General features: G+C 48.1%; 47 protein-coding genes, 1 tRNA gene and 2 rRNA genes (1 of these 50 running past the window's edge). 20 read left to right on the top strand and 30 right to left on the bottom strand.

The genetic code is table 11. The features are described from left to right. The 5 genes from QMA41_RS17120 to QMA41_RS17100 form a co-directional block, all read right to left on the bottom strand. A protein-coding gene (locus QMA41_RS17120) for a surface lipoprotein assembly modifier (protein WP_281630242.1) crosses the window boundary here: on the bottom strand, positions 1 to 1,429 show its 5' portion. It extends 50 nt beyond the left edge of the window; the window shows 1,429 of its 1,479 coding nt (coding positions 1-1,429); it begins with the start codon at positions 1,427 to 1,429; its stop codon lies beyond the left edge, outside the window. Between the two features lie 72 nt (positions 1,430 to 1,501). Next, positions 1,502 to 2,203, bottom strand: a complete 702-nt coding sequence (locus QMA41_RS17115) for a Slam-dependent surface lipoprotein (protein WP_281630241.1) — start codon at positions 2,201 to 2,203, stop codon at positions 1,502 to 1,504. 156 nt (positions 2,204 to 2,359) lie between these two features. Further along, entirely contained in the window at positions 2,360 to 5,452 is a 3,093-nt protein-coding gene (locus tag QMA41_RS17110; RefSeq protein ID WP_281630240.1) for a TonB-dependent receptor, read from the bottom strand. Between the two features lie 98 nt (positions 5,453 to 5,550). Next, on the bottom strand, positions 5,551 to 6,495 hold the full coding sequence (locus tag QMA41_RS17105; protein ID WP_281630239.1) for a FecR domain-containing protein: 945 nt from the start codon (positions 6,493 to 6,495) through the stop codon (positions 5,551 to 5,553). Positions 6,496 to 6,497: 2 nt separating this feature from the next. Beyond that, positions 6,498 to 7,016: a sigma-70 family RNA polymerase sigma factor gene (locus QMA41_RS17100; RefSeq protein WP_006957182.1), complete on the bottom strand. Its 519-nt coding sequence runs from the start codon at positions 7,014 to 7,016 to the stop codon at positions 6,498 to 6,500. Positions 7,017 to 7,477: 461 nt separating this feature from the next. On the opposite strand from QMA41_RS17100, the gene gmk reads away from it, so the two are divergent. From gmk to recG, 5 genes are all read left to right on the top strand, one after another. Beyond that, the gene (gene gmk / locus QMA41_RS17095) at positions 7,478 to 8,101 is read left to right on the top strand and encodes a guanylate kinase (RefSeq protein ID WP_006957183.1); all 624 of its coding nucleotides are present in this window, start codon (positions 7,478 to 7,480) and stop codon (positions 8,099 to 8,101) included. Positions 8,102 to 8,228: 127 nt separating this feature from the next. Further along, positions 8,229 to 8,501 carry a DNA-directed RNA polymerase subunit omega gene (rpoZ, locus tag QMA41_RS17090; RefSeq protein ID WP_006957184.1) on the top strand — a complete coding sequence of 91 codons (273 nt, stop codon included), beginning with the start codon at positions 8,229 to 8,231 and terminating at the stop codon, positions 8,499 to 8,501. 40 nt (positions 8,502 to 8,541) lie between these two features. Beyond that, positions 8,542 to 10,665, top strand: a complete 2,124-nt coding sequence (spoT, locus tag QMA41_RS17085; protein ID WP_006957185.1) for a bifunctional GTP diphosphokinase/guanosine-3',5'-bis pyrophosphate 3'-pyrophosphohydrolase — start codon at positions 8,542 to 8,544, stop codon at positions 10,663 to 10,665. A 65-nt stretch (positions 10,666 to 10,730) separates the two neighbouring features. After that, positions 10,731 to 11,414, top strand: a complete 684-nt coding sequence (gene trmH, locus QMA41_RS17080; RefSeq protein ID WP_006957186.1) for a tRNA (guanosine(18)-2'-O)-methyltransferase TrmH — start codon at positions 10,731 to 10,733, stop codon at positions 11,412 to 11,414. A gap of 119 nt (positions 11,415 to 11,533) precedes the next feature. After that, a complete protein-coding gene (gene recG, locus QMA41_RS17075; protein WP_281630238.1) occupies positions 11,534 to 13,612 on the top strand; it encodes an ATP-dependent DNA helicase RecG in 2,079 nt (692 codons plus the stop codon). A gap of 92 nt (positions 13,613 to 13,704) precedes the next feature. Here the strand turns inward: recG and cysQ are convergent, their stop codons facing one another. The 4 genes from cysQ to QMA41_RS17055 all read right to left on the bottom strand — a co-directional run bounded on the left by cysQ (position 13,705) and on the right by QMA41_RS17055 (position 16,624). Next, a complete protein-coding gene (gene cysQ, locus QMA41_RS17070) occupies positions 13,705 to 14,532 on the bottom strand; it encodes a 3'(2'),5'-bisphosphate nucleotidase CysQ (protein WP_006957188.1) in 828 nt (275 codons plus the stop codon). Positions 14,533 to 14,558: 26 nt separating this feature from the next. Next, positions 14,559 to 15,107: an ADP compounds hydrolase NudE gene (gene nudE / locus QMA41_RS17065; protein ID WP_281630237.1), complete on the bottom strand. Its 549-nt coding sequence runs from the start codon at positions 15,105 to 15,107 to the stop codon at positions 14,559 to 14,561. Positions 15,108 to 15,238: 131 nt separating this feature from the next. Beyond that, positions 15,239 to 15,826: a Fe-S biogenesis protein NfuA gene (nfuA, locus tag QMA41_RS17060; protein ID WP_006957194.1), complete on the bottom strand. Its 588-nt coding sequence runs from the start codon at positions 15,824 to 15,826 to the stop codon at positions 15,239 to 15,241. Positions 15,827 to 15,919: 93 nt separating this feature from the next. After that, on the bottom strand, positions 15,920 to 16,624 hold the full coding sequence (locus QMA41_RS17055; RefSeq protein WP_281630236.1) for a phosphoribosyltransferase family protein: 705 nt from the start codon (positions 16,622 to 16,624) through the stop codon (positions 15,920 to 15,922). 58 nt (positions 16,625 to 16,682) lie between these two features. Between QMA41_RS17055 and bioH the strand changes: the two genes are divergently transcribed. Together bioH and QMA41_RS17045 are read left to right on the top strand one after the other, a co-directional pair. Further along, positions 16,683 to 17,480: a pimeloyl-ACP methyl ester esterase BioH gene (bioH, locus tag QMA41_RS17050; protein WP_281630235.1), complete on the top strand. Its 798-nt coding sequence runs from the start codon at positions 16,683 to 16,685 to the stop codon at positions 17,478 to 17,480. Between the two features lie 109 nt (positions 17,481 to 17,589). Then, positions 17,590 to 18,060: a hypothetical protein gene (locus QMA41_RS17045; protein ID WP_006957199.1), complete on the top strand. Its 471-nt coding sequence runs from the start codon at positions 17,590 to 17,592 to the stop codon at positions 18,058 to 18,060. A 72-nt stretch (positions 18,061 to 18,132) separates the two neighbouring features. On the opposite strand, the gene QMA41_RS17040 is transcribed toward QMA41_RS17045, so the two are convergent. After that, a complete protein-coding gene (locus QMA41_RS17040) occupies positions 18,133 to 20,460 on the bottom strand; it encodes a Tex family protein (RefSeq protein ID WP_281630234.1) in 2,328 nt (775 codons plus the stop codon). Positions 20,461 to 20,705: 245 nt separating this feature from the next. Here QMA41_RS17040 and QMA41_RS17035 point away from each other — a divergent pair, with 245 nt between their 5' ends. Then, entirely contained in the window at positions 20,706 to 22,586 is a 1,881-nt protein-coding gene (locus tag QMA41_RS17035; RefSeq protein ID WP_281630233.1) for a RimK/LysX family protein, read from the top strand. A 35-nt stretch (positions 22,587 to 22,621) separates the two neighbouring features. Here QMA41_RS17035 and greB read toward each other — a convergent pair whose 3' ends face one another. Further along, positions 22,622 to 23,098, bottom strand: a complete 477-nt coding sequence (gene greB / locus QMA41_RS17030) for a transcription elongation factor GreB (RefSeq protein WP_021458360.1) — start codon at positions 23,096 to 23,098, stop codon at positions 22,622 to 22,624. A 183-nt stretch (positions 23,099 to 23,281) separates the two neighbouring features. On the opposite strand from greB, the gene ompR reads away from it, so the two are divergent. Then, complete coding sequence (gene ompR / locus QMA41_RS17025; protein ID WP_006957204.1) at positions 23,282 to 24,001, top strand: two-component system response regulator OmpR; 720 nt, start codon at positions 23,282 to 23,284, stop codon at positions 23,999 to 24,001. Between the two features lie 70 nt (positions 24,002 to 24,071). Further along, complete coding sequence (gene envZ / locus QMA41_RS17020; protein ID WP_006957205.1) at positions 24,072 to 25,382, top strand: two-component system sensor histidine kinase EnvZ; 1,311 nt, start codon at positions 24,072 to 24,074, stop codon at positions 25,380 to 25,382. Between the two features lie 55 nt (positions 25,383 to 25,437). Here envZ and QMA41_RS17015 read toward each other — a convergent pair whose 3' ends face one another. The 12 genes from QMA41_RS17015 to gspC are packed head-to-tail and all read right to left on the bottom strand — an operon-like array spanning position 25,438 to position 36,659. After that, positions 25,438 to 26,199: a type II secretion system protein N gene (locus QMA41_RS17015; protein ID WP_281630232.1), complete on the bottom strand. Its 762-nt coding sequence runs from the start codon at positions 26,197 to 26,199 to the stop codon at positions 25,438 to 25,440. Between the two features lie 6 nt (positions 26,200 to 26,205). After that, entirely contained in the window at positions 26,206 to 26,697 is a 492-nt protein-coding gene (locus QMA41_RS17010; RefSeq protein ID WP_281630231.1) for a type II secretion system protein M, read from the bottom strand. Between the two features lie 10 nt (positions 26,698 to 26,707). Then, the gene (gspL, locus tag QMA41_RS17005; protein ID WP_099609547.1) at positions 26,708 to 27,922 is read right to left on the bottom strand and encodes a type II secretion system protein GspL; all 1,215 of its coding nucleotides are present in this window, start codon (positions 27,920 to 27,922) and stop codon (positions 26,708 to 26,710) included. Then, positions 27,885 to 28,910, bottom strand: a complete 1,026-nt coding sequence (gene gspK, locus QMA41_RS17000) for a type II secretion system minor pseudopilin GspK (protein ID WP_281630230.1) — start codon at positions 28,908 to 28,910, stop codon at positions 27,885 to 27,887. The genes gspL and gspK overlap by 38 nt, the downstream gene beginning before the upstream one ends. After that, entirely contained in the window at positions 28,900 to 29,553 is a 654-nt protein-coding gene (gspJ, locus tag QMA41_RS16995) for a type II secretion system minor pseudopilin GspJ (RefSeq protein ID WP_006957213.1), read from the bottom strand. Before gspJ ends, gspK begins: the two co-directional genes overlap by 11 nt. Then, positions 29,540 to 29,893 (bottom strand): type II secretion system minor pseudopilin GspI, encoded by a 354-nt coding sequence (gspI, locus tag QMA41_RS16990; RefSeq protein ID WP_021458389.1) that lies wholly within the window; start codon positions 29,891 to 29,893, stop codon positions 29,540 to 29,542. Before gspI ends, gspJ begins: the two co-directional genes overlap by 14 nt. Further along, the gene (gspH, locus tag QMA41_RS16985) at positions 29,883 to 30,485 is read right to left on the bottom strand and encodes a type II secretion system minor pseudopilin GspH (RefSeq protein WP_006957216.1); all 603 of its coding nucleotides are present in this window, start codon (positions 30,483 to 30,485) and stop codon (positions 29,883 to 29,885) included. Before gspH ends, gspI begins: the two co-directional genes overlap by 11 nt. 33 nt (positions 30,486 to 30,518) lie before the next feature. After that, positions 30,519 to 30,962, bottom strand: a complete 444-nt coding sequence (gspG, locus tag QMA41_RS16980; RefSeq protein ID WP_006957217.1) for a type II secretion system major pseudopilin GspG — start codon at positions 30,960 to 30,962, stop codon at positions 30,519 to 30,521. Between the two features lie 53 nt (positions 30,963 to 31,015). Beyond that, on the bottom strand, positions 31,016 to 32,239 hold the full coding sequence (gene gspF, locus QMA41_RS16975; RefSeq protein WP_281630229.1) for a type II secretion system inner membrane protein GspF: 1,224 nt from the start codon (positions 32,237 to 32,239) through the stop codon (positions 31,016 to 31,018). After that, positions 32,239 to 33,723 carry a type II secretion system ATPase GspE gene (gene gspE / locus QMA41_RS16970; protein ID WP_281630228.1) on the bottom strand — a complete coding sequence of 495 codons (1,485 nt, stop codon included), beginning with the start codon at positions 33,721 to 33,723 and terminating at the stop codon, positions 32,239 to 32,241. Before gspE ends, gspF begins: the two co-directional genes overlap by 1 nt. Next, positions 33,723 to 35,753 (bottom strand): type II secretion system secretin GspD, encoded by a 2,031-nt coding sequence (gene gspD, locus QMA41_RS16965; protein ID WP_006957220.1) that lies wholly within the window; start codon positions 35,751 to 35,753, stop codon positions 33,723 to 33,725. Before gspD ends, gspE begins: the two co-directional genes overlap by 1 nt. A gap of 39 nt (positions 35,754 to 35,792) precedes the next feature. Then, positions 35,793 to 36,659, bottom strand: coding sequence for a type II secretion system protein GspC (gene gspC / locus QMA41_RS16960; protein ID WP_019276607.1), 867 nt, complete (start codon positions 36,657 to 36,659; stop codon positions 35,793 to 35,795). 254 nt (positions 36,660 to 36,913) lie between these two features. Between gspC and hslR the strand changes: the two genes are divergently transcribed. From hslR to QMA41_RS16940, 4 genes are all read left to right on the top strand, one after another. Further along, positions 36,914 to 37,300, top strand: coding sequence for a ribosome-associated heat shock protein Hsp15 (gene hslR / locus QMA41_RS16955; RefSeq protein ID WP_006957222.1), 387 nt, complete (start codon positions 36,914 to 36,916; stop codon positions 37,298 to 37,300). A 56-nt stretch (positions 37,301 to 37,356) separates the two neighbouring features. Beyond that, entirely contained in the window at positions 37,357 to 38,232 is an 876-nt protein-coding gene (gene hslO / locus QMA41_RS16950) for an Hsp33 family molecular chaperone HslO (protein WP_006957223.1), read from the top strand. A 339-nt stretch (positions 38,233 to 38,571) separates the two neighbouring features. Further along, positions 38,572 to 40,203: a phosphoenolpyruvate carboxykinase (ATP) gene (gene pckA, locus QMA41_RS16945; RefSeq protein WP_043009557.1), complete on the top strand. Its 1,632-nt coding sequence runs from the start codon at positions 38,572 to 38,574 to the stop codon at positions 40,201 to 40,203. A 112-nt stretch (positions 40,204 to 40,315) separates the two neighbouring features. Further along, positions 40,316 to 42,274: an AsmA family protein gene (locus QMA41_RS16940; RefSeq protein ID WP_281630227.1), complete on the top strand. Its 1,959-nt coding sequence runs from the start codon at positions 40,316 to 40,318 to the stop codon at positions 42,272 to 42,274. On the opposite strand, the gene QMA41_RS16935 is transcribed toward QMA41_RS16940, so the two are convergent. From QMA41_RS16935 to QMA41_RS16925, 3 genes are read right to left on the bottom strand one after another with little or no spacing between them, the layout of a single operon-like run. Beyond that, positions 42,226 to 43,167, bottom strand: a complete 942-nt coding sequence (locus QMA41_RS16935) for a bifunctional GNAT family N-acetyltransferase/hotdog fold thioesterase (RefSeq protein WP_006957226.1) — start codon at positions 43,165 to 43,167, stop codon at positions 42,226 to 42,228. The two genes, QMA41_RS16940 and QMA41_RS16935, sit on opposite strands and share 49 nt — an antisense overlap. 57 nt (positions 43,168 to 43,224) lie before the next feature. After that, the gene (gene dtd, locus QMA41_RS16930; protein WP_006957227.1) at positions 43,225 to 43,659 is read right to left on the bottom strand and encodes a D-aminoacyl-tRNA deacylase; all 435 of its coding nucleotides are present in this window, start codon (positions 43,657 to 43,659) and stop codon (positions 43,225 to 43,227) included. Continuing rightward, positions 43,631 to 44,545: a virulence factor BrkB family protein gene (locus QMA41_RS16925; RefSeq protein ID WP_281630226.1), complete on the bottom strand. Its 915-nt coding sequence runs from the start codon at positions 44,543 to 44,545 to the stop codon at positions 43,631 to 43,633. Before QMA41_RS16925 ends, dtd begins: the two co-directional genes overlap by 29 nt. Before the next feature lie 62 nt (positions 44,546 to 44,607). Here QMA41_RS16925 and QMA41_RS16920 point away from each other — a divergent pair, with 62 nt between their 5' ends. Then, positions 44,608 to 45,249, top strand: a complete 642-nt coding sequence (locus QMA41_RS16920; RefSeq protein WP_019276613.1) for a DUF2959 domain-containing protein — start codon at positions 44,608 to 44,610, stop codon at positions 45,247 to 45,249. Between the two features lie 167 nt (positions 45,250 to 45,416). Here the strand turns inward: QMA41_RS16920 and typA are convergent, their stop codons facing one another. Beyond that, the gene (typA, locus tag QMA41_RS16915; RefSeq protein ID WP_038514141.1) at positions 45,417 to 47,246 is read right to left on the bottom strand and encodes a translational GTPase TypA; all 1,830 of its coding nucleotides are present in this window, start codon (positions 47,244 to 47,246) and stop codon (positions 45,417 to 45,419) included. Between the two features lie 489 nt (positions 47,247 to 47,735). On the opposite strand from typA, the gene glnA reads away from it, so the two are divergent. The 5 genes from glnA (at position 47,736) to add (ending at position 55,723) form a co-directional block, all read left to right on the top strand. After that, complete coding sequence (gene glnA / locus QMA41_RS16910) at positions 47,736 to 49,145, top strand: glutamate--ammonia ligase (RefSeq protein ID WP_006957232.1); 1,410 nt, start codon at positions 47,736 to 47,738, stop codon at positions 49,143 to 49,145. 289 nt (positions 49,146 to 49,434) lie between these two features. Then, a complete protein-coding gene (glnL, locus tag QMA41_RS16905; protein ID WP_019276616.1) occupies positions 49,435 to 50,481 on the top strand; it encodes a nitrogen regulation protein NR(II) in 1,047 nt (348 codons plus the stop codon). 39 nt (positions 50,482 to 50,520) lie between these two features. Next, a complete protein-coding gene (gene glnG / locus QMA41_RS16900; protein WP_019276617.1) occupies positions 50,521 to 51,924 on the top strand; it encodes a nitrogen regulation protein NR(I) in 1,404 nt (467 codons plus the stop codon). Between the two features lie 155 nt (positions 51,925 to 52,079). Beyond that, on the top strand, positions 52,080 to 54,620 hold the full coding sequence (locus QMA41_RS16895; RefSeq protein WP_281630225.1) for an EAL domain-containing protein: 2,541 nt from the start codon (positions 52,080 to 52,082) through the stop codon (positions 54,618 to 54,620). Between the two features lie 98 nt (positions 54,621 to 54,718). Continuing rightward, positions 54,719 to 55,723 carry an adenosine deaminase gene (add, locus tag QMA41_RS16890; RefSeq protein WP_281630224.1) on the top strand — a complete coding sequence of 335 codons (1,005 nt, stop codon included), beginning with the start codon at positions 54,719 to 54,721 and terminating at the stop codon, positions 55,721 to 55,723. 197 nt (positions 55,724 to 55,920) lie between these two features. On the opposite strand, the gene QMA41_RS16885 is transcribed toward add, so the two are convergent. From QMA41_RS16885 to QMA41_RS16875, 3 genes are all read right to left on the bottom strand, one after another. Further along, positions 55,921 to 56,011 (bottom strand) — tRNA-Ser (locus QMA41_RS16885). An 89-nt stretch (positions 56,012 to 56,100) separates the two neighbouring features. Continuing rightward, positions 56,101 to 56,216, bottom strand: a 5S ribosomal RNA gene (gene rrf, locus QMA41_RS16880). Between the two features lie 90 nt (positions 56,217 to 56,306). Beyond that, positions 56,307 to 57,671 (bottom strand): 23S ribosomal RNA (locus QMA41_RS16875); the annotation flags it as partial.

Raw genomic sequence — 57,671 nt, 5'->3', positions numbered from 1 at the left:
ATGCCCAATCAACATTACTCTTGGTCTGATTGGCTTTGACTTCGATGAGCGGTTTAAACCCGGCAAACAGCTCTGGCAGCGTCACCACTAAGGTATAATTTTGCTCAGTATCGTCACGCCGCTCACCGAGCACCGCATTAAAGCCCCCATAAATACGTTGCCGCAGCGAAGCGAATAAGGTCACGTCCGTGTTCAGCGATGTGAAGGTTTTATTCACGCCCAATCGACCTCCCCACAAATCGTACTCATGCACCGCCTGTCGGTTTTGTTTCAGTGTCCAGTCTACACCACCAAACACTAACCATTTGTCGGGTAATTGATGCCAATAAGTGCCAAAGACAGACCATTGCCAGTCGGATTGATAGCGAAAGGTTTGATTACGATAATCGAGATATTCCCCTTCCACTTCGAGTTTCATAGCAGAAGTCTGGCTAAGATTGGTAAACCAATCCGCCTTGAAGCCGCCCGAAGCAAACAACGCCTGATTCGCTAAGGCACGATATTCAAACTGCGGCGCAATACTGAGCTGATGTTTGGCAGTCTGATAGCTGTAGCCAAAGGCCACATTTAATGTCTGCTCGTTATATTCTTTGTGGTTCTGGTAATTGGTGCCATAGGCAAAGCTGCGTAGCTGCAAGCCATGATGACCACTCAGCGAGAAGCGTCGATTTAAACTGGCGTCGTAGTCAATACCATAGGCAGATTTAACCTTGGGCGCACTGCGCTCTAAAAAGCACTGACCATTGGTGAAATAGACCAGACATTCATAGTGTTTCGAGGACAAATTCAGGTTGTCATTGTAGGTCGGCCCAAAGGAAAACGCGCCTTGCCAATCATCACGATACTCCAGTGCGCTAACGAAGCTTTCTACCGTATTCCGGACTCCCGCCGCTCTCGGGTTATCAGCAGGTAAGCGGTTGAGGATGTCATTAAACAACGACAAAGAAGCGCTGTTTTCTCTGTCTTCAAACCAGACGCGAGCTAACTCTAGCTCTGCGGGCAAAAAGTTTTCCTGCATCTCAAGCAATGCCGAGTAGTGCGTTTCTGCCTGATTATAATCACGCGCATTGCGTGCCAATGCCCCCGATGCGTAGTGCACCAGCATAGGATCGAAATCCGCCAACGCCACATACCTTTGCAGCAGGCTCTCTGCCAGTGCCCATTGACGCTGCCGAACCGCGACATGCAATGCCGGTCCAAGCTCATCTGCGGTATTCGCTACGATCGATTCTGAGCCTGACGCCGATTGCTCGGCTAGGCGTTCTTTTTCCAGCTCTTCTTCAATAAGAGCATTTTCGTTCTGACGGGAGGATAACGCGTCACGTTGCTGGATACGTAAATCGGTATCCTGATCCGCGTAAGAGAAAGAGGCATAGCTAACGCTCACCATTAACAGTGAGCCAAGAATAAAGTTACGGTCGATTTTCATTGATGTATTTCAATCGGAGAAAAAATGGGAGCAAGTCACTTGCTCCCCAAAAGAGAAAGACAAAAACGAAAATTAGTTTTTGCTACCACCGAAGGCAGTATCTAGCGTGCTGTCGCCCGCAAACTTAGCAAAGCCAGCTAGGAAAGCGGCATCGGCGCCAAAGAAGTGGCCCTGAGAGTGACCGATAGACATGCCATTCGCCACTGCGGTTCCAGAAAATTCCGCCGTAGAAGCATCAATAGCGTTGTTGTACAGATTGATCGACAGATTGCTGTTTGAAAGAGCGCCATTAAGTGTTTGAGCACCAAAATCCGCCGTAAACTGACCGCTTAGCGTTGCACCGTTATTGATACCAGCGACTGTGTAGGTGGCTGAGCCAGATGTAGGTACGGTTGTGCCTGTGTCATCGCCCACGTAGTAAACTGCACGATCCACAGCCTGACCGTTTTCAGTGCCTGAAGACCATTCACCAAACCAGATATCTTGGCCTGCAACCTGAGAGAAAACGTATTTAGAGTTGTTGTGGTCACTGCCAGAGGTGTACACATCCCCATTCTGGCTGGCAAAAACGGTTAGGCCGTCAAAGTCGACTTTTTTACCACCTGTGCTACCGATACCTGCTTTACCTTTAGAGTGGATAAACGGAACCCAGACTTCAGATTCACCCACCTGACGCTGCGAACCGTCACTGATGGCACCATCAAAACCAGCATGTGCCAGTGAGCTTAGGCCAAGTATGGCCGCTGAAATCCATGAAAGTTGTACGATTTTCATTATTCAATCCTTAATAGGCTATATGTTGTCATCTGCTGCCCAGACGTTTTTATCCGCTGTCTTTAGCAGCTTCATTCAATACACCGGATGAAACAGAGGAACCCGTAAATAAGCATGAAAAAAACCGCAGTCTTAGCTGCGGCTTTTTGATTGAAGTTAGAATCGACTGGTCAGTTTGACGCTGATGGTTCGACCCGGTGCTGGAATCCCAGTCACGGCTCCAGGTTCGAGGTAGTACATGTCGGTTAGGTTACTGCCCCGCACTTCAAACTGAAGGTGCTCGTTATAGGCATAACCAATATACGCATCCACCGTGGTCACATGATCGCGTTTAACATAGTCTTCTGAATGGCTGTCTGACGCATAATAGGTGCGAGTTCCGGCAATCAGCTTATTGTTAAAGAATCGTGCCCCAAAATGAACACTACCACTGATTTCAGGGGGGACTTTATTGGCGAGATAGCTGGTATTGCTAAAGCCACCACGTCGGCATTGTTTATATTCCGCAGAACCCGTGCTGGCAATGTCCGCCATAAAACGCTGCGTGGCTGCACTTTCATCACACACTTCATATTCAAGATTGTAGGCAACGGATAAATCACCAAAGTAATCGCCATCGTCATAATCCAGCTGCAATTCTAAGCCACTCGAAGTCAATTTCTCTAAGTTAGTAAAGCTGGTTGTATTTAGTGACGTATTCCTGTCCATCACATCTTCAATCACCTGATCAAAGTAGGTCAGTTTGATATCGGCGTGATCGAAGTAATAGACATAGCCCAGCTCCCAGAGTTTGGAACGTTCAGGCGCCAAAGGGGATGACACCGACGGCACTGCCGAAAAACCAACCGTACTTTCAAACATACTAGGAAAGCGCAATGATTCGGCGTAGCGAATATAACTGCGGCTGTCTTCGGTCATTAACCAGGTCAAAGAGGCCGATGGCATCCAACCGCTGTCACTTGATTCGGTATTGGTGTAGGTACTGGTTGAAGAGGCACTGATGGATTGTGCGGAGCAACTGCCCGCAACATAGTTAGGGTCGTTGGCAGCGGTAATACAGCCATTATCTGATGCACTGTAGTTATTCTGGCCATCATGGCGCCATTCTGACTCAATATCTTCCACATAGGATGTGTGTGTGGCAGCGTCAGCGACTCCCTGAGCTACTAGCGCATCCTGCTCAACAATTTTGGCATCTAACTGTGTCTGCACAATGGGAATAAGAAAAGGAGGGACATCGTTTAACGCCTGCCTCAAATTTGCAATTTCTTCGTTTAAACTGGTATCCGCATTTCGGATGCCACTTTCAATACCAGACAAATACTCCGCACGATTCGCATCAGTAATCGGCACATTCATCTGATAAGAAAGCTTATAGCCTTCACTGCCATACTGAGATAACGCTTGAGTGTCGCCCGCTGCCAAGCGATTTTTGACATAGTTATCGACGGTTTTGTAGTAGCCATAACGAATACCAGCGTTGAAGATCAATGACTCCGTCGCCCGCCATTCAATATTGGCACTGCCATTGTATTCCGTTCGCTCCCCCGCTCGCGCTTGCTCAAACTCCTCAATCACAGCGTTCAAGTCGCCTTTAGGCGCCAGCTCATGGAATTGGTAGTTACCAGAGAGAGTGAAATCAACATCGTTACCAAGCAGCATTTTGTTGCTGACACTCAAGCCATAGCGATCTTCTTCAGAGTTTATGCGTGCTGTGTTTTTAATAATTGTCGAGCCATCTGTCAGGCTGTTGGGGGAGCCGGATCCCGAATTTGAACTAACATCGGACAAAGTCATCCACAGGTTGGATTTAAAATCGATATAGGGATTATCTGGCTTGGAACTTAGTTTAAGATTGTAGGCTTGCAGTCTGGTCTCATTTAACGGCCATTGAGCCACACCTGATAAGTACCTTGCTTCAGCACGGCTTGCAAGGATTTCACCGTGGGTACTCTTGGTGTAGCGAGCCCCCACCTCGACCTTAGTATCGTAGTTTAGGTTAAAGGCGAATTTGCCTAGAAATGATTCCATTTTAGAAGAAGTATTCGGTACCTCTTCACCGGGGTGATAGACCAAGGCTAAGTGCTCCGGGCGAATCACTGTCTGGCGCCCTCCTAATTCTTCTCCTTCCGCCAAAGGCTGTCGGTAAAATCCAGCGTCATTCTTGCCTGAAAAGTAGTTGCCCCGATTGCGATACGCGTAAGCCGCCAACCACTCCACTTTTGGCCCAATACCCGAAACAGCCAGTCGGTAAGCCGTATCTTCACCATTTAACGGATTATCATCCTGACGCTGATCAGGATTAATAACCAAAGCAGGGTCGTTGTACAACAGATCACTTGCAGGATTATCGAGGTTAGCATATTCCGGAATGGTGCTAACGTCTTGTCCTGTATACAACCTCGGCTCTTCTGGTGCAGTTGAGTTACTGCTGCTTTCGGCAATGAATTCCATACCAAAAGTTTCGCCGGATTGCACAATATCCCGTGGAGACAAGGTCGTGATTTCCACCGCTCCGCCCACTGAGGTATTCACGTCTGGGTTGATTTGCGCACCTTTATGAACTGTCATGCCACCAATCAAGTTCGGGTCGAGAAAACTCCGGTTGGACGCCCCGCGATAACCGTTGTTCACCGTAATCGCCTGCTCAGTACCGTCAATAATCACAGGGACTCGTCCCGGTCCCTGAATGCCGCGAATGTTCGGGTCAATACCACCGCCATTGCGCGCATCGCCACTGTGAACATTGGCCATCCCTTTGAAGATGTCCGAGGCATCCGCCCCTTTGAAACGCTCAAGTTCTTCCTTGCCACGGTATTCCGTTGCGGCGTCTTTGTCGTAGACATTGGCTTCACCAGCCTCATCGCGGCTAATGCCACCGTCAAGGCTAGTCCCGACCTGAATCGCATCCAGCGACCATTCATCGCCACCGTCAACCAGATACGAACCATCAAGCTGCTTTTGCGCACTGAGCCCGGCATCCGCAAGTAAAACATTAAACGCATCGTCCGGTTGATAATCTCCCTGTAAACCTAAGCTGTACTGGCCCTGACTCAGGCTGGCATCAATCGAATATTCAATACCCGCCTGAAGCGCAAACTGATTGAGTACGCCATCTAAATCGCCGGCGGGAATATTGAAATTCTGCGCCTGAGCAGATAGCGCCACAATGGGCAGTACCAGACCAGCCAAACCAAGCTGGGTACGGATGGCCGTCGACAAAAGGTTAGAGGTGAAAGGAGACTGCACGTTTATGTCCTTATTCGCTGGGTTAACTAGTGACTACACCGAGCGAATGAGTCAAAGCCTCAATCGATGAGAGAAAAATTATCCAAGTTGTCAGTAATTCACGCTCTTTTGCTAGTAATACTGACCCAAAAGCGAGTACGGAAGTGCACTTCAATGGGCAAGATCTGGCGCAGATTTTCCAGTGTTTGGTCGGTATCGCGAATCGAGTACACACCGGAGATACGCAACGCTGACAGCTCAGGGGATACTTTGATCACGCCGCGGCGATAACGGGACAGCTCAGCAATAAACTCCGGTAACGGCGTATCGTGGGCGAGGATTTTTTCTTCTAACCACAACGCATCCGTGGCGAGCAAGCTCTGTTTTCGGCCTTGATGGTAAGCGCTAAACTCGCTTTTCTCCCCAGCGAGCAGGTGCTGACCTTGTGCCTGTTGCTGAGATTTCGCGATGACTTCGCCTTCGAACACACTGACTCGCGTCTGTTCAGGTTCTAGGCGAACACTGAACTTAGTCCCGATCGGCGTCACGCTACCCTGCGGAGTGATGACATGGAAAGGCGTCAGGTGATGACCTGTGGTGACCATAATTTCACCTTCCATCAGGCGGATAATCCTCTGATGTTGATTGAAATCGACACGCATGCGACTGGCCGTATTGAGCACAACCACGGTGCCATCCGACAGCTTTATCGACTTCACTTCTCCAGTGGCGGAGGCATATTCCGTTTCACCTTGTGGCATGGCTGCATCACTGGAAAGCACTAAACTCATGGTGGCTAGAGAAACGCCGCCCCAAATCAATACTTGCCTGCGTGATACACGTTGACGATAGGTTCCTAGCACCTTACTACCCGACTGCGGATCCGGCAGGGAGGTAAATTTTTGCTGCAGCGACTCCATCTGTCGCCAAGCATAATCATTATCTGGATGACGAGTGCGCCAGAGATGAAATGCACGCTTATCCTGCTCGGTCACATCATCCGACCACATCCGTGCCATCCACAATGACGCCTGTTCAATTGATTTGCGAGATACGCGCTCCATGTTCAGTAATAACCTTCCATGGCAGCCAACATGCAACCTTGCAACGCTTTGGCGACGTATTTCTCCACTGAAGAGACCGAAACCTCGAGACGCTGAGCAATTTCCTTGTAACTCAAGCCTTCCATCTGCCTGAGGATCAAAGCTTGACGGACCTTAAATGGTAATTTGTGCAACATGGCATCAATCTCCACCAGCACTTCAACCATCATGGTTTGGGTTTCCGGCGATGACGCCACGTCTTCAGGCTGTTGTTCAAGCAGCTCTAAATAGGCGGTTTCAATCCGGCGGCGGCGATAGAGGTCAATCACCAAGCCTTTGGCAATGTGCGTCAGGTAACGACGTGAATCTTTACGCTCGGGCAATTTACCGCTGACAAGAAGGCGCAAATACGTATCTTGGACCAGATCGGCACTGACTTGAGGGCAACTCAATCTCCGCTGAATAAACAACGAAAGCCAGCCATGATGTTCTCGATACATGCTGTCCACTTCGTTGATATCCACAGGGCTGATGGCCGTCATAATTTGCCACTCCTTTCTTTCAGTTGCATAAGATCACAAATGAAAATAATTATCATTAAAATTTATTCATAAGCAACGATTATCGAAAAAAAGTGTGCTATAGAAATTCAATCTATTGTCTAAATCATAAATAAATCAGTTAATTATGTTCAAAAATTAGACAAAAAAGAATTTAACCGCACATCAACTTATTTAAAATACTGATTGGAAAGGAGAAATTGAAATCAATCAGGGTCATTCAATTGATAATTTCGGAGGAGGAAAAAGCGCCGATCATCTGCATTTAAAAAGCAGCGACTCTCCACTCAAATGCTTGTGAAGGTCCTTAGGATCATGCTACTCTTCGCCTCCATTTTTCTGACCTAATTTTCACCACTTCGGTGATCCTTCAAGGTCGGTGCTATCTTTAACATGTCGGCTTTCCAAGTCGGCAAGATCAAACCAAACGTGGAATTGTACCTATGGGCAAAGGCACTCTTTATATCGTATCTGCACCAAGCGGCGCGGGTAAATCGAGCTTGATTTCAGCTATGCTGGAAACCAATCCGACTTACGCAATGAAAGTGTCTGTATCGCACACGACACGTGGCATGCGCCCGGGTGAACAAGATGGAGTCCACTACCATTTTGTCCAGAAAGAGTATTTCGAAGAGCTGATCGACCAAGGTGCTTTCCTTGAGTACGCCGAAGTGTTTGGTAACTACTACGGCACTTCACGTCCGTGGATTGAAGAGAATCTCGATAAAGGTATCGATGTCTTTCTTGATATCGACTGGCAAGGCGCTCGTCAGATCCGCGAACAGATGCCTCAGGCACAAAGCATCTTTATTCTGCCACCATCGAATGGTGAGCTAGAGCGACGCCTCAATGCTCGCGGTCAAGATAGCGAAGCCGTAATTGCTAAGCGCATGGCCGAAGCAAAATCAGAAATTTCACACTACAACGAATACGACTATGTGATCGTCAATGACGATTTCGATAGCGCACTGATGGACTTTAAAGCCATCATCCGTGCAGAAAGATTGAAGCAAGATAAGCAAGCTGCTAAATATAAAGGCATGCTTGACGCGCTTTTAGCAGAATAAACTGGCTTGTTAACAAGCTGTTTATCAAGAAATACTGTCTCTGCCTACTCTGATCTAGACACTGGGAACACTGAGACTGTATAATTTCTCGTCATACAAAATTTTAGTTAACTAATTTGGAGTCCTCATGGCACGCGTAACTGTTCAAGACGCTGTTGAAAAAGTTGGCAACCGTTTCGACCTAGTTCTCATTGCGGCTCGCCGCGCTCGTCAAATGCAAACTGGCGGTAAAGATTCACTAGTGCCAGAAGAGAATGATAAGGCAACGGTTATCGCTCTACGCGAAATCGAAGAAGGCCTGATCACTAAAGAAATCCTAGATGCTCGTGAGCGTCAGGAACAGCAGGAACAAGAAGCAGCAGAACTAGCAGCCGTAAGCAGCATTGCTCACAGTCGTTAATCTGACTTCCTTCTCATCAACTATCTTCCGGGCCTAAAGTTTGTATCTATTCGATAGCCTAAAAGACGTTGCCCAAGAATACCTATCAGAGCCTCAAGTTGAGGCTCTGCGTCAATCTTATGTGGTAGCGAAAGATGCCCATGAAGGGCAGACCCGCTCAAGCGGTGAACCTTATATCATCCACCCTGTTGCTGTAGCTCGTATCTTGGCGGAAATGCGCCTTGATATTGAAACGCTACAAGCTGCCCTTCTTCACGATGTGATTGAAGATACTGAAGTCACCAAAGAAGAGTTAGAAACTCAATTTGGTACCACAGTGGCTGAACTGGTCGATGGTGTGTCTAAGCTGGATAAGCTTAAATTTCGAGATCGCAAAGAAGCTCAGGCTGAGAACTTCCGCAAAATGGTCCTTGCCATGGTGCAAGACATTCGCGTTATTCTGATCAAACTGGCTGACCGTACGCACAACATGCGCACTTTGGGTGCTCTACGTGCTGACAAAAAGCGTCGCATCGCCCGTGAAACGCTGGAAATCTATTCTCCACTCGCTCACCGTCTTGGTATCCACAACATCAAAACCGAACTTGAAGAATTAGGTTTTGAAGCTTTGTACCCGAACCGCTATCGCGTTCTTAAAGAAGTGGTGAGATCGGCGCGTGGTAACCGTAAAGAGATGATTCAGCGTATTCATGATGAAATTGAAGGCCGTCTTGAAGACGTTGGCCTGAAAGCTCGTGTATTTGGTCGTGAGAAGAACCTGTTCTCCATCTACAACAAGATGAAGACTAAAGAACAGCGATTCCACACCATCATGGATATCTACGCTTTCCGTGTTGTGGTTGAAGATGCCGATACCTGTTATCGCGTATTGGGTCAGGTCCACAGCCTGTACAAGCCGCGCCCGGGCCGTATGAAAGATTACATTGCGGTACCAAAAGCGAACGGCTACCAGTCTATCCACACTTCAATGGTTGGCCCACATGGTGTGCCGGTTGAAGTGCAGATCCGTACCGAAGATATGGATCAAATGGCAGACAAAGGTGTCGCTGCACACTGGTCTTATAAAGGCAGTGGTGATCGCACCGGTACCACAGCGCAAGTCAAAGCACAGCGCTGGATGCAAAGCCTGCTTGAGCTACAGCAAAGTGCGGGTAACTCTTTCGAATTTATCGAAAATGTTAAGTCTGACCTATTCCCAGATGAGATTTACGTCTTCACACCGAAAGGACGCATCGTCGAACTGCCTGTTGGCGCGACTGCGGTTGATTTTGCTTATGCGGTACACACTGATGTAGGTAATACCTGTGTTGGTGCACGTGTTGACCGTAACCCGTATCCACTCAGCAAAGCGCTTAAGAACGGACAGACGATCGAAATCATCAGTGCGCCTGGCGCACGTCCAAATGCAGCTTGGCTGAACTATGTAGTGACTTCTCGTGCGCGTACTAAGATCCGTCAGGTTCTGAAAACCATGCGCCGTGAAGAGTCAGTGACGCTAGGTCGTCGCCTGCTTAACCATGCACTTGGTGATCTGTCTCTGTCTGATATCGACGAAGAGAACATCAATCATGTCCTTTCTGAGCTGAAAGTCGACAGCGTGGAAGACCTGCTGGCGGATATCGGCTTGGGTGAGCTGATGAGTATTGTTATTGCTCGTCGCTTACTGGGTGATGTCGATGAACTAACCGAAGTAGCAAGCAGCGATAGCAATAAGCCGAAGAAGAAACTGCCAATCCGTGGAGCGGAAGGGCTACTTCTGACCTTCGCCAACTGTTGTCACCCGATTCCAGACGATCACATCATTGCTCACGTTTCACCGGGCCGCGGCCTAGTGGTACACCGTGAAACCTGTCCAAACGTGCGCGGTTATCAGAAAGAACCGGATAAGTACATGGCAGTGGAATGGTCTGAAGACTACGATCAAGAGTTCATTACTGAACTGAATGTCGATGTACAAAACCGTCAGGGTGCTCTGGCTGAGTTGACCAATGTGATCTCCCAAACGGGGTCAAATATTCATGGTCTTTCTACAGAAGAAAAAGATGGCCGCCTGTACACAGTGACCGTACTTCTGACAACAAAAGATCGTGTTCACCTCGCTGGAATCATGCGGAAAATCAAAGCGATGCCACACACATTGAAAGTGCGACGTCGTAAAAACTAATCTCTTTTTTCGAAGAAAAATGCCCTTGAAATGACCGTTTCAAGGGCTTTTGTTTTACTGCCATTATGAATTTAGAACGCTACAACCGAATCCAACAAGTCCTCAAGTCCCGTCAGGCTGACCTGACTTTCTGTCTTGAGGAAGTCCACAAGCCAAACAACGTATCTGCGGTGATAAGAACTGCCGATGCGACAGGTATCCATAAGATCCATGCTGTTTGGCCGAATGATATGCGCACTCTTAGCCATACTTCTGCCGGTGCCCGTAACTGGGTTGAAGTGGAAACCCACGACTCTATCGGTAAGGCAGTTGCCGAGCTGAAAGATCAGGGCATGCAGATATTGGTCACCAACCTGTCTGACACTGCAGTCGATTTTCGTGAGATCGACTACACCAAACCGACAGCCATTATTCTTGGTAGCGAGAAAATTGGCGCTTCCGAAGAGGCTAAGCAACTGGCGGATCAAGACATCATCATACCGATGATTGGCATGGTGCAGTCACTCAATGTCTCGGTTGCCAGCGCGGTTATCATGTACGAAGCTCAGCGCCAGCGCCAAGCGGCCGGCATGTACGACAATCAAGTCAGTAACTTACCGCAAGAAACCATTCATCGCATTCTGTTTGAGCGTGGCCACCCTGTTTTAGCAAAAGTTGCCAAGCGCAAAGGCTTAGCGTACCCACCACTCGACGAACAAGGTCAGATTGTCGCGGACGAAGCATGGTGGCAGGAAATGCAGAAGAAATAATCCCGCTGCTCAGCGTCAGGCAAGGCGCGCTATTTTCTCCTGTACAAAAACACAGCTCGGTGGTTAACTATTAGGGTAATCGCCTATGTAACTTACTGAATAACTTACCGAGCTTTGTTATGTCCCAATTGCTATCTGCTGTTCCTCTCACTTCTCTGACTGGCGTTGGCGCCAAAGTCGCGGAAAAGCTGGCAAAAGTCGGGCTCAATTCAGTACAAGATATGCTTTTCCACTTACCGCTTCGTTACGAAGACCGCACACGCATTTACCCTATCGTCAAGCTGCATGCTGGCTTATGGGCCGCAGTACAAGGGAAAGTGATGAGCGCCGATACCTTGTTTGGCAAACGCAAGATGCTGACGGTAAAAATCAGTGATGGCAATGGCACCATTACACTGCGCTTTTTCAATTTCACCGCCGCAATGAAGAATAACTTTGCCGAAGGCAAAACCGTTCATGCCTATGGCGAAGTCAAACGCGGCAGTCTCGGGTTGGAAATCGTCCATCCGGATTACAAATTTTATGCCCCCAATCAGCCAGCAGAAGTGGAGCAGAACCTGACGCCGGTTTACCCGACCACAGACGGCTTGCGCCAAATCACCTTACGCAATCTGACCGATCAAGCATTAGCCTTAATTGACAAGGCCGCAGTCCAAGAACTGCTGCCTGCTGGCTTGTATAACCAGCAAGTTTCGCTCGCTCAGGCGCTGCACACCATTCACCGCCCGACACCAGATATTGATTTGCAGGCATTTGATGAAGGTAAACACCCAGCGCAAATACGCCTGATTATGGAAGAGCTGCTGGCTCAGAATCTGTCGATGCTTTCCGTCCGTAGCAAAGGCCAGCAAGATGTTGCTCTGCCGCTGGCTGAACGTAACCAGCTTAAACAGCAATTACTCGATCAATTACCTTTCTCACCAACCAAAGCACAATCACGCGTTGTCGCCGAAATTGAGCAAGACCTTGAGAAGCCACACCCGATGATGCGTCTGGTTCAGGGGGATGTTGGTTCAGGTAAAACCTTAGTCGCGGCATTAGCAGCGCTACGGGCTCTGGAGCATGGTTACCAAGTGGCGTTAATGGCGCCGACCGAACTGCTGGCCGAGCAGCACGCGCTCAACTTTGCTCAGTGGCTGGAACCAATGGGCATAAACGTTGGCTGGCTTGCAGGTAAATTAAAAGGCAAAGCCAAAGACACCGAGCTGGCAAAAATTGCCAGTGGCGAAGCACAAATGGTGGTCGGTACCCATGCTCTGTTTCAGGAACACGTCGCCTTTCATCACCTTGCGTTGGTCATCATTGATGAGCAACACAGGTTCGGCGTCCACCAGCGCCTTGAACTAAGAGAGAAAGGCGAAAAGCAAGGCGCTTTTCCCCATCAATTAATCATGACGGCGACACCGATTCCGCGCACACTGGCGATGACCGCCTATGCCGATCTTGAAACCTCCGTCATTGATGAACTACCACCGGGCCGAACGCCAATTCAGACCGTCGCCATCCCGGATACCAAACGAGATGATATTGTCGAACGTGTTCGCAACGCCTGCCTCAATGAAGGCAAGCAGGCCTATTGGGTATGTACCCTGATTGATGAGTCAGAAGTTTTAGAAGCTCAGGCCGCAGCTGATACCGCTGAAGAGCTACAAAGAAAGCTACCTGACGTGAAAATTGGCTTAGTGCATGGCCGGATGAAACCGGCGGAGAAGCAGTCGGTCATGCAGGACTTTAAAGACAACAAACTGCACCTATTGGTCGCGACGACAGTAATTGAAGTGGGTGTGGACGTCCCTAACTCAAGCTTAATGATCATTGAAAACCCAGAGCGATTGGGACTGGCTCAGCTGCACCAACTACGCGGTCGAGTGGGGCGAGGCAGCGTCGCCAGCCATTGTGTGCTGCTCTACCATTCTCCACTGTCTAAAACCGCACAAAAGCGTTTAGGTGTGCTTCGTGAGAGCAACGATGGCTTTGTCATTGCGCAGCGCGATTTGGAAATTCGCGGCCCCGGAGAACTACTGGGGACCAAGCAGACCGGAATGGCTGACTTTAAGATTGCCGATTTAATCCGGGATCAGCATTTAATCCCTGAAGTGCAACGTGTCGCGCGTCATATTCATGATAACTTCCCAGACAATGCAGCGGCGATTATCGACCGCTGGCTGGGAGACCGCGATATGTATTCGAAGGCATAATAATAAAAGTGGAAAGGGTTGGTACACAATGACCAACCCTTTTTATTTGAAGTGTGAGAGTAATAAACAGTGCGACCAGCGCTTTAGCTTAGCTAGTCTTTCACTTGGAGGATTTCGTCCCAAGGTAGGCGTTCATCGCCAAGAACGATGAAGTTAGGGTTTTCCAACGTCTCACGCTCATTGTAGGACAGAGGCTCAAGCTGAGTACTTAGAATCCGACCGCCCGCCTCTTCAACAATGCACTGAGTTGCCGCGGTGTCCCATTCCCCAGTAGGCCCAAGACGCAGGTAGCAATCCACCGCGCCTTCCGCCACTAAACACGCTTTAAGCGCCGCAGAACCCAATGGTACCAAGTCATAATTCCAACCACTGCTCATGCGGCTGGTAATACGATTGATGTCTTGGCGACGGCTGATCGCAATCGCAATTGGGTGCGCCTGACCATCGTGGTTGTGGGTCTTAATCCGCACACTTTCATCCATGTCTGGGATTTTCCATGCCCCTTTATCTTTGTAGGCATAATACGTCACGCCAGACACTGGGCCATAAACCACTCCCATTATCGGCTGATGATTCTCAACCAATGCAATAATAGTCGCGAAATCGCCGCTACGGGCAATAAACTCCTGTGTCCCATCTAACGGGTCCACCAACCAATAGCGGCTCCATTGCGAGCGCTTATCAAGGCTGATATCAGCGGCTTCTTCCGATAACACGGGAATATCCGGCGTCAGATCGGACAACTTTTCCATGATCAGTTTATGTGCCGCGATGTCCGCACTGGTCACCGGTGTTTCATCACTTTTGGTGTAGGCTTGGTATTCTTTCTTCTCGTAAATATCGAGAATTAACTGGCCTGCCGAGCGGGCAATATCAATCACGGCAGGCAAATGGTGGGAAAGGTCTTCTGTCATTGGCATAGTCAATCCTTCACGCTCTACATTGATTATGGTTTTAAGATACGTAGAGCAAGCATCAGCGCGGTAATACTGCGCGCCTCACAAAAATCGAGGTGAGTCAGAAGCTCTTCTGCCTGGGCAAGTGGCCAGCGAATTACTTCCAAAGGTTCAGGTTCATCCCCTTCCAACTGTTCTGAGTATAGATCCTCTGCGATAAACAGGGTCATTTTGCTCGAGAAATAAGAAGGCGCGAGCACCACATCTTTCAATGGTGTCAGCTTGTTGGTCCCGAAGCCGATTTCTTCTTTCAGCTCTCTGTCGGCGGCTTCTGCTGGCGACTCTCCAGCATCAATCAACCCTTTAGGAAAGCCGAGTTCATAACGTTCAGTACCTGCGGCATATTCGCGAACCAGCAATATATCTCCCTCTGCGGTTACTGGCACCATCATCACCGCGTTACGACCACTCGGTTTCATGCGTTCGTAGGTGCGTTCGACACCATTGCTAAAGCGTAAATCAAGCGCTTCAACGGCAAACAATTTGGATTGAGCTATAGTTTGTTTTGCCAGAATTTCTGGTGGGTTCCGTTTAGCCACTTGCTTACTCCTTAGCCGTAGAGGAAGTCTTTAATATATGAGAAAACTGTCATGTTTGAAAACAAAAAAGGGCTGACTTTTTCGTCAACCCTTTGTATTGCATATGGTTAAATCTGTTATTTAGCCAGTTATCAGTAGTAAGAGTGCTCACCACGGTCATGCTCAGTCGCATCGCGAACTGCGCTCAACTCGCCTTCAAACTGTTGCAGCAGTTCTTTCTCGATGCCTTCTTTTAGTGTCACATCAACCATAGAACAACCGTTACAACCACCGCCAAAGGCAACAATCGCGATACCGTCTTCAGTGATTTCTACCAGATTGACGTGACCGCCGTGCCCTGCTAGTTGAGGGTTTACCTGAGTTTGAATCACGTATTCAACACGCTCAACCAATGGTGCATCGTCAGACACTTTACGCATTTTAGCGTTTGGCGCTTTCAGCGTCAGCTGAGAACCCATTTTGTCTGTCACGAAGTCGATTTCCGCGTCTTCAAGGAATGGCAAGCTCAGCTCGTCAACGTAAGCAGAGAAACCTTCATACTTGATCTCAGTATCTGTAGCTTCAATCGCTTCAGTTGGGCAGTAAGAAACGCCACATTCTGCATTTTGCGTCCCCGGATTCACAACGAATACGCGGATGTTCGTCCCTTCTGGCTGTTGGCTCAAAAGGTTGGCAAAGTGTTTCTGGGCATTTTCAGTAATAGTAATAGGATTTGACACGACGAATACCTGAGTAAATTTGTAGGCTATTTGAGCACCATTTTACTCCTGATTTTCGCAAGATCTAGCCTTTTAGATCAAATCAGAGACACTTTAGCGGCTAGAAGGTTCAGGAGTGCGACAAATGCAATAAATATCAATGGTTTTCACTCCAGCATCGAGCAATAATTCACATAATTGATGCACAGTACTGCCTGTAGTTAGCACATCATCGACAATAGCGACATGCTCGATATTTATCGACTTTCTTAGATGAAAAGCCTGACGCACATTCTCCTTACGCTGCTTTTTATCCATTCCTTGTTGCCTTTCCGTTGCACGCTTTTTCTTAAATAGAGCCTCACAAGGCACATCCAGCTCTCGACCAATTTGCCATGCCAGGTGCTGACTTTGGTTGTAGCCACGATAACAGTAACGACGCCAGTGCAAGGGGACAAAAGTAATCAGGTCTGGTCGAGTGTCGATGCGTGACACCAACAGCAAAGACAAGGTTTTAGCCTGCCAGTACTGACCTTCGTACTTAAGTCGGTGAACGTAACTCGATAGCGGCGGTTGATAGTCTCCGACACAATACAAGTGCGTCCACAATGGCGGGGCAACTAAACATTCCCCACACATTTCGACGTACTCAGAGGTCACCAAGCCACATCGTCTGCAGCGAGGAACTGGCGCAAAACGTCGCAGACAGAAACAGCAGAATAAGGGGTGCGCCGCTTGCGTTCCGATCGCCATCTGGCACAAATCGCAATGACTGGGTAACAGGTAGGCTGTGTGTTTCTTAATCCAATCGGTTAACATGACGCTCAATATCTGACAACTAGATAATTAACTTACCGCTTTAAATCAGGTGTAAAGGATGGAAAACGTGGCACAGAATGAGATCAAACCAACAACGCCATATTGGCAGTCAACAGGTCAAGGTGACGATTTGGTCTTAGTTCATGGGTGGGGGATGAATGGTGCTGTCTGGCATCAGGCCGTTGAGCAGTTAAGCCAGCATTTTCGCGTGCACGTCGTTGACCTACCGGGGTTTGGCCACAGCCATCAATTACACTTCGAAACGATGGAAGAGCTCGCCCAACAGGTTCTGCACAGCGCACCTGACAATGCGATTTGGCTCGGCTGGTCTTTGGGTGGCTTGGTGGCAACACACATCGCGATTCATCACCCAGAGCGCATAACCAAGCTAATCACCGTTGCTAGCTCACCTAAGTTTTCAGCAGAAAAGCGCTGGCGAGGGATACAGCCTCAAGTCTTGAGTGCGTTCACCGAGCAACTAGTAGATGATTTTCGCGTCACCATTGAGCGATTTATGGCGTTGCAAGCAATGGGCAGCCCTTCTGCTCGCCAAGATGTCAAAAACCTCAAGCAAGCGGTCCTATCTCGCCCTGAACCGAACCCTCAGTCCCTGCTCGCAGGCCTACAGCTGCTTGCCGATGTGGATTATCGCCAAGCGCTACTCGATGTCTCAGTGCCTACCTTGCGTTTATACGGACGCTTGGACGGGCTAGTGCCAGCCAAAGTTGCGACTGATGTCGACACACTGATGCCAGCTAGTGAGAGTTATATGTTTGGCGCTTCATCGCACGCACCATTTATGACTGAATTTAATGAGTTTTGTCAGCAAGTTACCCGATTTTCGACTGGTAGATAAAAATTATTTTATCCAATACGCTAAAATTTTGACTATGAAGGCCGATAAATAATCGAGCCAAGAAAACGCTGTTTTATTGCATTTTCTGGCTGGGCGTGAGGAGGTTAAAATGCTCGTATCACCTACGAACGTAAGTGTACCGCTGATCGCCCCATCGGTTAATGTGCAAACGGAGCAGGCAGCCAGAGACAATAAAGTCCGCGAGCCCGTCACTCCCACTGTAGCGTTAACCAAAAGTAACGCTGAACGTAAAGTCAAAGCCGATGATAAAAGGCGACGACAATCCTCTTGGGATCCAGCTGAGCATCCGAGCTATGAAGCCAGTGAACAGGAAGAAGTTAAAGCCACTTATCAGGAAGATCCCAAAGATACGCTCGAACGGATTTTCCAGCTGATTGCTCTGGACAGCTACAGCGAAGATCAGGGCAAGGGCTACGCAATGCGCTTTCGGTTACCAAGGCACATAATCGATGCGGCGATAACTGAAGGCAAAATGGCCAAGCGCAGAACCGTGATTAAGTTTCACTACGGTGATGCGGTTGCACCCAATACACCTTCAGATGTAATTGCGGTGTTGTAGTACCTAAGATAATGATTAGGAAATACCGAAAAAAATCCCCGCGATTGCGGGGATTTGTATTTCTAGCCGAGACTATTTCTTAGCTTTCGCAAAAGCAGCGGCAAATGCCCCGCCCATTGCACCATTTGCTGGCTCTTCACGACGACGTTGGCCACCTTTGTTGCCTTGGCTCTGACGTTGCTGACCACGTGGTGCAGAAGAACGCTGAGAGCGGTTATCTTGGCCCGGCTCATCACTAAGACGCATAGACAGACCAATACGCTTACGCTGAATATCCACTTCCATCACTTTAACTTTAACGATATCCCCCGCCTTCACGACTTCTCTAGGATCAGAGACAAATCGATCGGTTAAAGCCGAAATATGCACTAAGCCATCCTGATGGACGCCAATATCAACGAAAGCACCAAAGTTCGCCACGTTGGATACCACACCTTCCAGCACCATACCCGGTTCGAGATCCGACACTTCATTTACGCCATCGGCGAACGTTGCAGTCTTGAATTCAGGTCGAGGGTCACGTCCCGGTTTATCCAACTCTTTGATGATGTCGCTGACCGTCGGAACACCAAAATTGTCATCGGTGTAATCCACGGCATGTAAGCCACGCAGGAACTGAGTATCACCAATCAAGGCGCGAACGTCTTTGCTGTTTTTCTCCGCGATGGCTTTCACCACAGGGTAGGCCTCTGGGTGAACCGATGACGCATCCAGCGGGTTCTTACCATCCATAATGCGGAGGAAACCAGCACACTGTTCAAACGCTTTTGGTCCAAGGCGGGCAACTTTCTTCAGTGTGGTACGTGCTTCAAAACGGCCATTCTCGTCGCGGTAATCAACAATGTTCTGCGCAATAGTGCTCGACAGCCCCGCCACTCGCGTTAACAAAGCAGGAGACGCCGTATTCACATCAACACCAACAGCGTTTACACAGTCCTCAACAACCGCATCCAGACGCTTAGCCAGCATCGATTGGCTGACATCGTGTTGATACTGGCCAACACCAATCGATTTAGGGTCGATTTTCACCAGCTCTGCCAGTGGGTCTTGCAGACGACGAGCAATCGACACGGCGCCACGCAGTGACACGTCCAAACCTGGGAACTCTTTGGCCGCCAGCTCAGACGCCGAATAAACGGACGCGCCCGCTTCACTGACCATAATCTTCTGCACTTTGAGGTTATTTCGCTTAATCAGATCAGCGACAAAGCTGTCAGTTTCACGCGAAGCCGTGCCGTTACCAATGGCGATCAGGTCAACATTGAACTGCTGTACCAACTTCGCCACCACCTGTGCCGATTTGTCATACTGTTTTTGCGGCGGATGAGGGTAGATGGTTTCCGTGGCTAACACTTTACCTGTTGAGTCCACCACCGCAATTTTCGACCCCGTTCTCAAGCCTGGATCGAGGCCTAGCGTGGCTCGTGGACCTGCTGGAGCCGCCATCAACAAATCTTTCAGGTTTGTGGCAAACACTTCAATCGCTTCGATTTCAGCACGCTCTTTCATCGCTCCCATCAGCTCAGTTTCCATGTGCATCGACACCTTGATGCGCCACGCCCAGCTGATCACTTGTTTACGCCACACATCCGCTGGGGCTTGACTAAGTGAAATACCGTAGTGATCTGCAATAATGGTTTCGCAATACGACTGGCGAGCGCCCTCTTCCTGCTCTGGGTCAGCATTCATCGCCAATGTTAAAAAGCCTTCATTACGGCCGCGCAACATAGCCAGCGCACGGTGTGATGGCACCTTGCTCAAGGCTTCATTGTGCTCAAAGTAATCTTTAAATTTTTCGCCTTCACGCTCTTTGCCTTCCACAACGCGAGCCACCAGCTCTGCATTACGGTTAAGGTGCGTACGAATTTTTTCCAGCAGGTTGGCATCTTCAGCAATACGTTCCATCACAATGGCCCGCGCGCCATCAAGCGCCGCTTTGGTGTCTACAACACCTTTGTCTGCATCAACGTATTGAGCCGCTTCTTGCTCCGGCTCCGTCTGTGGTTCGTTCCACAATTTGTCTGCCAGCGGTTCCAAACCAGCTTCAATCGCAATCTGGCCTTTGGTACGGCGCTTAGGTTTGTACGGCAGATACAAGTCTTCAAGGCGAGTTTTACTGTCCGCCTGATTGATTTCAGTTTCGAGTTCAGTCGTCAGTTTGCCCTGCTCCTGAATGGATTTCAGAATCGTCTGGCGACGATCATCCAGTTCACGCAGGTAAGAGAGGCGGCTGTCGAGATTACGCAATTGGGTATCGTCCAGACCACCTGTCACTTCTTTTCGATAGCGGGCGATGAATGGCACCGTGTTGCCATCATCGATCAGATTAACAGCAGCGGTAACTTGCTCAGTGCGAACATTCAGTTCTTGAGCAATCATTTGACAGATAGCTTGGCTCATCCGTTGATTCTCTTAATTCTATAATGTGAAGGAGTTTGTCTGTTCTAGAGATTGGGGCAAATCATGGATTTTGCAATGTTTTAAATCTTGTCCGTAAAAAATCACCGCCTCCTGATAGACGCGGTGCACATTTGTGTCAAAACTGCAGTCGCAATTGAAATATATTCATTATATTTAAGTAAGTTATACCTTTTCGAGTTACTTAATAAGTATCGATACTTTGATTTAGTTTGGGAAATTATTGCATGAAGAAGCTCTCTTTGATTCTGACTTTGACAGGCGCCCTAATGACCGCCCCACAAGCTTGGTCTGAGACCCTTTCCGCCACCACACAAAACCCAGCCTATCAGGTGGACAACGAACTGATTCTGGGCCGCATCGAGAACGTCTACTACAACGATATTCCAGAACTCAAAGGCGTACCCTTTATGGGCAAGATTGACACCGGCGCTGACACCACCTCGATCCATGCTGAAAACATTCACCTCACCAGCACGCATCCAGACTTTAAAGATTTGACCGATAATGACCTACTATGGGCGGTGGTTAACGACCGACGTGAAAACAAGCTGAAGAGAAATACAGAAACCTACTTGTCTTATCAGGTCACTATTGCCTTTACTATTCGCCACCCGTATACCGGTGAAGATATCAATATCAAAGATGATCTTGAACGCATCAGCATCATCCGCAGCCGCACCAGTAAAAAACCTATTCTTCGTCCAGCGGTAAGAATGCCACTAACAATAGGCGGCCGTACCGTGGAAGCCATGATTAACCTCACCAAGCGCAGTCAGTTTTCGTCGCCCATCCTGATTGGTAAAACCTTTCTTGAAGATAACGCTTGGGTAATGGCGGGTTATGACTACCTGCAAGAACAACCACATGCACAAGTCATTGGCAAAAAAGAAACTGTGGAAGTTGACGGCGTGCCCTATAAAGTCAGTGTAGCGACCACCAGTCGTTACTCCAACGCCCATGCTGTGGATGTAAAAATCGACAAAAAGGCTCAATCAGTCTCGTTCAAGTTGGAAGATGAAAAGGGCGAGCGTAAAGCCATGACTCTGCCACTGATCCGTATTTTGAACACCAGCAATGGTGAGCGTCCACTGGTTTACCTACCAGTCAAGCTCAATCAGAATCACACTCAGCATTGGCTGGTTTATTTACGTGACCGCAGCCATTTAAGCAGTCAGATCAGCCTTGGACGAGATGTCGCCAGCGAACATTTCGTTATCGATACCGATAGCGAAAACCTGCTCAAAAAGGCAGATACTAGCTTCAAGACTGCTCTCAAATCTGACCCATTGGTGATCTCTCCCAAGGAGACCATCACCATAGACCAAGAGTTCAGCATTCCTGCGCAACCTAGTTTTATCGTTAAAACTCCACTGCTGAGAGTCAAAGAGTTTGAGCTCAGTAAGAAAAGCGGTAAGGAACAGGTCAGTTTCACGCTTGAAAACAGCCAAGGTGAAATGAAAACGGTGACGAAGCCTGTCCTACGTAAACTCAAAGTCGGTAAATCCGTTCGTCCGGTAGTCGAAGGCGTATTCGAGTTAGGAGACAAGAAACGAGAACTCGAATTTGCTATCGACAATCTTGGCAAAAGTGACACTAAGCCTTTCTTCGTCATGGGCCACAGCATGGCGAAAAGCAGTGTACTACTCAACACCCGCACAGAGGATCTACTCAGCCCAAGCCCACTGTTCAAAGCTGGTCACATTGAAGTTGTTCAGGTGGAAGATCTGGCTTTTCCGGTCAAGCTCGACACGGGAGCGGATGTCAGCTCAATCAATGCCAAAAACATCAAGCAATATCAGAAAGATGGCAAAGATATGGTGACGTTCACCTACGAAAATGATGTCGGGATGAAACAGGAATTCACTCGAGAAGTAGTCGATGTGATGCGCATTACAGCCAAGAAAGGGGAAAAAGCCAACGTGCGCCCTGTGGTTGAAATGCGAGTCAGGCTGGGAGAGTTGGATAAGATCATTCGCGTTAATCTACAAGACAGAGGGCGCTTCCACTACAGCATGATTTTAGGCAAAAACTTCCTCAAATACGGGGCAATTGTCAGCAGTGATAAGGACTACATCATTACTGAAAAACCGGACTACGAAAAATAAAAGACAAGTGCCGCGCTCCTCGGCGCGGCACCATTTCAATCGGTATAACAAATACTGTTCACAAACCACTCTTTCTCGCCTTCCGGCGTTTTGACGCTGAATTCGTCATCAACTTCTTTCTTTAACAGGGCTCGCGCCATTGGCGAGTCAATCGAGATGTAATCTTTGGCGCCACCATAAATTTCATCGGGGCCAACAATGCGAAACTTTTTCACTTCTCCGGCTTCATTTTCCACTTCGACCCATGCACCGAAAAACACTTTCCCTTCCTGCTGCGGAGCGTAATCGACCACTTTAACCTGCTCAAGACGCTTGCGTAGATAACGTACTCGACGATCAATTTCACGCAGACGTTTCTTATTGTATTGGTAATCCGCATTCTCTGAGCGATCACCCAAACTCGCTGCCCACGTCACTTTTTTAGTCACTTCCGGGCGATCTTCTTTCCATAGAAAATCGAGTTCTTTTTTAAGTCGGTCAAAGCCTTCGCGTGTGATTAGGTTTGTTTTCATATTTCTGACGCTAGTGAATTGAATATGGCGTATACATTAGCTAAAAAGGACTTAAAAAGGTAATAATCGTTAACAATTCTTTGCGCCACTTTCATCAGAACAATGTTACATTCTGATTCGTGAAAAAGGGCTGCACAGCAGCTCTGTCAAAGCGCTAGCTTATTTAATAGGTGGAATCATTACATGCAAGAAAATCACAAGATCTTAGTCGTTGATGACGATGCACGTTTGCGTGCATTGCTGGAGCGTTACTTGTCTGAACAGGGATTCCAAGTACGTAGTGTTGCTAACAGTGAGCAGATGGACCGCCTGTTAACCCGTGAAAATTTTCACCTGATGGTATTGGATTTAATGCTGCCAGGCGAAGATGGCCTGTCGATTTGTCGTCGCCTGCGTAATGCCAACAGCACCTTACCGATCCTGATGCTCACCGCAAAAGGGGATGAAATTGACCGAATCGTCGGCCTGGAAGTGGGCGCAGACGACTACCTGCCAAAACCATTTAACCCACGTGAGCTACTGGCACGCATCAAAGCAGTACTGCGCCGTCAGACAACTGAGCTGCCGGGCGCACCGAGTTCAGAAGAGTCGGTGGTCGAGTTCGGTGAGTTCAGCCTAAACCTAGGTACACGTGAAATGTTCCGCGGCGATGAGGCGATGCCTCTAACCTCGGGCGAATTTGCAGTACTTAAAGCACTAGTGACCAATGCCCGCGAGCCGATGTCACGTGACAAATTGATGAACATGGCCCGTGGCCGTGAGTATTCCGCGATGGAACGCTCCATTGACGTACAGATTTCACGTCTGCGCCGTATGCTGGAAGTCGACCCGAGTAAGCCTCGCTATATTCAAACTGTGTGGGGCTTAGGTTACGTATTCGTGCCAGACGGCAAAGAAGCATAATTGCTCACCTGATGAGAGTGCGAGACTATGTCTCGCACTTTTTGTTTTCCCCTCTATCAAGGCCGCCAATATGCGTATTCGCAGTTCCTTTACTCAATCGATTTTTATCTTTCTGACCTTATTGATTGCCAGCCAGGTTTACTCCTACTACGCCGTATTTAATTATGCGTTGATGCCGAGTTTGCAGCAGTTTAATAAGATCCTCGGCCATGAAATCAATCTGATGCTCGATGATTCTGCTGCCATAGAAGGCGGCTTGCAGATGGATGCCCCCTTGAGACGCAGAGTTCTGGAGCAGTTAGGTGTCACCATTCACGCCGACGATAGTCCAATAGCGGATGAGTATTATCATGCGGTCAGTATTGATCTCATGAGCGAAGAGATGAGTAAAGAGCTCGGTTCACCTACCGATGTGCGCATGATGCTGGGATCCGAAAGTTACATTCTGTGGATGAAAATCGATTCTTTGCCCGGCTCTCTGCTGCGTATTCCGCTGTCTGAATTGCAGGAAGAAGACTTTGCGCCGCTATTTCGCAACAGTTTGATTATGGCGTTACTGATTGTCGCTGGCGGCTGGCTTTTCATCCGTTTACAAAACCGACCTTTGATTGCTCTGGAAAAAGCCGCTAAAGGTGTTGGTCGAGGGGACATTCCTCCGCCTTTACCAGAGAAAGGCGCGACAGAAATCCGTTCGGTGACGCGAGCATTTAATCAGATGTCAAAAGGCATTCAGGCTCTGGAAGAAGACCGCGCACTGCTGATGGCGGGCATCAGTCATGATTTAAGAACGCCTCTGACACGTATCCGTCTTGCCACTGAAATGATGTCACCGGAAGACAGCTATCTGGCTGAAGGCATCATCAGTGATACCGAAGAGTGTAATGAGATCATCAGCCAGTTCATGGACTACCTAAAACCGGTCAATAAAGAGTCGTTCATCGAGGTTGATCTTAATGAAATCGCCAATGATATTGCGACTTCAGAGGGTGGTTACGAAATTCAAATTGAAACGGAGTTGCAGCAACCACTTAAGGTCACCAATGGTAGCCCGATAGCGATTAAGCGAGCGGTGAGTAACTTAGTGGTTAACGCAATACGCTATGGCAATGGCTGGGTCAAAGTCAGCACTGGCGTAACCGCGGACAACAAGCTGGTCTGGGTGTGCATAGAAGACAATGGCCCGGGTATTGAACAAAGTCAGATCGGTAAGTTATTTGAACCTTTCACCCGAGGCGATACCGCACGTGGTAGCGAAGGCACGGGTCTTGGGCTAGCGATTGTAAAGCGTATCGCCAGCCAGCATAACGGCAATGTAATCATCAATAACCGTAGCGGTGGTGGCTTACGGGCGCAGATCAGTTTTCCGACTGCCGGCAAATAATTACTAAAACAAGAAAGGGGCCGAAGCCCCTTTTTTTTATTGAATATCAACGGCCTTAGAGGCGCCCTTGATAAGTAAACTGATAACGACCTTCAGAGTCTGGCGTTGGTAACCATTTCAGTTGTTCTGCCAATGAGCCTGGAAACTCGTTGCCCGGTTTAAACCAAGCCGAAGCCTGATAGCTGCGATTGGCTTGCATCACAACTTCCGCCGCACTGCTCACCTGTTGACTGTTTTGATCACCTTTCAGTGTGATCTGGCTATCCTGACAACTAAAGTCGATCACAACTGGGCCAACGCTCAGCTCATCCAATGGCGTAATCACTTTATCAGTATTCCATACCACTGACCCTTCACCAGTCTGGCAATAAGGTGGAGCATACACCATCGACTTAATACTCAACTCAACCTGCCCTGTCAGTTCAACAGGCACTGGCATCGGAGGTGTCAGTTCGAGGATTTTTTCAACCGGTAATGAAGCGATCAGATTCTCGGCATAAGGGCCCGACATGCTGTAGCCTACAACACCTCGTCCAGTGACTTGCATGTCACTACCTCGACCAAAACGGACCTGTGCTTCGGCTTTGCCCGTCAGAAGTTTCAGTGGCGCCAATTGCCAATGCAAAGCCCCTAACTTCTGTCTTTGCCAGCTGACACCTGTGGCACTGCCATCCCAGATGGTACCTGAAACACCATGAATCACTAACTGCGGTGGCAATGGTAGATAGTTCAGCACAACCTGAGCGGGAACATGCGCCACAGCACTGACTAGAAAGACCATCACCAGCGCCAAACTGAGCAGAATGACTCTTTTCACTTCGCGTTATCCTTTAACAAACTGCAGGCGCTTGACTTCAACAGTCCCATCTTGCTCACCTTTATCAATATCCATAAAGGTTGCTGAGACACCATGCTTTTCCTGCAGGAACGTCATCCAATCTATCAGACGGTTGAATGGCATCGGCTGAACCCAGACCTGCAGTTCCTCGCCACGCGGCTGGACTCTGACAAGCTCTGCACCAAAACGTGAAGCCGTTGAAGAAATGGACTGGTTCAATGGCAAAGTCGACGATGCCACTCCGCCCTGAGCACGCAGTTGACTGATATTGTCTGCTTTGTCTTTCACCCAATTGAGCAGTTGTTTCTCGCTCTGGATACGATTCGTCGCCATTTCGGCACGCTGACTGACTGGTTGCAATATGCCCCAGTAGATCACACCCAAAAACAACAGTACTGAACAAGCGATCAGCAAGCGTTGCTCACGCTGGCTGGTGCCGACCCACCACGTCTGAAGTGAAGATAATAATTGTTTCATCAGCGGCTCCCTATAAACGCTTAAGCACAAAGGTGCCGTTAACTAGAGTCCCTGATTTACTCAGTTGCCCCTGTTCAACCGTAAATTGACCCGACATCAGCTCACGCGCTTTTTCAAACGTTTGGAAATCATTACTTTGTGCCTGAAGCCTGACTTCTCCACGGGTACTGTCGTATTTGAAGCTAGTGAGCCTTAGGCCCGGTACCTGCTTCATCACTTGAGGCATTTTCACCATCCACTCCAGTACTGAGTCACCACTACCACCACCGGACAGTCGGCTCTCCTCTCGCTCCATTTCCCGTTTAAGATAGGTGACAGTCGGAATTTTATTCTTGCTGGTCACTTGGCGGAAAATACGTTCACTTTCCTGACGATAGGCATTAGCTTGCGTTTCAGCACTTTGAATTTGTAGCCAGTTGTCGACACTGAGAATGGCAACCAAGATTCCTGCTGCAATCGCTGCTTTACGCCACACTTTGAGATGACGACCAAAAGACGACTTCGGCTTGAACTCACCAGACAACAGGTTGATCTTACTTTTAATGGCTTGCTCGGCAAGCAGCTGCATGACCAACTGTGGTTGTTCATTGTGCCATTTTTGCTCATCAGCCAATGTCAGCTCTGGTAAGTGTGAGTAGGCCTGAAGTGGCAGATACTCCTCCTCTTGCTTCACCCAGTCAGACTGAGCCAGAAGCGGCAACCAAGCCAATTCAATACTTACCGCACTGAACTGACCTTTTTTCACTAACCACTGGCCATCCAGCTCTACTGCACTCAAACCTGACTCTTCAGCGACAGGCAAAGCCAATGCATCAGGTAATACCTTACGCACCGCAAAGCCAAGCTGTCGCATGTCAGCCAATATTGATTCCAGCCAGCTGTAGTCAATCCCACAGACATACGCCTGATTGGCTTCCTTTGCCAAGACAGTAAAGTGCAGTTCGTCGACATCCTGTGCCACATCGTCTTCCAGCATGAACGGCAGCATAGAATCAAACTGACGATTCGCGCCTGCTGGGACTTCCAGCTGCGTCAGAACCAGATTGGCTGCGGACACCAGTACAATAACTTGGCGCCCTTCTGCGTAATTGGCAAGCTCGGCCAAATCCTGGTGATCTTGCAGTTCACCGCTCGCTATCACTTCCTTTTGGCTTTCTGACCAAACCAGCCATTGAATCGCTGCTGTTTTACTTTTGCTCAGCCGAACGATTAGAAACTCGTTCACCGATCCCTCCAAAGCGACGGCGTATTACCGTTGCAGTTTCTCTATCATTACTAAACAACAGGCTGCGAATTCGCACCCTGGATTTATCCACTAGCACCTCAGCATCGAGCTCAAAATACACGCTGTCGACACTCAGGTAGCCTTTGATCTGCTTTTTAACATCCTCGCTCAAACCACTCAGGTCCGATTCAGCGAGAAAGTCATCCGTTGACGCCCATCCATCGGGGCCACGGTTTTCCAAAATCTGTTTTGCCTGAGACGAGCTCAGATTCGGATAGAACATTGCCGCCAGCAGCGCTGCATGCTCTGGCGCAATAGTATTTACATTAAGACGAAAGTCAGAAGTTGGCAGCGCGCAAATCATCGGGCTGACTTTTTCCATCACTTCGCCGCTAACCTGATTTACTGATCGCAACTCACTGCTGTCTGCTAACAAGGTATTGGCACTCAAATATGCGGGCGATAGTCCTTCGTAATGGCTGTCTTCGACACCCGATGATGAGTTAACTGAATCATTGCTATCCACAAATTCCCACAGCGACTGGGCGATGGTTTCTGCTTCGTAGTTGTCCACCTGCAGCTCTTCAAGCAGATTCTGAAACTTTTCTACCAAGAAGGGTAACTGTGCAGACCCAGCGGTTTGTTCCACATCAGACAACGCATTGATATTGAAGCACGCCTGAGCATCATGCAACTTGCCACTCACTGTGCCATAGTCCAATGGCATGCTATCCAACTCTTGAGCCCAAGGCTGGGACAGGTTGATGCTGTCATCGTTGTCTTTATAGCTTTGTTCAATACCGTACTTAGCCAGTGCTTCAACACCCAAGCTGTACCAGTACGCTTGCTGATAATTGATTTGGCTGCCAGCACGCTTGAACTGACTGAACAAACGATCAGCCATACTGGCGGCGATACTGACCATGACCGCTAAGAGCAGCAAAATAACAATCAGGGCGACACCGCGCTGAGGACGTTTAGCTGCCATCGCTCTTCTCCTCAGAACCGCCAATCTCACCGCCCGCTGTCATATATATGCGTTCAATCTTGCCGTAATCTTCCAGTTCAAGTTCAACCGCTACCGCCTGAGGCAACATGGCTTTCTTATCCCACTCTTTTTTCCAGTCGGAGCCGTCAAAGAACTTCACATTAAATTTTTCCACTTTGTCGATCAGTGGCATCGCTATTCCCGCTTGCCCTGCAGGCGTATCAGCATAGCGCCACCAGACGCGCTCAAGCACATCATCCTTGATTCGGTAGCCTACTTTACTCACTTCACCACGCGGAAACTGCTGCTGCGGGTTATGCCAGCCTAAACGGGTAAACATAATCCCGTTGGCATCGGAATCCAGCAAATACTCTTTCCACTGCACCAACAAGCCATTGGACTCTTCACCATTAGTTCTAGTCTGGCGTAGGGCCATCTGACGAAAGTCACCATCCATAAACACTAAGGCACGTTGCAGCGTTTTCAGTCGCTCACTGCGTTCCATGGACAGTTCGTTGCTGCGCTGTACTTGATTCAGCACCTGATAAGCGCCCACGCTTAAGCTGGCAAAGATGGCAATCGCCACCAGAACTTCAATCAGAGTGAAACCGCCCTGAGAGGCCGATGTTTTACTTCGCCACATAGCTTCTTACCGTAACCACTGGCGAACTTTTTTCACTGGTGGCCACCTTGACATCAAACGCCTGCAAAATGTCACCAGTAGTCTCGACTGGTTCTACCGACCAGAACCAATCGCGCCCGGCCAATTCGTCTTTGCCTTTTTTCTTACTCGGCTTGCTACCTGCCAGCATCACTTTGGCCATCTGGTTATCCGCGACTAACGCAGCGAAGGTTTTTTCTTCCAGATAATTTAAGGTGTTGATATGTTGGCTGACAGAACGAATGGTCGCTATCGCTGCAGTAGCGAATATCGCTAACGCAACCAACACTTCCAGTAACGTCATGCCCCGTTTAGCTTTCATCTTCGCTTTCTCCCGGAGCCAACAGCACTATCTGTCCATTTTCTTTTGCCACTACTTTCCATGCATCCTGCTCTTCATCACCTTGTTCAGGATAAATGGCAACAGAAAATGGCGTCACTTCACCACTGGAGACAATAAACACTTGTGGCGGACGCAGCTTTTTCTCTTCTTTGTACTCAGCAAACATATCTTCATCAAACAGACTTCCTGGCTTAAACAGACGATCATCATCACCCCACGCGCCACCACCCATGGTCAGCGTCACTGCTACCGATTCATTCAACTTAGTTTCGTAAGGAATCTGGTCGATATTGAGTTTCTGCCAGCCTTCACTTTCCAGCGACATCAAGTAGTAGACCGATTTCTTCTCATCAACGCGTAGGCCGAAATCTCGGCCACTGAGCATCGCTTCTTCATTGAGTAGCATTATTCGCTGAAAAAGAGATTCTGCCTGTTTCTTTGCTACATCTTTTGAGCTGGTCGGTAACGTGGAGATCACCGCCACCGAAGCGAGCGACACCAGTACCAGAACCAGTAAGATTTCCAGCAAAGTAAAGCCAGTACGAGAAAGAGTTGGGTAACCTTGACGCATAGGAAAAAGAGGGCGGCTTATGCCGCCTCTGCCTTATTGAAAGTCCTGAATGTTCCAGTTACCGATATCGGCATTGACCCCTTCACCGCCTTCTTGGCCATCGGCACCTAGAGTGAAAATATCGATGTTACCGTTGTCACCCGGGCTCAGGTATTGGTAGTCGTTACCCCAAGGGTCGGTTGGCAGACGCTTGATGTAACCACCATCGCGGTAGTTACGCGGTTCAGGGCTTGATGGCTTGTTAACTAGCGCTTCCAAACCTTGGTCTGTGGTTGGATAAACGCTGTTGTCCAGCTTGTACATATCCAGTGCATTTTCTAGCGCAACAATATCTGTAATCGCTTTCTGTTGGTCAGCCTTTTCTTTATTACCCAACAAGTTAGGAACAACAAAGCTCGCTAAAATACCTAAGATGACGACAACAACCATCACCTCTAAAAGCGTAAAGCCAGACTGCTTGTTCATTTTTCTTTTCATTATATTCTCCAAATAAAAATTCATAGCGAGAGGTTAAACTGCTCTCAGTATGACTATCCACTCATTAAGTTGTTCATTTCTAAAATTGGCATCAGGGTCGCCATTACGATAAACAGTACTAATCCAGCCATCAGTGCAATTAATGCCGGAGTGAAGATACCTAAGGCGATATTGACTGTGGATTCAAAGTTGGCATCCTGGTTATCGGCCGCGCGAGTCAACATACTTTCCAACTCACCACTCTGTTCACCACTGGCGATCATGTGCAGCATCATTGGCGGGAAAAGCTTGGTCTGTTCAAGTGACTTACGCAGGCTTGCCCCTTCACGAACGTTATCAGTCGCACTGAGGACCTGCTGCTTAACGTAATGATTCGACATCACGTCCACCGCCACTTTCATACCTTCCAATATTGGAATTGCACTGGAAGTACAGATGGACAAGGTACGCGCAAAACGAGAGGTATTCAGGCCACGAGAAATTTTGCCAATCATCGGCATATGAACAATTTTGCGATCCCAACTCAGGCGCAGATTAGGTTTACTGAGAGCAAACTTAAACAGATACAACAGCACGGTCAGAGCGACTAAAATTTGAATGCCCCAGTTTTGAATAAAATCACTGGAAGCAAGAAGGAACTGAGTTGATTGAGGCAGTTCTTGTCCCATCTGAACAAACTGGCCAACAATCTTGGGCACCACTGCCGCGAGCAAAAACGCTACAATACCGACAGCAAACACCACCAGCACCACAGGGTAGATCATCGCCTGCTGCAGCTTCGAGCGCATTTTTTGACGATTTTCTGCATAGTCCGCCAAACGCTCCAAAACCGCATCTAGATGACCAGACTTTTCACCCGCCGACACCATAGAGCGGAACAAATCATCAAAGATGTGCGGAAAGTCCGCCAAACTGTCAGCCAGCGTGTAGCCTTCGGTGACTTTTGAACGCACGGCGAGCAGCATAGTACGGATGCGCGGTTTTTCAGACTGCTCTGAAACCGCCTTCAGACACTCTTCTAGCGGCATTCCCGACTGAACCAGTGTCGCTAGCTGGCGAGTAATCAAAGCCAAATCAGGCGTGCTGATACCACGTTTAAAGGTCAACCCAGCTTGCTCGGTCTGCTTCTTGGCTTTCTGACGTGTTTCACTCACCTCAACAGGCATCAACCCCTGCTCTTTGAGCCTGGCTCGGACCTGACGTGCGTTATCGCCTTCAATCACCCCTTTCTGGGTTTTGCCTTTTTTATTGAGGGCTTTATATTCAAACGCTGCCATTAGCCTTCCTTAGTCACCCGCATGACTTCTTCAAGAGAAGTGATACCTTGACGAACTTTGCTCAGGCCATCATCTCGAATACTTGGCGTGTGCTCACGAATGGCTTTTTCAATCGCTTGTTCACCCGCTTCGCTGTGAATTTTCTCTTGTACCTGCTCGTTAACCACCAGCAACTCGTGAATACCAGTACGACCACGATAACCTTTGTGATTACAGTTTTCACAACCATTAGCTCGATAAAGAATTAGCTCTTCTTTCTTCTTCAGATCAAACAGCTTTTTGGTTTCTTTGTCTGCTTCGTAGGGCACTTTACAGTCAGGGCAAAGCGTACGAACTAAGCGCTGTGCCAGCACCCCTAATAGTGAAGAGGAGATCAGGAACGGCTCAATGCCCATATCCCGCAGTCGGGTAATTGCACCCACTGCCGTATTGGTGTGCAGGGTCGACATTACTAAGTGACCGGTTAAAGAAGCCTGAACAGCGATCTGCGCGGTTTCCAAGTCACGAATCTCACCGACCATCACAACATCAGGATCCTGACGCAAAATTGCACGCAAGCCACGAGCGAAGGTCATGTCGACTTTAGGGTTAACCTGCGTCTGGCCGATACCATCGATATCAAATTCAATCGGGTCTTCAACGGTAAGAATATTGCGTTCGTTGCTGTTGAGCTCCTGCAGGCCAGCATACAAGGTGGTCGATTTACCCGAACCCGTAGGGCCGGTCACCAAGATGATGCCGTGCGGGCGCTCAATCATGCTGCGGAAATTTTCATGGTTGGCTGGTGTCATGCCTAAGCTATGCAGATCAAGTCGAGTGGCATTCTTATCCAGAAGACGCATCACCACGCGCTCTCCGTGCGACGAAGGCATGGTGGAAACACGCACATCAACCGCTCGACCACCAATACGCAGAGAAATACGGCCATCTTGAGGCACACGCTTCTCAGCGATATCCAGCTTAGCCATAACCTTAACGCGAGAGACCAATAACGGTGCTAGCTTACGACTCGGCGACAACACATCACGCAATACGCCATCAATGCGGAAACGGATTGAAAGTGCTTTTTCGAAGGTCTCGATGTGGATATCCGATGCCCCCTCCTTAATCGCTTCACCGAGCATAGCGTTGATCAACTTGATGATAGGCGCATCGTCATCTGACTCAAGCAGGTCTTCATCTTGCGGCAAATCCTCAGCCAACGAGAAGAAGTCATCACTATCTGCGCCTAAGTCTTCCATTAGCTGACGAGCTTCCGACGAGTCGCGCTGATACGCTTCCGTCAATTTGGAATCGAACTCATCTTTGGACACTTCGCGCAGCTCAAAATGTTCGCCTACCACACGTTTTACTTCGATCAAGGCTTCAAATGCCAACGGCGCAACATAATACAGCGTGAGACCTTGCTCTGAAGGCTCAAGTACCAGTTGGAAGCGATTGGCAAAGCTAAATGGCAAACGACGGAATGTGACTAACTCCTCCATCACTTAGTTTCCATTTGGTCTAGGAAAGCCTGAATCTCAGCAGGGTGACTAATATCTTCACCAAACTTAGGCAGCACAGGCGTTTGCACGTCTTCCATCAATCTCAGACCTTGGTCCGCCTTGTAAAGCTGCTCAGCACGAATAAAGTTGTATTTACGCTGAGTAATACCATCTGCGGTCACACCATCGCGAATGATGGTTGGCTTAATGAATACCATTAGATTGGATTTTTGTAGCTGAGAGCTGGTCGATTTAAATAGACGGCCTAAGTAAGGAATATCGCCCAGAAGCGGAACTTTAGATTCACTTTCTTGTGCGCGCTCGTCAATCAAACCACCCAGTACAATCATCTGGCCATCTTCTACCATAACTGACGTATTGAGCTGGCGTTTAGCAAAGCTGACATCCACCGCTGCGTTACTGGTCGCAGGCAGAACGTTAGACACCTCTTGCTCAATGGTAAGCTGTACCGAGTTACCTTCGTTGATTTGCGGAACGACTTTCAGCTTGATACCAACTTCTTTACGATCAACGGTCTGGAATGGGTTGTCGTTGTTTGAGCCTGCCGCAGACCCTGTGATCACTGGCACTTCTTCACCGACAATGAAAGACGCTTCACCGTTATCCATGACAGTAATGCTTGGAGAAGACAGAATGTTAGAATTGGTATCGCTCGATACGGCGCTGATCAGTGCCGTCCAGTCTCCCATTACTACACTAAGTGCCGCACCATTAACGCCAGAGAGCGCTGAAGCCAATGTGGAGTAGTCTCCTGGTTCCGTAACATCATAAGGTACTCGTTCACCTGCACTATTGGTGTAATACTCTGTACTCTTTTGATCTTCAGCCTCTTCAAGGCCCACCATTACGTTACCGATCTTGGTTCCGGCATTACCATACTGGATCACTGCACCAGTTTCGAGCGAGCCCCACTGGACACCCAAGTTAATACCGTCACCTTCTGTCATTTCGACAATCAGGGCTTCAATCAGCACCTGTGCACGGCGAATATCCAGTTGAGAAATCACATCCTGAAGCGCATTCATAATATCTGGCGGCGCAGTCAGAACCAATGCATTGGTACCTGGGTGAGCTGAGATCATCACCTCGCCACGTTTGGCGCTGGACGACTGTTTAGAGCCCGATGATTTTTCTGCCTGAAGATTGTCAGAGACACCTTTCAGCACATCAACCAAGTCTTCCGCTTTAGCGTACTTTAGATACACCACGCGGTTATTGCCTTTGGTAGCCATCTCAATATCAAGCTGCTTAATCAGCTTACGCAGGCGCTGACGTACCTGAGGATCGCCGGAAATGAGAATAGAGTTCGTGCGATCATCGGCAACCAGTTTTGGCTGTAAGAAAGCAGGTGTGCTTTTCGCATCAGTCGTCTTGTTCAGAGCTTCAACAATACGAACCATCTCAGCAGCGGAAGCATTATCCAACTCAACTACTTCGATTTCTTTGTCACCCGCTTGGTCGACACGTTTAATGATGTCTGCCAATCGATTAACCACCGCTGCACGACCTGTAATAAGAATGATATTAGCTGGATCGTAGTGCACAACGTTACCTGCACCCGCATTGTCATTTAGCTGACGAAGCAGAGGTGAAAGCTCACGCACCGAGACATTACGAACTGCAACAACACGTGTTACCACTTCGTCGCCTTGGATTGAGCCATCGCCAACTACGGGAATCGCGGAGGTTTTCGCATCTTTAGATTTGATGACCTTGATGACACCGTTGTCCATTTCCACCACAGCGTAGCCATAAACTTCCAGAACGTTTAAAAAGAAGCTGTAATATTGTTCTTCCGACAGCATGTCGTAGCTGCGTACGTCAATCTTGCCACGTACGGATGGGTCAACAATGATAGTTTTTTCCAGATTCCGACCAACAATGTTGATGAACTCCTGAATGTCTGTGCCTTTAAAGCTCGCACTGTATTCATTAGCGAATACAGCGGCAGGTGACGTCAACAAGCTTCCTGCTAAAAGCCAAGCGCTTTTTTTAAGCCAATGGTTCACTCTCTACTCCTCGGAATGATTCACGCATCTGCATCATTCTTATAATTCAATATAAATTTCATAAGGTTGGCCATCTCGTTCTACCGTTAAATTCAGCTCGGTAAGTTGAGACATATTTTTGAAGATCTCCCCCATCGTCGCGGGGTTACTCAGATCCTGGCCATTGATTTGTGTTGCTATATCCCCTGACTGTAAGCCAACTGATTCGAATAGTTCTTTCTCTTTTCCAGGGGTTAAGCGATAACCAATAACTTCGCCATCTCTTTTTATCTGAGACATACGAACGTATTGGAAAATTTGTTTCGCGTCTTTGCGAATGACAGAGCGTATTTCATCCAGCTTATCGGCGGACACGTCTGCCTTAATCGATTTGGTTTTAGGCTGCTGCTGTAGATTCTTGGTGTATTTAAGCCCTTCTAGCATGACAGTTTCATTACGGCCGGAGTTATCGACGATAATACGATCATACAAGACTTGAACTACAGTCGCCCTGGTACCTTCCAAGGTTTCTCCGATACCATAAGTCGCCTGCTGACCTCGACTGGCCACCACCGCAAGGTTTTTATTCGCTTCAGTGCTAGTTACAACACCGACCAAGATGACGTTCAAGCGACTTTTCGGCGCTTCCGTTACTACAGGCTTTTTCTCAACCGGCGCCTGCGCTTGATAGCGACCAAACAAGTTACTGTTTTGCAGCTCAGCGATATTTAAACCCGAATCCTTGCTGGCACTACCTGCCACTGACGTTGGCTGCCAAGGGGTTACCGATTGCGACTCCATCGGCTTCCAGATCAATGCACCAGATACCCATGCACTCATGCCCAGCAACACTACCGTTGCCATTGAGCTCAAGCGGTCCTGATTTTTCAGGAAACTATCCAGTTGAATTACACCACGTATGTTCACTCACAATCCTTTTGATCACCAGCTTACGAAGCCATGCCAAGTACTATTTACCAAGCAAAGTACTCTATAATTAGAGTTTTTATTTGAACCAATCATTCTACCAAAATATGAAACAGGCTAAATAGTTAACGGCCTGATTAACATGTAAAGCGGTGGAATTTTACCATGTACCTTGAAAAATGCGCGCTTCATCACCATTGTTACACCAATAATTTGGCACAAGATTCACCACCAGTTAGAGGCTAGTATCCACAATGGGTTCCCAAACTGAAGCAGTTCGACTCGATAAATGGCTATGGGCAGCACGTTTTTACAAAACTCGTTCCATTGCTCGAAATATGGTCGACGGCGGTAAAGTTCACTATAATGGCCAACGCAGCAAGCCGAGTAAGGCGGTTGAGCTCGGCGCAATCATTACTCTTCGCCAGGGGCATGAGGAGAAAACCGTGGTTATCGAAAAGATTTCGGATCAACGACGTGGCGCTCCCGAAGCACAAACCCTCTATACCGAAACTGGGGACAGTCTTGCTAAGCGTGAAGAAAATGCCGCCCGTCGCAAACTTCATGCGCATAGCCCAAGTCCAGATCGCCGCCCTGATAAAAAGCAGCGTCGCGACATCATCAAATTTAAACATCAATAATATCAGCCACCATCTGGCTGGTATCAGTAGTACCATACGTACGAGGAAATGCTTACATGGCAAACAATGTTTTAAACCGCTACCTTTTTGAAGACCTGTCTGTACGTGGCGAGTTGGTACAATTGGATGAAGCCTACCAACGCATCATTTCTAGCAAGGAATACCCTGCACCACTACAGAAGCTGTTGGGTGAGCTACTGGTATCGACAACCCTGCTGACCGCGACTTTAAAGTTCGAAGGCTCTATCACGATGCAATTGCAAGGTGACGGCCCGGTCTCTCTGGCTGTCATTAATGGCGATCACGACCAGAAAGTGCGTGGCGTCGCGCGCTGGGAAGGGGATATCGCCGATGATGCCAGCATTCATGACATGTTGGGTAAAGGTCACTTAGTGATCACTATCGATCCTAAAAAAGGCGAACGTTACCAAGGTATTGTTGGCCTTGATGGCGACAACTTATCGGACATTCTTGAAAGCTACTTCGCAAACTCAGAGCAGCTTAAGACGCGTATCTGGTTGCGCCTCGGAGAACACGAAGGCCAGCAGCGTGCTGCGGGTATGCTGATTCAGGTGATGCCAGATGGTACAGGTACACCTGAAGATTTCGAGCACCTAGAGCAACTGACAGATACGGTCAAAAACGAAGAGCTCTTCACGCTCGAAGCCAACGACCTACTTTATCGTCTATACAATCAAGAGAAAGTTCGCTTATTTGACCCACAACCAGTCGAGTTCCATTGTGGTTGTTCGCGCGAGCGCAGTGGCGCCGCCATCGTGACCATCGATCGTGCGGAAGTAAATGACATTTTGGCGGAAGTCGGCTCAATTTCTTTACATTGTGATTACTGCGGCACGAACTATACGTTCGACGAAGCTCAAGTCTCAGAGCTGTTCGATCAGACCGATTCAGGCAACAAAACGCTGCATTAATTTTCATAATTTAAGAAGCACGTAATTTACCAGTCAAAAGGCCAGCACATCGCTGGCCTTTTTGTGATCAAAACCCCGTAAACATTAGCCTTTCACGTAATAAAGCAACCGCTTAATTTTAATCAATTAATAATCCTTTTTGATCTAGCGCAATCCTTTGCGCGCGGGATACACTATCCCAGCCAATATGTGATGAGTCGCTTAAAACCCCATAGAAATCATGGATAATTTTTGAGCTATATCCCTGTTTTCACTCAGACCCGTTGCTAGCATGGTGAGCAGATAACAATCAAAACATTATTACAAAATCCCTACAAAATATTCCTACAAGGAGCACCTATGACCGTTATGGAACATGCAAAGGCTGCAACAATTGATCTTACCAAACACGGGCTTCACAATGTAAAAGAGGTTGTCCGCAACCCAAGTTACGAAATGCTGTTCGAAGAAGAAACACGCGCTGATCTAGAAGGCTACGAAAAGGGTGTAGTCACTGAGCTGGGTGCGGTTGCCGTGGATACTGGTATCTTTACTGGACGCTCACCAAAAGATAAGTACATCGTTAAAGACGCAACTACAGAAGAACACATGTGGTGGACTTCTGACGCGGTTAAAAATGACAACAAGCCCATCACTCAAGAAATCTGGAATGACCTTAAAGATCAGGTCACTGACCAGCTATCAGGCAAACGTGTATTCGTGATTGATGGTTACTGCGGTGCCAACCCAGATACGCGTCTAAGCATCCGCGTTATTACTGAGGTCGCATGGCAGGCGCACTTCGTGAAGAACATGTTCATTCGTCCTAGCGAAGAAGAACTAGCAACGTTCGAACCAGACTTCGTCGTAATGAATGGTGCTAAGTGCACGAACCAGAAATGGAAAGAGCACGGCCTAAACTCTGAAAACTTTACTGTCTTCAACCTGACTGAACGCATGCAGTTGATCGGCGGTACTTGGTACGGCGGTGAAATGAAGAAGGGTATGTTCGCTATGATGAACTACTTCCTTCCTCTAAAAGACATTGCTTCTATGCACTGTAGTGCTAACAAGTGTAAAGAAAACGGCGATGTTGCTGTCTTCTTCGGCCTATCTGGCACAGGTAAAACCACACTATCCACCGACCCTAAACGTGAATTAATCGGCGATGATGAGCACGGTTGGGACGACGATGGCATCTTCAACTTTGAAGGCGGCTGTTACGCGAAAACCATCAAGCTTTCAAAAGAAGCAGAACCTGATATCTACAATGCAATTCGTCGTGATGCGCTGCTTGAAAACGTAACGGTACTCAGCGATGGCTCGATTGACTTCGATGATGGTTCAAAAACAGAAAACACTCGTGTTTCTTACCCAATTGAACACATCGAGAACATAGTTAAGCCAGTATCAAAAGCAGGTCATGCCAACAAGGTGATCTTCTTGTCTGCGGATGCATTCGGCGTACTGCCTCCTGTGTCTAAGCTGACTCCTGAGCAAACCAAGTACCACTTCCTGTCTGGCTTTACCGCGAAGCTTGCAGGTACTGAGCGTGGCATTACAGAGCCAACACCAACCTTCTCTGCTTGTTTCGGCGCGGCGTTTCTAACGCTACACCCAACCAAGTATGCAGAAGTACTGGTGAAACGTATGGAAGCTGCGGGTGCTGAAGCGTACCTAGTCAATACAGGTTGGAACGGCAGTGGCAAACGTATCTCCATTCAAGATACTCGCGGCATCATTGATGCGATCTTAGATGGTTCGATTGAAAAAGCGGACACTAAGCACATTCCAATCTTTAACTTGGAAGTGCCGACCGCGCTGCATGACGTTGACCCAGCAATCCTAGATCCACGTGATACTTACACTGACCCACTACAGTGGGAAAGCAAAGCCAAAGATCTGGCTCAGCGTTTCATCAACAACTTCGACAAGTACACGGATAACGATGAAGGTAAATCACTGGTTGCGGCAGGCCCTCAGCTAGATTAGTGATATCGTCACCAATTGCTTAGCTAAGCCCCTCTTTCGAGGGGCTTTTTGTTGCCTGAAAAGCAAAAATGTTCCAAGCTAGCTACATCTACTCCGAGGGAAGGTCGAGATTTTGAAGAAAGCACTGCTGCTGACCGCCATTGCAATTGTCAGCCTGATCAGCTTACCGCTACTGGCCCTGTTCGTTCTGCTCAACACCAGCTATGCGAGCCAAGTGGTCAACGTGATGCTACAAAATCTGACCCCTTATACTATCACGGCTCAGCAAGCGTCATATTCCCCTCCCTTCCAACTGACATTAGAAGATGTTGAAATTGACGCAGAGCCAAAAGCTATACTCATCCCCAAGCTGACCGTCTGGTTAAGTCCAACACTGTGGCAAAACAACCAAGCCTCGTTTGACTCTGTCTTAATTGAAGGCGCCAATCTAGACATCAACGAACTGAATTCACCTTTGCTGCATGCCATTCACTTGCAGCAACTGGCGCTGCAGCATGTCGACATTACTGCGCCGGGTTGGTCAGCCAGAGACGTCAATCTTCAGGTAAAAAAACCTCAATGGCTCAACAAACAGCAAAACCTACCCTATGGTGACATTCAACTGTCAGCCAAGCAGCTGTATATAAAAGGGGAAGCATTAGACAACTTGCTGATCGATGCACAATATCAGGCTCAAGACAGCACCATCTATGGCGTTTCATTCAACTGGTATGGCGCGGAAATTTCTGGTCAAGCGGAGCAATTTAGCCAAGGATGGTCGTTGATCAACGTCACCGTCAACAAACTCGATTTGCCGCAAAATAGCTCGGCAGAGAAGTTACTCTCTAGGCTCAAATCGCTCGACCTACCGGTTTATCATATTAATAGTCTCGACCTCCTCAGCAGCAACCTCCATTACGCTGGGTGGCAATTCAATCATCTCGATGCGTCTTTGGAAAATCTCACGCTCGATCGCCCTCTGTGGCAACAAGAACAAGGCTATATCTCGTTTGATGCTGAGAGTGTGGATTTCGACCAGCTAAGGCTTATCGCACCAACAGCCAAGCTGGGCTTCACTCCAAATCACATCTCAGTGGATGAGTTTGATACTGATTTCAAGCAAGGCCGTGTTCAGCTAAGCGGAATACTGACACCAGAAGACATCGCGCTTAACCGCCTAAAGATCACTGGCGTAAAATGGCTGGATCAAACCGATCAGCTCATCAGTACTCTGGCGCAAATGTCACAGCCTCTGCACTCGCTTAAGATTGCTGAGCTCGACATCAAAAATGCCCAACTTATTCAAGTCGAACGTCCTCCCTACTGGCAGTTGTCTGGCCTCAATATCGAAGGACAGGAGCTGACTTTGATTCATGAAGATCAAATCGGGCTTTACGATGGCAGCCTGGAAATCAGTGCCAACAATGCCAGTATCGAACAGTTGCTGACCACCCAAGCCGTACTAAAAGCGTCGGCCAAGCAGGGCAACATTACCTTAGAGCGCGCTTTTATCCCGCTAAATCAAGGCTATATCGAAGCAAGTGGACAATGGCAGCGTCAATCTGTCAGTGCCCCATGGCAACTGTCACTGCATGCCGATGGTTTTCAGGTCAATCAACCGCTATTGCAGGCCCAATTGCCGTTTAAGCTCGCCGGGCTAGCTGAAGTCGAACTGGAAATGAGTGGTTTATCTGGTGATTATTCAATGCTGGCGCATAGCCTGAGCGGTACGCTCAATGGCTCTCTGCATGACGGTGCGCTGGAAGCAAAAAGTGTCGATGGCGATCAAAGCTATCTGCAGCTCTGGCCCTTAGATAAAATCACACTCCAAGCCGATCGTGGCCGGATTGAGATTGCATCGAAAGGGGAGAAAGCGCAGCTGGCAGGGACGTTAGATCTGACCAAACCTGAGTTTGGCACATTAATTTTTACCAGTGAGCACAACTGCCAGAGATTGTGGTCCGATATATTCAATCTGACCAATGTGATTCAAGATGTGTGTGGCGAGCCGATCGAACCAATCGTACCCGCCAACGAAGCAAATCATTCTTCAGAAGATGAAGAGGCAGGCAAATCCAGCATCGACTTATAATTCGGTAGCAGCATATAAGTGCCGACAAACTCAACGGCTTCCGTATCGCCACTGTGAATAGTGACATGGATGACAATACGGGCTTTTCGACCGGAAGCCAGGCGGTCTAAGTCTCCACTGATCCCATCTAAAGAGGTTGAAGCTACTGGATTCTGCGTCACCGGATGACGGTAGCGAATCTGACTGTCAGCCAGAACGATATCACCACTCAAACCACGCTCTTTCATCAACAACCACGTCATCCCCCATCCTGTCAGTGTCGCAAGGGTAAAGGCTGACCCTGCAAACATAGTGTTGTGCGGGTTGAGGTTAGGGTTGAGCTGAGAACAACACTCGAACTGATAGCCCGTGTACTGATTGATCTTGATGCCCATCTTATCGCTGATAGGGATTTGATGCTCCCAGCGCTCTTGCAGCTCGGTACACCACTCAGGCTTACGTAGTACGTTAGCCATCGGGTCGAGCTTTTTGACCATCTGCTGGTGACGCACAGGGCCACGCTCATCGGTTAATTCACCGCGGCGCTCAAAGCCGTTCTTTTCGTAGAAAGAAATGGCATCCTCACGCGCATTACACACCAGACGTTTGGCCCCTTCCTGACGGGCAAGCGATTCCAGTGCCACCAGCACCAGCGAGCCCATACCTTTGCTACGACGATTGCCTTTCACTGCCATATAACGAATTTGCGCTTCGCTGTCCGGAGTGATGTAAAGTCGGCCGATAGCCATAGGTCGACCACGACCATCGACAATCATGCGGTGGTGACTCATCGGATCGTATTCATCACGCTCAGAGCCTAACGGCATACGCCAAGGTTCGCGCAGCATTTGCCAGCGAAAGTGGTAATACTTATTGAGTTGGTTATCCGTTTTTGGCGTGATCAGCTTAAACATAAAATTCCTTTTCCATGGAAACGCACTTGGCGCTTCCCCTCTAGCCTATATTTATAATTATACCTGTAACCAGAAGGTTACTGGGCCATCATTAACCAGTGATACTTTCATATCAGCAGCGAAGCGCCCTCGCTCTGTCGGTAGCACTTGCGAGCACTGGTCAGCGAAGTAATCGTATAAACGCTCAGCATCCGCTGGATGCGCTCCACGGGAGAAGCCAGCACGGGTACCTTTATTGGTATCGGCAGGCAAGGTAAATTGGGAGACCACCAGCACTTTACCTTCGACCTGTTTCACGTTGAGGTTCATCTTGCCTTCATCGTCACCAAATACTCGGTAAGTGGTCACACGTTCCATCAATCGCTTCGCTTTAGCTTCATCATCGTCCTTTTCTACACCAAGTAGAACAAGTAGACCTTGGTCGATTTCACCAACCACTTCACCATCAACGCGTACCGCGGCTTCACTTACTCTTTGGATCAGCGCTATCACTGCTTCTTCCTTCTTGCTGCTGTTTAATCGTTTCCGTCGAGTGTACCATTTCTTGGTCATCACTCCACTGCTCTCGCTCACCTAATGCCGCCGTAACCTCAGCGCCAATCAAAACAATCAACCAACACAGGTAAACCCAGACAAACAGAATTGGAATCGCGGCCAGCGCGCCATAAATTAACTGGTAGGAAGGAAATTGAGTAATGTACACCGCAAAACCTTTTTTACTTGCCTCAAACAACAATGCCGCAACAATAGCCCCGACTACCGCATGAGAGACATAGACCTTCTTATTCGGCACTAAGATGTACAAGCCCATAAACGCAAAAAAGGACAACAAAAAGGGCAGCCAGCGCAACAGAAAGTCGTAAGCCCCTGAAATTGCTTCACTATCGATAATTTTTAATGACGTTACATAGGAAGTTGCGGCGATACTCGCCCCGACCAAGATCGGCCCTAGAGTCAGTACCATCCAGTACATGGAGAATGAGAACACGGCACGCCGTTTATGCTCCACTCGCCAGATGTAATTGAGGTTCTTATCAATGTTGGAGATCAGCATCAAAGCGGCGACAAATAAGAACAAACCACCCACGGCGGTCATCTTGCCAGTATTGGCGACAAATTCGAGTAGCGCTTGTTTCACTGCATCCCCTGCTGCAGGGACAAAATGGGTAATGACAAAATCTTGAATCACGTCCCCAGCGTTAGCGAATACAGAAAACGAAGACAGTACAGATAACAGCACGGTTAACATAGGTACGATCGACAGCAAGGTAATGTAAGCCAGATAGCCCGCATTAACGTTCACTCTATCATGCCCCATTCGGGTGAGCAGATATCGCCCAAAGTTCAGGCTTTGCTTGCTCAGTTGCTCGATATTCAACTTGTAACTCCTCATCAACTCCGCCATCCTAACATCATCATTTTAAAGGAAAGGATACAATCATGCCGTACTTACTGGCGCTGATGCTCTCCATTTTTACCCTCACTGGTTGCCAATCTGCTTATTACTCAGCGATGGAACAAGTAGGCTATCATAAACGCGACATCATGGTAGATCGTGTCGAAGATGCCAAACAGTCTCAGCAAGACGCGCAACAAGAGTTCACCAGTGCACTGGAAGCGCTCTCAGCACTCACTCAGTTTGATGGTGGCGAACTGGAAACGGTCTACAACCAGATTAACGACAAATACCAAGACAGTGAAAAAGCAGCACAAGAAGTCAGCGATCGAATTGCGGCAATTGAAGATGTGTCGGACGCACTGTTTGCCGAATGGCAAAGCGAATTAGATCTCTACACCAGTACTAAGCTCAAACGAGCAAGTGAACAGAAGCTCAAAGAGACTCAGCGTTCATACAACACAATGTTAAGCGCAATGAAACGTGCAGAAGATAAGATGACCCCTGTACTCAATACATTGCGAGACAATACGCTGTACTTGAAGCACAACCTCAACGCGAGTGCGATCGGTTCACTGCAAGGCGAGTTCGCAAACTTAGAACAAGATATCCAGTACGCAATCAAGGACATGAATGCCGCGATAGCAGAATCAGATAAGTTCCTGCAAAAGCTCAATCAAAAGTAACACTTTGACGTCTCTCCCAAGCGAGATTGTTTTCGTTTGTGGCCTCAGCAACTATAACTGTTAGCTGACGAAAAAAAGCTACGCGTTCTTTTACTGTTGCGAATAACAAAAAGCCCTGAGTTGATATCAACTCAGGGCTTTAAAGCTTAGATAACGGTTAAGTGAAATTACTTAGCGTTACGAGCTTCACGCTTACGATCGCTTTCCGTCAGGAACTTCTTACGAACACGGATACTTTCAGGCGTTACTTCTACTAGCTCGTCATCATCGATAAACTCAAGTGCTTGCTCAAGAGTCATGATAATTGGTGGAGTAAGAACCTGCGCATCATCAGTACCAGAAGCACGAACGTTGGTTAGCTGCTTACCTTTAAGTACGTTAACCGTCAGATCGTTATCACGGCTGTGGATACCAACAACCATACCTTCGTAAACTTCAACACCATGACCGATGAACATACGGCCACGCTCTTGAAGGTTGAATAGTGCGTTGGTTAGCGCTTTACCCATACCGTTAGAAATCAGTACGCCGTTGATACGTTGACCGATCTCGCCACCTTTGTGCGGACCGTAGTGATCGAATGTGTGGTAAAGAAGACCAGAACCCGACGTTAGCGTCATGAATTCAGTTTGGAAACCAATCAGACCACGAGATGGCATGATGAAGTCCATACGTACACGGCCTTTACCATCTGGAGACATGTCAGTCAGCTCACCTTTACGTAGGCCGATGTTCTCCATGATGCCGCCTTGGTGCTCTTCCATAACATCGATAGTTACCGTTTCGTACGGTTCCATTAGCTGACCATCTTCTTCTTTGATGATAACTTCAGGACGAGATACCGCTAGCTCGAAGCCTTCACGACGCATGTTTTCGATCAGAATAGATAGGTGAAGTTCACCACGGCCTGATACGCGGAATTTGTCTGGATCATCTAGTTGCTCAACGCGCAGTGCTACGTTGTGTACTAGCTCTTTTTCTAGACGCTCAAGGATGTTACGTGACGTTACGAATTTACCTTCTTTACCAGCAAACGGAGACGTGTTTACTTGGAACGTCATGGTTACCGTTGGCTCATCAACAGAAAGTGCTGGCAACGCTTCAACTTGGTTTTGTGCACAGATAGTATCGGAGATTTTTAGCTCACCAAGACCCGTGATTGCAACGATGTCACCTGCGTTAGCTTGGTCAACTTCGTGACGTTCAAGGCCTAGGTAGCCCATTACAGTGCCGACTTTACCATTGCGAGTCTTACCATCCGCACCGATAACAGTAACCTGTTGGTTAGGCTTAACGCTACCACGAGTTACGCGAGCAACACCGATAACACCAACATAAGAGCTGTAATCTAGCTGAGAAACTTGCATCTGAAGTGGACCGTCTAGGTCAACTTGCGGTGCTGTCACCTCTTCAACGATGGTTTCGAATAGCGGTTCCATATCTTCGCCAGTTTCGCCTTCTTCTAGAGAAGCCCAACCGTTAAGCGCTGATGCGTAAACCACTTTGAAGTCTAGCTGTTCATCAGTTGCACCTAGGTTATCGAATAGGTCGAATACTTGATCCATAACCCAATCAGGACGAGCGCCAGGACGGTCAATCTTGTTGATAACAACAATTGGCTTAAGGCCGTGAGCAAATGCTTTCTGTGTGACGAAGCGTGTTTGAGGCATAGGGCCATCAACAGCGTCAACAATCAGCAGCACTGAGTCTACCATTGACATAATACGCTCAACTTCACCACCGAAGTCCGCGTGTCCTGGGGTATCTACGATGTTGATGCGGTAGTCATTCCAGTTAATTGCTGTGTTTTTAGCAAGGATGGTAATGCCACGCTCTTTTTCGATGTCGTTCGAGTCCATGACTCGCTCTTCAGCTTCACCGCGAGACTCTAAAGTGCCTGATTGCTGTAGCAGTTTATCAACCAGTGTTGTTTTACCGTGGTCAACGTGCGCGATGATTGCGATATTTCTCAATTTATCAATCTGTGGAGTAGCCATGGATTTGATTCACTCGATAGTAGAAGCTCGCTTCAAACATGGTCGATGAATGAAGCGAGCTTACTTGATTAAAAAAACGGCCATAATGTACCAGATTTTAGCGAAAAACCCAGAAATATGTGATCTGATACGTTGGTTTTCTGAAGAATATGCTTTGATCGAACACAATATCGCTCTGAATATGCAAAATTGTGCATTGACATAGGTAGCGAATGGCGGCTGAATGGAATACGCTTTTGTTTCATATTGGTGCACTTCAAGATATTTGCACCAATAGAGTGCAATTAAAGATCATTTTGGTGCAAGCTGGTGCACCAAACTGATACCTAAACCACTAATTTATTGAAATTAATGGAATAATTTTTTTGGCATGGTTTTGGCTTTATTGATATCAGCATCGATTAATACGATTGAAATGAAATTAATCAATGCTGGATTTGTTCATCAATCGAGCTAACACCGCTTTAATAACACTGGAGGTTATCCAAGATGTCAGTTGAAAACGTTCTATCGCTGATCCAAGAAAACGAAGTTAAGTTTGTTGACCTACGCTTTACCGATACAAAAGGTAAAGAGCAGCACATCTCAATTCCTGCTCACCAGATCGATGCAGACTTCTTCGAAGAAGGTAAGATGTTCGATGGTTCTTCAGTTGCTGGCTGGAAAGGCATCAACGAGTCAGACATGGTTATGATGCCAGACGCGTCATCCGCTGTACTTGACCCATTCACAGAAGATGCAACACTGAACATCCGTTGTGACATCCTTGAGCCTGCAACCATGCAAGGCTACGACCGCGACCCTCGCTCTATCGCCAAGCGTGCTGAAGACTACATGCGCTCTACAGGTGTTGCAGATACCGTGCTTATCGGTCCTGAGCCAGAGTTCTTCCTATTCGACGACGTGAAGTTCGCGACTGATATGTCAGGCTCTTTCTTTAAGATCGACGACGTAGAAGCTGCATGGAACACAGGTTCTGATTACGAAGAAGGTAACAAAGGCCACCGTCCAGGCGTGAAAGGTGGTTACTTCCCAGTGGCTCCTGTCGATTCATCTCAAGACATCCGTTCTGCTATGTGTCTAATCATGGAGGAAATGGGGCTGGTTGTAGAAGCACACCACCACGAAGTAGCGACTGCAGGTCAGAACGAAATCGCGACTCGTTTCAACACACTGACTTCAAAAGCAGACGAAATCCAAATCTACAAATACGTGGTTCATAACGTTGCTCACGCATTTGGTAAGACAGCGACCTTCATGCCTAAACCACTAGTTGGTGACAACGGCTCTGGTATGCACGTTCACCAATCTCTAGCTAAAGATGGCGTTAACTTATTCGCGGGTGACAAGTACGGCGGCCTATCTGAAACAGCCCTTTACTACATCGGTGGTATCATCAAGCACGCTCGCGCAATCAACGCATTCGCGAACGCAGCGACTAACTCATACAAGCGTCTAGTTCCTGGCTTCGAAGCGCCTGTAATGCTGGCTTACTCTGCTCGTAACCGTAGTGCTTCTATTCGTATCCCTGTGGTACCAAGCCCTAAAGCACGTCGTATAGAAGTTCGCTTCGGTGATCCATCAGCTAACCCATACCTATGTTTCGCAGCAATGCTAATGGCTGGTCTTGACGGCATTAAGAACAAGATTCACCCAGGTGAAGCAATGGATAAAGATTTATACGACCTACCAGCGGAAGAAGCAGCTGAAATCCCAACTGTTGCTTACTCACTGAAAGATGCACTAGATTCACTAGATGCAGACCGTGAGTTCCTAACAGCTGGCGGCGTGTTCTCTGACGACTTCATCGATTCTTACATCGGCCTTAAGTCTCAGGACGTTGAACAAGTAAACATGACGACTCACCCACTTGAGTTCGAACTTTACTACTCAGTGTAATCGTTCAATCGATTAACCCTTCCTTCGAGGCTCACCTTTTTGGTGAGCCTTTTTTATGTCTTATATATCAATAAAATTCACTTCAAATCTTTTCTATTCAATATGTTATGCACGGCAAGCTTATTGCATTGTTACAGTTCATAACGGTGCAATTAACGGCAACGATACTGAAAAGCCTGTGATATATGGACTTTTCACTTCTTCTGCATGAGTTATTGCGCCATACTTGGAATGTAACCGCACCAAATTGGTGCATTGCACATTTTAAGGTCAAGGATGAGGGACGACAGTGAGCAGCGAACTCGATAACATAATACTCAATCATCAGGTCACCTCCGTGCTGATCATGAACGAATCGCTTCAGGTTCGTTATGCCAACCCAGCCGCAGAGCAGCTGTTTTCACAAAGCGCTAAGCGCATCGTTGACCAGCCATTGTCCAAGCTCATTCAACACGCTTCCATGGACTTAGCCTTGTTGTCTCAACCGCTGCAAAGCGGTCAGAGTATCACTGACAGCGATGTGACTTTTGTGGTCGATGGCAAACCCTTAATGCTTGAAGTCACCGTTAGCCCGATCTCTTGGCAGAAAGAACTCATGCTGCTGGTCGAAATGCGCAAAATTGGTCAGCAACGCCGTTTGTCGCAAGAGCTCAATCAACACGCTCAACAGCAAGCTGCCAAGCTGCTGGTACGCGGACTCGCTCATGAGATCAAAAACCCGTTAGGTGGGTTGCGCGGCGCGGCGCAATTACTCGAACGTATGCTGCCCGACCAATCTCTGACGGAATATACTCAAATCATCATCGAACAGGCAGACAGGTTACGTTCCTTAGTCGATCGCCTGCTTGGCCCACAAAAGCCTGGCAAGAAACAACAGGAAAACCTTCATCTGATTCTGGAGAAGGTACGCCAGTTAGTTGAGCTCGAAGTTGCTCAGTCCGTGACGATTGAGCGCGATTACGACCCGAGCTTGCCTGAGTTTTTAATGGATTCGGATCAGATTGAGCAAGCGCTTTTGAATATTGTCAGTAATGCTGGGCAAATTCTGCAAAAGCAGAACAATGGCAATATCATCATTCGCACCAGAACGGTGCATCAAACCAATATTCACGGCCAGCGCTGCAAATTAGCGGCACGGGTGGAGATCATCGACAACGGGCCGGGCATCCCCGCAGAATTACAAGACACCCTTTTCTATCCCATGGTCAGCGGAAGAGAGGGCGGTACAGGGCTGGGCTTATCCATTGCTCAGAACCTGATAGACCAGCATCAGGGCAAAATTGATGTCGAAAGCTGGCCAGGCAGAACCACATTCACCATATATCTGCCAATTTAAATTTTACGTTAGTGGCATTGCTGAAAGGATAAGTTTGTTATGAGTAAAGGATACGTTTGGGTAGTAGATGATGACAGCTCTATCCGCTGGGTCATGGAGAAAACCCTTTCATCAGCAAATATTAAGTGCGATACATTTTCTGATGCAGAAAGCGTTTTGCTGGCACTGGAACGCGAAACACCAGATGTACTGGTCTCCGACATTCGTATGCCGGGCATCGACGGCATAGAGCTTCTCAAACAAGTTAACGAACGCTCACCAGACTTACCTGTGATCATCATGACGGCGCACTCTGATCTGGATGCCGCAGTCAATGCCTATCAAAAAGGGGCTTTCGAATACCTACCTAAGCCATTTGATGTGGATGAAACACTAACGTTAGTTGAACGTGCCATCACCCACAGTCAGGAGCAAAAACGCGACCAAGCGAATTCAGATCCCAACGACTACAATGCGCCAGAAATTATTGGTGAAGCGCCCGCAATGCAAGAAGTGTTTCGCGCTATCGGCCGCCTATCTCGTTCTTCAATTTCAGTATTGATAAATGGTGAATCTGGTACAGGTAAAGAGCTGGTCGCTCACGCTCTGCACCGCCACAGCCCGCGAGCTAGTAAACCATTTATTGCGCTTAACATGGCAGCAATTCCCAAAGACCTGATTGAGTCTGAATTGTTTGGGCATGAAAAAGGCGCCTTTACCGGTGCCAATAGCGTTCGACAAGGCCGTTTTGAGCAAGCAAACGGGGGCACCTTATTTTTAGATGAAATTGGTGACATGCCACTCGACATTCAGACTCGGCTTTTACGTGTCCTAGCTGATGGCCAGTTCTATCGAGTCGGGGGACACTCTCCAATAAAAGTGGATGTGCGTATTGTTGCCGCGACTCACCAGAATCTGGAAAAGCTGGTTCATCAAGGTGATTTTCGTGAGGATTTATTCCATCGTCTTAATGTTATCCGCGTTCAAATTCCAGCCCTTCGTGAACGTAAGCAGGATATCGAAAAGCTCACTCTGCACTTTCTTTCCTTAGCCGCAGAAGAACTTGGTGTGGATGTCAAAACCCTGCATCCTTCAGCGATTGAAGCACTGAATAAACTTAGTTGGCCGGGTAATGTCAGACAGCTAGAGAACATCTGTCGCTGGCTAACCGTCATGGCCAGTGGCAGCGAAATTCTCCCCGCCGATCTACCCGCTGAACTGCTAGAGGAAAAATCCAGCACCAGCTTTGATAGCAATGTCAGCTGGCAGCAGCAGCTTTCTAGCTGGGCAAGACAGTCTCTCTCTCAAGGGGATACCGAATTGCTGACCTACGCACTTCCTGAATTTGAACGTATACTTTTGGAAGCGGCCTTAGAGCATACTAACGGCCATAAGCAAGATGCAGCCAAAGTGCTTGGTTGGGGCAGAAACACCTTAACCAGAAAACTAAAAGAGCTTTATTAACATCTAGCTCATTAATTTATTCCATAAAGCCTGTCGCATTGTACAATTGATAAGCATTTTAGGGCTTTATGGGTCAGCACCTGTGCACTATGGCTGTTTGCTTGCAGACTCAAACCCGCCAACACGGATTTTAGTTTCAGGTATTTAAGGACAGCATGTCGGCAACTACGCAAATCACATTAAGAACCGCAGTCGTTCTCCCTTTTGTCATGATCTTTATCTTTACCATAGGGGTCATTGTCGCTGTGCAAAAGCGCAGCTACGAAGAGATGGTTCTCGATATCAGCGACAAACAACTCACGGCGCTCACAGATAACGTCACTCTTGAGCTTAATGACTTTCTCAGTAAACCATTCGAAGCCAGCCTGTCTCTCAGCCATAACATCGGCTTCAATCAGCTCTATGAGAAAGGCGACACCAGTGAGATAGAACAGTTTCTCCTAGCCAGCTTCCAAGATTTGTATCGCTCCATACCGCAACTAGACGTAATCGGCTTTGGTGGCGAGGGCGCTGAGTATGTCGGCTTTCGTAAAGAATCGAATCAGGGTTACACCTTAATGATTCAAGATGACCGCACAGCACAGAAACTGGTTATTTATCGCGGTCAGGTGATGAGCAAGGATATACGCTCTGTTTTTGAGGGCTATGACCCTAGGATCCGTCCTTGGTATGCCCCTGTCGCTGAAAGTCGATCGCCAATGTGGTCATCCATTTATGCCAATGCTGATGAACGTCAGGAAATCACCTTGTCAGCGTTAACACCCGTATACCAACAACAAGCATTTCAGGGAGTGGTCGTCACCGACGTCAAAATCGACACCTTTAATACGTTCTTAAAGCATCAACAGGAAAAAACCAACGCGGCAATTTACCTATTTGATGCGAAGCAAAGGCTGGTTGCTCACTCTACTGGTGGAAGTGTGGTCTCGTGGGGCACCCCCCTTAGCGACAAAGGCCAGCGCTTATTGGCGACCGAGAGCTCCAATCCGATAGTGCAAACCAGTGCTCAATACGCCTTTGAACAAGGCTATCACGCCTCGCAGGAAACCAATCGCTTTAGTATCAATATCAACGGTGCAAGATACTTCAATCACATCACGCCTTACACCGATCAATTCGGCCTTAAGTGGTATATCGGGGTAGCCATTTCTGAATCCGACTTACTTGGCCAGCTACCTGAAAGCCAGCGCGATAGTTGGATCATCGGCGTCATTGCCAGCTTTATTGGCATATTGATTGGTTTATTGGCGTTTAATCGCGTCGTCGCGCCCATCACTTCAACGGCTGCAGCTGCAAAACATTTGGCAAAAGGTGACTGGGACAGCACCATGCCTAAACCGGGTTACATCTACGAAACCAGTATGCTGGTCTTTGCCTTCAATGAGATGGCCAATAACCTCAAAGCCTCATTCCGCGCCTTACGTTCGCAGTTACTCTACGATTCATTGACCAAGCTTTACAGCCGAGAAGGGCTGATCGAGACCTGCGATGCGTTGCCGAAGATGAATGGTTGCCTGCTGCTGATCGGGATCAACAAATTCCGTGATATCAACGATAGTCTTGGCCACTATAAAGGTGATCAGTTGCTGGTGATCATCGCCGAGCGCCTACGAACCTTGTTTGACGATGATTGGTACCTCGCAAGAATTGCTGGTGACGAGTTTGCGTTTTATTTTTCTCAACTACCAAGTGATGAGCAAGTTACCCTGGCGATCCATCGAATCCAGCAAATGTTTGCATCACCTTTTGTCATGGAGCAAGAGAGTGTGGTGGTAAATGTGTCAATTGGTGTGGTTACCGAAAGTGAGCACGATAATATGACGCTTTGGCTTCGCAACGGCAGCATCGCACTGAGTAATGCGAAGCAGGAACTGACTCAAGTCAGCTACTACAAACCTGAAATGGCCGATGTTTCACGTAAACGCACGTTAATGCAGGCCAAAATCAAAGATGCTTTGGAGCATCAAGAGTTTGTTCCTTTCTACCAACCGATTGTTGATCTTAACACCGGAGCAGTCATCGGTGCCGAGGCGCTTGCGCGTTGGCTATCCCCCTCATCGGGTCTCATCTCACCACTCGACTTTATCCCTATCGCTGAAGAAAGCGGGCTAATTGGCTCCATCGGTGAGCAAATACTCACTCAGGCCTGCAATGACACGGTAAAAGGTATGAAAGAAGGCAAGTGGGACAAGCACTTCCATCTGCATGTCAATCTGTCAGTTAATCAGCTTTCTCAGCCAGATCTCATAAGTTCACTGCGCTCAGTACTTTCTTCATCAGGTCTAAATGCTGGCAACCTGACTTTAGAAATTACCGAGTCGAGGATTGTCGATAATGATCCTGTCATCGTTAAAAATATGCAGGCTATCCGAGATCTGGGTATTCATATCGCCATTGACGATTTTGGTACTGGCTACAGCTCTCTGGCATATCTGCATAAGCTGCCTTTTGACTGCCTGAAAATCGATCGTACGTTCGTGCAGAAAATGGAAAAAGAGAATCTCGACACATCCATTGTCGCCGCCATCATCAACATGACTCGTGGTATGAAAGTCGACTTGGTCGCTGAAGGCATAGAAACATCGGAGCAAGCGCAAATGCTGACTTCTCTCAATTGCCCTCAGGGACAGGGGTTCTTATTTAGTCGTCCAGTTCCGTTCGAAGAGTGGCCAACAGATCTGGTTAACATGAAGTAAATAACACCACTCTTGGCCGGTTTTGCGAGCATTTGCTACTGACACTTCTGGCATTGATTCTTATACTTAGCTCAATTCAGACAATCGGAATTACTATAATGATAACCAAGAACATACCACTTACAGATTTGCACCGTCATCTTGACGGAAACATCCGCACCAAAACCATTTTAGAACTTGGCCAGAAGTTTGGTGTTGCCCTGCCAGCTTACGATGTGGAGTCATTGACACCACATGTACAAATCGTTGAAGCAGAACCATCTCTTGTCGCGTTCCTGTCTAAGTTAGATTGGGGAGTGTCTGTTCTTGGTGATCTGGACGCTTGTCGTCGCGTTGCTTACGAAAACGTTGAAGATGCACTGAATGCACAAATTGATTATGCTGAGCTGCGTTTCTCACCTTACTACATGGCGATGAAACATAAACTGCCTGTAGAAGGTGTGGTTGAAGCGGTTGTCGATGGCGTGGAGGCTGGTGTTCGTGATTTTGGTATCAAAGCTAACCTAATTGGCATTATGAGCCGTACATTCGGTACAGATGCATGTCAGCAAGAGCTGGATGCCATCCTGACACAAAAAGACAAAATCGTAGCCGTTGATCTGGCCGGTGACGAACTCGGCCAACCAGGTGATCGCTTTGTTAAACATTTCACTCAAGTCAAAGATGCTGGTCTGAATGTAACGGTTCATGCAGGTGAAGCGGCTGGTGCCGAAAGCATGTGGCAAGCAATTCAAGAGCTAGGAGCTACTCGTATTGGTCATGGTGTCAAAGCTATTCACGATCCTAAACTGATGGATTACCTTGCAGAAAACCGTATTGGTATTGAGTCGTGTCTAACCTCTAACTTCCAGACAAGTACGGTAGAGTCGCTAGCCAACCACCCGATCAAACAATTCCTTGATCACGGTGTGCTAGCTTGTCTAAACACCGACGATCCAGCGGTGGAAGGCATTGAGCTGCCATACGAATATGAAGTAGCCGCGCCGCAAGCGGGCCTATCACAAGATGAAATTCGTCAGACACAGATCAACGGCTTAGAACTGGCATTCATCTCAGATGCAGAGAAGCAAGAACTAAAGGATAAAGTCGTCAATCGCGCTTAATCTTTTTATTCGCTTTTTATTTGGCCGACATTATATGTCGGCTTTTTTATATCTTCAGGAACTAGATATAGAGGTAATGAGTTCAGCTTTTGGGCTATCAGATCCGTTCTTTGTAGAAGTAGTATTTGTCAGGTAGTCGTTTTCTAATACCAGAAATGCAAAAAGCCCGTTGCGTTAGCAACGGGCTTTTTTAATAGTGGCGGAGAGATAGGGATTTGAACCCTAGATACGCTATTAACGTATGCCGGTTTTCAAGACCGGTGCTTTCAACCACTCAGCCATCTCTCCACAAATTGTCCTAAAACTTAGTCTTACTTTAATAATGCTAGGTTTTAGTTTTGCCTTTAGATTTTTCAAAATCTAAAAACAATAAACAAGCCTGGCGATGTCCTACTCTCACATGGGGAAGCCCCACACTACCATCGGCGCTATTGCGTTTCACTTCTGAGTTCGGCATGGAATCAGGTGGGTCCACAACGCTATGGTCGCCAAGCAAATTCTTTAATTCGGAAAGCTGTTATTGTGTTCTCTACACATTCAATCTGTTCTTACTTTGAGTCCATCAAAACCCTTTGGGTGTTGTATGGTTAAGCCTCACGGGCAATTAGTACAGGTTAGCTCAACGCCTCACAACGCTTACACACCCTGCCTATCAACGTTCTAGTCTCGAACAACCCTTTAGGACCCTCAAGGGGTCAGGGAAGACTCATCTCAGGGCTCGCTTCCCGCTTAGATGCTTTCAGCGGTTATCGATTCCGAACTTAGCTACCGGGCAATGCCATTGGCATGACAACCCGAACACCAGAGGTTCGTCCACTCCGGTCCTCTCGTACTAGGAGCAGCCCCCTTCAATCTTCCAACGCCCACGGCAGATAGGGACCGAACTGTCTCACGACGTTCTAAACCCAGCTCGCGTACCACTTTAAATGGCGAACAGCCATACCCTTGGGACCGACTTCAGCCCCAGGATGTGATGAGCCGACATCGAGGTGCCAAACACCGCCGTCGATATGAACTCTTGGGCGGTATCAGCCTGTTATCCCCGGAGTACCTTTTATCCGTTGAGCGATGGCCCTTCCATACAGAACCACCGGATCACTATGACCTGCTTTCGCACCTGCTCGAATTGTCATTCTCGCAGTCAAGCGGGCTTATGCCATTGCACTAACCTCACGATGTCCAACCGTGATTAGCCCACCTTCGTGCTCCTCCGTTACTCTTTGGGAGGAGACCGCCCCAGTCAAACTACCCACCAGGCACTGTCCTCAACCCGGATAACGGGTCTAAGTTAGAACATCAACACTACAAGGGTGGTATTTCAAGGACGGCTCCGCCGATACTGGCGTACCGGTTTCAAAGCCTCCCACCTATCCTACACATGTAGGGTCAATGTTCAGTGCCAAGCTGTAGTAAAGGTTCACGGGGTCTTTCCGTCTAGCCGCGGGTACACTGCATCTTCACAGCGATTTCAATTTCACTGAGTCTCGGGTGGAGACAGCGTGGCCATCATTACGCCATTCGTGCAGGTCGGAACTTACCCGACAAGGAATTTCGCTACCTTAGGACCGTTATAGTTACGGCCGCCGTTTACCGGGGCTTCGATCAAGAGCTTCGACTTACGTCTAACCCCATCAATTAACCTTCCGGCACCGGGCAGGCGTCACACCGTATACGTCATCTTACGATTTTGCACAGTGCTGTGTTTTTAATAAACAGTTGCAGCCACCTGGTATCTGCGACTCCCGTTAGCTCCATCCGCAAGGGACTTCACCGACAGGAGCGTACCTTCTCCCGAAGTTACGGTACCATTTTGCCTAGTTCCTTCACCCGAGTTCTCTCAAGCGCCTTGGTATTCTCTACCCGACCACCTGTGTCGGTTTGGGGTACGATTCCTTACAATCTGAAGCTTAGAGGCTTTTCCTGGAAGCATGGCATCAATGACTTCACT

The organism is Vibrio sp. St2, assembly GCF_947311885.1.
In the GTDB taxonomy this organism is placed as follows: Bacteria; Pseudomonadota; Gammaproteobacteria; order Enterobacterales; family Vibrionaceae; genus Vibrio; species Vibrio coralliilyticus.
This window is presented reverse-complemented; position numbering and strand designations above follow the sequence as displayed.

Bases quoted from the DNA above. Each gene is read 5' to 3' on its own strand.
- gspK (WP_281630230.1), bottom strand. From the start codon at position 28,910: ATGGCAGCTAAACGTCCTCAGCGCGGTGTCGCCCTGATTGTTATTTTG.
- QMA41_RS17100 (WP_006957182.1), bottom strand. From the start codon at position 7,016: ATGACGGCCATCAGCCCTGTGGATATCAACGAAGTGGACAGCATGTAT.
- QMA41_RS17035 (WP_281630233.1), top strand. From the start codon at position 20,706: ATGAAGAAGCTCTCTTTGATTCTGACTTTGACAGGCGCCCTAATGACC.
- QMA41_RS16895 (WP_281630225.1), top strand. From the start codon at position 52,080: ATGTCGGCAACTACGCAAATCACATTAAGAACCGCAGTCGTTCTCCCT.
- gspH (WP_006957216.1), bottom strand. From the start codon at position 30,485: ATGCGTCAAGGTTACCCAACTCTTTCTCGTACTGGCTTTACTTTGCTG.
- greB (WP_021458360.1), bottom strand. From the start codon at position 23,098: ATGAAAACAAACCTAATCACACGCGAAGGCTTTGACCGACTTAAAAAA.
- hslO (WP_006957223.1), top strand. From the start codon at position 37,357: ATGGCAAACAATGTTTTAAACCGCTACCTTTTTGAAGACCTGTCTGTA.
- QMA41_RS17045 (WP_006957199.1), top strand. From the start codon at position 17,590: ATGCTCGTATCACCTACGAACGTAAGTGTACCGCTGATCGCCCCATCG.
- QMA41_RS16920 (WP_019276613.1), top strand. From the start codon at position 44,608: ATGCCGTACTTACTGGCGCTGATGCTCTCCATTTTTACCCTCACTGGT.
- recG (WP_281630238.1), top strand. From the start codon at position 11,534: ATGTCCCAATTGCTATCTGCTGTTCCTCTCACTTCTCTGACTGGCGTT.
- QMA41_RS17115 (WP_281630241.1), bottom strand. From the start codon at position 2,203: ATGAAAATCGTACAACTTTCATGGATTTCAGCGGCCATACTTGGCCTA.
- hslR (WP_006957222.1), top strand. From the start codon at position 36,914: ATGGGTTCCCAAACTGAAGCAGTTCGACTCGATAAATGGCTATGGGCA.
- gspJ (WP_006957213.1), bottom strand. From the start codon at position 29,553: ATGTGGCGAAGTAAAACATCGGCCTCTCAGGGCGGTTTCACTCTGATT.
- add (WP_281630224.1), top strand. From the start codon at position 54,719: ATGATAACCAAGAACATACCACTTACAGATTTGCACCGTCATCTTGAC.
- bioH (WP_281630235.1), top strand. From the start codon at position 16,683: ATGGAAAACGTGGCACAGAATGAGATCAAACCAACAACGCCATATTGG.
- glnG (WP_019276617.1), top strand. From the start codon at position 50,521: ATGAGTAAAGGATACGTTTGGGTAGTAGATGATGACAGCTCTATCCGC.
- gspF (WP_281630229.1), bottom strand. From the start codon at position 32,239: ATGGCAGCGTTTGAATATAAAGCCCTCAATAAAAAAGGCAAAACCCAG.
- QMA41_RS17055 (WP_281630236.1), bottom strand. From the start codon at position 16,624: ATGTTAACCGATTGGATTAAGAAACACACAGCCTACCTGTTACCCAGT.
- pckA (WP_043009557.1), top strand. From the start codon at position 38,572: ATGACCGTTATGGAACATGCAAAGGCTGCAACAATTGATCTTACCAAA.
- envZ (WP_006957205.1), top strand. From the start codon at position 24,072: ATGCGTATTCGCAGTTCCTTTACTCAATCGATTTTTATCTTTCTGACC.
- QMA41_RS17105 (WP_281630239.1), bottom strand. From the start codon at position 6,495: ATGGAGCGCGTATCTCGCAAATCAATTGAACAGGCGTCATTGTGGATG.
- gspG (WP_006957217.1), bottom strand. From the start codon at position 30,962: ATGAAAAGAAAAATGAACAAGCAGTCTGGCTTTACGCTTTTAGAGGTG.
- QMA41_RS17010 (WP_281630231.1), bottom strand. From the start codon at position 26,697: ATGAAACAATTATTATCTTCACTTCAGACGTGGTGGGTCGGCACCAGC.
- typA (WP_038514141.1), bottom strand. From the start codon at position 47,246: ATGGCTACTCCACAGATTGATAAATTGAGAAATATCGCAATCATCGCG.
- glnA (WP_006957232.1), top strand. From the start codon at position 47,736: ATGTCAGTTGAAAACGTTCTATCGCTGATCCAAGAAAACGAAGTTAAG.
- QMA41_RS16935 (WP_006957226.1), bottom strand. From the start codon at position 43,167: ATGTTTAAGCTGATCACGCCAAAAACGGATAACCAACTCAATAAGTAT.
- gmk (WP_006957183.1), top strand. From the start codon at position 7,478: ATGGGCAAAGGCACTCTTTATATCGTATCTGCACCAAGCGGCGCGGGT.
- cysQ (WP_006957188.1), bottom strand. From the start codon at position 14,532: ATGCCAATGACAGAAGACCTTTCCCACCATTTGCCTGCCGTGATTGAT.
- rpoZ (WP_006957184.1), top strand. From the start codon at position 8,229: ATGGCACGCGTAACTGTTCAAGACGCTGTTGAAAAAGTTGGCAACCGT.
- QMA41_RS17040 (WP_281630234.1), bottom strand. From the start codon at position 20,460: ATGAGCCAAGCTATCTGTCAAATGATTGCTCAAGAACTGAATGTTCGC.
- trmH (WP_006957186.1), top strand. From the start codon at position 10,731: ATGAATTTAGAACGCTACAACCGAATCCAACAAGTCCTCAAGTCCCGT.
- gspE (WP_281630228.1), bottom strand. From the start codon at position 33,723: ATGGAGGAGTTAGTCACATTCCGTCGTTTGCCATTTAGCTTTGCCAAT.
- ompR (WP_006957204.1), top strand. From the start codon at position 23,282: ATGCAAGAAAATCACAAGATCTTAGTCGTTGATGACGATGCACGTTTG.
- gspI (WP_021458389.1), bottom strand. From the start codon at position 29,893: ATGAAAGCTAAACGGGGCATGACGTTACTGGAAGTGTTGGTTGCGTTA.